The organism is Kitasatospora sp. NPDC001603, assembly GCF_040298365.1.
In the GTDB taxonomy this organism is placed as follows: Bacteria; Actinomycetota; Actinomycetes; order Streptomycetales; family Streptomycetaceae; genus Kitasatospora.
The window spans coordinates 1-56,875 of the sequence record NZ_JBEPAA010000014.1; the positions used below are offsets into that span (position 1 = coordinate 1).

Below are 56,875 nucleotides of genomic sequence, written 5' to 3' on the forward strand. Positions count from 1 at the left end.
GGCGCGGCGCCGCCCGCCGCGCCCTGCGCGAGGCCGCCGGCCGCGCCGAACGGCTCGGCGCGATACGACTGCGGGCCGTCGCCGTCGAGGCGCTCCGCGCCAGCGGCGCCCGGCGCGGCCGCGGTGAGCACGCCGGCGCCGAGGCCCTCACCGACAGCGAACTGCGGATCTGCCGCCTGGCCACGGCCGGACACTCCAACGCCGAGATCGCCGCCATGCTGCACCTGGCCGTCCGGACCGTGGAGACCCACCTGACCAACAGCTTCCGCAAACTCGGCGTACGCCGCCGGGCGGAACTCGCCGGCGCCCTGGATACGTGACCGGCCCGCGCCGACACCCGGCGCGGGCCCGCCCCCCGCTCAACCCGCCAGCACCGCCGCCATCCGCTCCACCTCCCGGGCGAGCGCCACCCCCGGATCCTCCCCGTCCGGCGTCCAGCGCTCCCAGGTCCGCGCCCGCAGATAGCCGTCCACCGCCACCGGCAGCCGCCGCAGCACGATCCGCTCCGCCGCCGGCCCCGGACCGACCACCCGCAACCGCTCCACCAGGTCGTCCAGCTTCACCGACGACGGCAGGGCCACCGTCCCCAGATAGCCCGCCAGCGCGTCCAGCTCCACCCAGCGCACCGGCGGCGCGGGCACCGGCACGTCCGGCAGCGGCACGTTCGGCACCCGCACGTCCGGCACCCGTCCCCGCCCCGGGGTCACCGGGCGCGGCCCCGGCGCCAGCAGCACACCCACGGCGTACAACGCCGCCACGATCCCCGGCCACCACGCACCGCCGAGCCCCGCGAAATGCAGCCCCAGCCCGACCGCCCCGCCCCCGCAGCCGACCAGATTGCGGGTGGACTCCAGATACCCCACCACCCGCCGCCCGCCCGGACCCCCGCGGCTACTGGTACCCACGGATCTCCTCGAACGCCCCGTCCAGCGACGCCGTCCCGTCGAACAGCTTGCCCCCGGTCAGCTCCGCGATCCCCTGCAACTGGTTCTTCGCCGCGTCCCCGAACAGGATCGGGAACACCGGCACCGCCTTCTGCGCCGCCGACAACCCGTTGTAGAAGTTCCGGAAGTCCTTGTCCGACGCGCCCTCGTTGCTCTCACCGTCCGTCATCACCACGATCGACGTGAACCGGTCGTCCTGCGCCGCCGCCTGCTGCCGGTCCAGGAACCGGTACGCCTCCTGCAGCGAGCTGTACACCGCCGTCCCGCCGTCCGCCGACAGCGCCTGCACATCCGCGTTGATCGACGCCAACTCCTGCTGCGCACCGGCCGCCGGCACCGTGTGCGTCTTCGTCGACTTCACCTTGGAGGCGAACGACAGCAGTGTCACCTCCTCGCGGTTGCGGAACCGCCGCACCCCCCGGGTGTCCTCCGCCCCGGTCAGCCGCCCCAGCGCGGACTTCAGCGCCGCCAGCCGCGCCCCCGCCATCGACCCTGAGGTGTCCAGCACGTACACCGTCCGCGACGGCCGGCGCAGCTCGTCCTGGTATGAGGCCAACAGGCCGTCCGCGACCGCCTTGCTGCCCGGGAACGGCAACTCGTGCCGCCGGTCGGCCGGCAGCGACGGCGCCGCCGCCACCCCCGCCGACACCGGGTGACGCAGCGTCAGCTCCGAGACGCGCTTCTGCACCTCGTCCTTCAGCAGGTAGTCGGTCAGCCGCCGGAACGAGTCCCGCTCCCGCTCGGCCGACGAACTGAGCAGCGTCAGCGGATAGTTCGCCGAAACCACGCCGTCGGTCGGCCGGATCACCGTCAACTGCTGGTCCGCCGCCAGCGTCTTGTTCATCGACAGCAGGACCGACTCGTAGTTGACCAGCGCCCCGACCCGGCCCTGCTCCGCCCGCGCGTACGCCTGCGCCAGCCAGCCGGACGAACCCGACGTCAGCTTCTGCCCCGTGAAGAACTGCTTCAACGACGGCGTCGCCTTCCGCACGTCCGCCTCGGTGAGCGCCGAATCCGCCCCCGAGAACGCCGCCGCCACCGCCACCAGCGCCGAGAAGCCCGAGTTGGACCGCGACGGGTCGGCCATCCCGTACGCCAGCCTGCCGGTCGACGCCGCGTCCGCCAGCTGCCCCCAGCTCACCTTGGAACCGTCGCCCCAGCCAAGCTCGTTGAGCGCGGACGACCGCACACCCACCGCCACCGGCGACACCATCACCGGCGTCTCCGACAGCAGCTTCGACTTCCCCGCGTCGTCCAGCCGCAGATAGTGGTTCGAGGGGAACCAGACCGCGTCGTACTTGCCGTCCGCCCGGCCCGAGGCCACGGCGTCCGCACCGTCCAGCGACCCGGTCCAGGCGAACTGGACGGTCACCCCGGTCGCCTTCTGCGCCTCCTCCAGCACCGGCGCCATGTCCTGCAGTTCGCTGCCGGCCAGCACCCGCAGCACCCCCGCGCGCGCGGTCGGCGCCGGCGCGTCGCTCTGCTGCGGAGCCGGCGCCGGCGAGGACGTGCACGCCGTCGCCGCCACCAGCAGGGCGAGCCCCGCCACCAGCACCCGCCCGCCGCGCCCCGCCGCGGCCCCCGCCCTGGTCGTCCTCATCGTCGCCCCGTCCGTCGTGCCGTCGTGTACCGCTTCGGGCGGTCCCGTTCGCCCCGCCACCGTCCCGCCCGCCATCGGCCGGTCACTTCCCCTTCGCCGCGTCGACCAGCTTGGCCAGCGCCTCCGAGGACGGCACCGGCGCCTGCTTCACCCGCGCCGCCGTCAGGTCCGCCGCGAAGGCCGGGTTCTCCCGCCCGGCGGTCCGCAGACCGAAGGCGGCCGGATCCGACTGCGGCCGGAACCCGTACCTGGCCTCCAGCGTGCGGAGCTTCTGGTCGTCGTTCAGCAGCGCGGCCAGCTTCTGCCCGGCCGCCGTGCGCCCGACGATGGTGTGGTCGGAGGAGATGGTGGTGTCCGGGTACAGCACCACCATGTCGCCGGTGCCCTTGCCCTCCACCGCCAGCTGCGCCGCCTGCGACTCGTAGGCGAGCACCAGCGGATTGCCCACGTTCGAGAGGAAGTCCCGGAACGGCTCGTCGCTGCTGCTCTTCTGGATGCCCTGCTTGCTGGTCAGCGCGGACAGCACGGCCTTCACCTGCTGCACCTCGGCGTCGCTCGACACCACCTGGTGGTTGTTGAGCAGGTAGGAGACGAGCGCGAGGTACAGCGCCCCGGAGGAGGACTCGGCGGGGTCCGTGGTGGTCATGAAGACCGCACCGCTGAGGTCCGCCTGGTCCTTCGCCCCGGTGAGTTCCTCCCACCGGCGGCCGGCCTTCACCACGTTGACGTACTCGTCCATCCTGAACGTCCACACCCGGGAGTTCTGGTCCTGGGAGGCCAGCCCGTTCTGCGCCAGCACCTTGGCCGTGGACTGGTGGGCCAGCACCACCAGGGGCGAGTAGAACGGGCGGACCGGCCCGTCCTTGAGCTGCAGCTGCCGGCGGATCGCCTCGGCCGGCGACAGGCTGGCCGGGAACGCGAAGTCGAGCCGGCCGAGGTCGCTCTCGCTCATCAGCCACGAACCGGTGGTCTGCACGTCGACCTTGAGGCCCTGCTCCGCCAGCGCGGCCACGACGTCCGGATCCTTGAAGAAGTCCCGCTTCTCGGAGCCGATCACGCCGGTCACCGTGACGACCTTCGAGCCCGGATCGTCCTTGCCGGTGGGTTTGAGCAGCGCGAACGCCACCCCGCCGAGCAGCACCAGTGCCGCGATCACCCCGAACGCACGCTTCATACCGGGCGATTCCCCCTCGTCGGACCCGTGTCCGGGCTCCCACCCGGGTGACGAGCGTCCCGCCGGGCCGCGAGCGGCGGCCGAAGGCGTGGTGAACCGGGGGTGAACACCCCTTCACGGAATCGCATCGGCGGACGCCCGCGGGGTGCCGCGCGCACACCAGTCCGAGCGGGTGTCAGATTGTTCAACTCACCTTCCTGCAAAGGTCATCCCGCCGGTCGGACGCGCGTCGATGTTACGCGCCGGTAATGCCTACGCTCAGGGGTATGCGCCGAGCAAAAATCGTCTGTACTCTCGGGCCAGCCACCGACTCGTACGACCAGATCAAGACGCTGGTCGACGCCGGGATGGACATCGCCCGCTTCAACCTGAGCCACGGCTCGCACGCCGAGCACGAGGAGCGCTACCGCCGGGTCCGCAAGGCCGCCGACGAGACCGGCCGCAGCGTCGGCGTGCTCGCCGACCTTCAAGGCCCGAAGATCCGACTGGAGACCTTCGCCGAAGGTCCGGTACTTCTCGAACGCGGCGACGAGTTCACGATCTCCACCGACAAGGGCGTCGTCGGAGACCAGAACATCTGCGGCACCACCTACCCGGGCCTCGCCGCCGACGTCACCAGCGGCGAGCGGATCCTCGTCGACGACGGCCGGGTCACCCTGGAGGTCGTCGAGGTGGCCGGCCCGCTGGTCCGCTGCACCGTCGTCGAGGGCGGCCTGGTCTCCGACCACAAGGGCCTCAACCTCCCCGGCGTCGCCGTCTCCGTACCCGCGCTGAGCGAGAAGGACATCGCCGACCTGCGCTGGGCCCTGCGGACCGGCGCCGACCTGATCGCGCTCTCCTTCGTCCGCAGCGGCCGCGACATCGAGGACGTCCACCGCGTGATGGCGGAGGAGGGGCGCTTCGTCCCGGTCATCGCCAAGATCGAGAAGCCGCAGGCGGTCGAGAACCTGGAATCCATCGTGGACGCCTTCGACGGCATCATGGTGGCCCGCGGCGACCTGGGCGTGGAGATGCCCCTCGAACAGGTCCCGATGGTCCAGAAGCGCGCCGTCAAGCTGGCCAAGCGCAACGCCAAGCCGGTCATCGTCGCCACCCAGATGCTGGACTCGATGATCAACGCCTCCCGCCCCACCCGGGCCGAGGCCTCCGACGTCGCCAACGCCGTCCTCGACGGCAGCGACGCGGTGATGCTCTCCGGCGAGACCTCCGTCGGCAAGTACCCCGTCGAGACGGTCCGGACCATGGGCCGCATCATCGAGGCCGCCGAACAGGACGTCCTCGCCGACGGCCTCCCGCCGCTCACCGCCGGCACCAAGCCGCGCACCCAGGGCGGCGCCGTCGCCCGCGCGGCCACCGAGATCGGCGACTTCCTGGGCGCCAAGTACCTGATCGCCTTCACCCAGTCCGGCGACACCGCCCGCCGGCTCTCCCGCTCCCGCTCGCCGATCCCGGTGCTCGCCTTCACCTACGAACCGGCCGTCCGCAGCCAACTCGCCCTCACCTGGGGCGTGGAGACCTTCCTCGGCCCCTTCGCCGCCACCACGGACGAGATGGTCGAACAGGTCGACGCCGCGCTGCTCTCCCTCGGCCGCTGCCGCAAGGGCGACATCGTCGTCATCACCGCCGGCTCCCCACCCGGCCTCGCCGGCTCCACCAACCTCGTCCGCGTCCACCACGTGGGAACACTTGACAGCTGACCGGGCTTCGCTGATGGCGGCGCGCTCCCGGGAGGAGCGCGCCGCCATCAGTACTTGGGGCCGATGTGGGCGTCCATGAGGGCGACGGAGGCCTTGCGGGCGATGGAGACGTTGACCTGGCCGGTGGGGCGGGGGACGGAGGTCTTCCACCGCACGCCGACGGCGTCGAGGGTCGAGGTGAGGAGGGCGACGATGTCGGTCGAGGTGTTGGTGAAGAAGTAGCGCGGGTATTCGTGGCGGCGGACGACACCGTTGACGGTGCGGGTCGCCCAGTTGGTGATGCGGCAGCCGTCGGAGTGGATCAGGCCGCGCAGGAACTCCCACGGGTGGGCTTCGACGATCTCCTGTTGCCAGAGCCGCAGGGCGATGAGGCGCTCGTGCTTCTTACCGGCGCCGTGCTGGGGGAAGTAGCAGGTCAGGTGCTGGGAGTACAGCTTCACGTCGTGGGAGCCGGTTCGGCGGACGCGGCACGGTTTGTTGTGCGGCATCACCTCGCGCATGGCCTTCTCGGCGGAATCCATGATTCCCGGCCAGTTGTCGTCGCAGGAGATGGACAGGCTCGCCGTGCGGTGCTGCTCGGGCCGGCTGATGTGACCGTCACCCAGATAGAGGCCGAGCAGGTAAGCGTAGGCGGAGCGGTTCATCTCGTCTCCGTGGCAGTGGACGCAGGTCGACCGCTTGCGCCCGGGAAGCGTGCCGTGCTTGGCACGATCTTCGTGCTTCCACCAGGAGACGGTGCCGGGTGGGACGCCGAGCCTCCGTGCTACGTCGGTGTTGCGGACGCCTTGGCGAAGGAGACGGACGGCTTGTTCGCGCACTGAGGGCGGAGTCATGTCGCTCAGCGTGTGTGCTGCCCGGGTGACATCGGGGAGATTCCGCGACCATCCACCGGATCCGGTGAATTCCTCATTCAGCGGGAATACCGCGTGAAGTGCCGGGTGCGGGATTCGAACCCGCATGTCCTTTCGGACAGATGTGTTTGAGACATCCGCGTAAGCCTATTCCGCCAACCCGGCCGGGTGCGACTGCGACAGCATACCGCGTGCGCGTCCGCGGGTGGGTGTAGGTACCCTCATTGATGCAGTACCCCGCCGGAACGAGGAGCCCCGTGAGCACCGCCGACGAGCAGGCAGAGCCGCTTGAGACCGACATGCCCCAGATCACCCGAATTGTGATCGCCGAGGACGAGGCGTTGATCCGCCTCGACCTGAAGGAGATGCTCGAAGAGGAGGGGTACACGGTCGTCGGCGAGGCCGGGGACGGGGCGACGGCGCTGAAGCTGGTCGAGGAGCTGCGGCCCGACCTGGCGATCCTGGACGTGAAGATGCCCGTCCTGGACGGGCTCTCCGCCGCCGAGCAGATCCACGAGGCGCACCTGGCGCCCGTGCTGATGCTGACCGCGTTCTCGCAGCGCGAGCTGGTGGACCGGGCGCGGGACGCGGGCGCGATGGCGTACATCGTGAAGCCGTTCAGCAAGAGCGACCTGGTCCCCGCGATCGAGATGGCCGTCTCCCGGTACACCGAGATGCGGACGCTGGAGGAGGAGATCCAGGACCTCACCCAGCGGCTGGAGACCCGGAAGCTGGTGGACCGGGCGAAGAGCGTCCTGCAGACCAAGTTCGGGCTGAACGAGCCGGCCGCGTTCCGGTGGATCCAGAAGACCTCGATGGACCGTCGGATGACGATGGCCGCGGTCGCGGAGGCCGTGATCGAAGAGGGCGAGGCCCAGGACAAGAAGAAGGCCGACGAGGCCAAGGGCGAGCAGTAGCGGCCCGTGGGCCGACAGGCACGTGGAAGGGCCCGGCAGCGCACGCTGCCGGGCCCTTCCACGTGCCGCCCGGGCGGGAGGTCAGTCCTCGCCGAGGTAGGCCTTCCGCACGGACTCGTCGTGCAGGAGGTCGGCGCCGGTGCCCTTGAGCACGATGCGGCCGGTCTCCATCACGTAGCCCTGGTCGGACAGCGAGAGCGCCGCCTGGGCGTTCTGCTCGACCAGCAGGATGGTCGTGCCGCTGGCCTTCAGCTCCACGATGGTCGCCATGATCTTCTGCATCATCAGCGGGGAGAGCCCCATCGAGGGCTCGTCCAGCATCAGCAGCTTCGGCTGGGACATCAGTGCCCGGCCCATGGCGAGCATCTGCTGCTCGCCGCCGGACAGGGTGCCGGCGGCCTGCTTGCGCCGCTCGCCGAGGATCGGGAAGAGGCCGTAGGCCCGCTCGACGTCCGCCGCGATGCCGGCCGTGTCGGTGCGCAGGAACGCGCCGAGCAGCAGGTTCTCCTCGATGGTCATCCGCGGGAAGATGTGCCGGCCCTCGGGGGAGTGGGCGAGCCCGAGGGCGACGATCTTGTGGGCGGGGACGGTGGTGAGGGCCTGGCCGTCGAAGGTGACCGTGCCGCCGGTGGGCTTGAGCAGACCGGACAGGGTGCGCAGGGTGGTGGTCTTGCCGGCGCCGTTGGTGCCGATCAGGGTGGTGACCTCGCCCTGGTTGACGGTGAAGCTGATGCCCTTGACGGCTTCGATCTTGCCGTAGGCGACGCGGAGGTCCTTGACCTCGAGGAGTGCGGTCACTGGTCGGTCTCCGTTGCTGCGGGGGCGGTGCCTTCGAGCGGTGCGCCGAGGTAGGCGGTGATGACGCGTTCGTCGCCCTGGACGGTCTCGCGGTCGCCTTCGACGATCTTCTGGCCCTGGACCAGGACGGCGGTGCGGTCGCACAGGTTGAAGATGAACCGCATGTCGTGCTCGATGACGAGGATGGAGATGCCCTTGTCACGGATGGCGAAGACGAGTTCCTCGGCGGCCCGGGTCTCCTGCGGGTTCATGCCGGCGGTGGGCTCGTCGAGGAGCAGCAGGCCGGGGTCGGAGGCGAGGGCCCGGGCGATCTCCAGCTTGCGCTGTTCGCCGTAGGGGAGGTTGCGGGCGAGGTGGTCGGCCTTGTCGGCGAGTCCGGTGAACGCCAGCAGTTCCATGGCGCGGGCGCGGCTCTCGGCTTCGGCGCGGTGGTAGCCGGGGCCGCGGAGGATGGCGGAGAAGATGCCTTCCTTGGTGCGGCTGTGCCGGCCGACGAGGACGTTCTCCAGGACGGTCATGTTGGCGAAGAGCCGGATGTTCTGGAAGGTGCGGGCGATGCCGGCCTGGGTGACGAGGTGGGGCTTGGGCGGCAGGACGGTGCCGCGGTAGGCGACGCGTCCCTCGGTGGGGACGTAGAGGCCGGTGAGGCAGTTGAAGAAGGTGGTCTTGCCGGCGCCGTTGGGGCCGATCAGGCCGATGATCTCGCCTTCGCCGACGGTGAGGGAGACGTTGTTGACGGCGGTGAGGCCGCCGAACCGCATGGTGACGCCGGAGACTTCGAGCAGGGGCTTGGCGGGGCCGGGCCCGGAGACGGCGGCGGGGGCGTCGGTGGTGGTCATCTGGCTGGTCACGCCCCTGCCTTGGTGAGGGCGACGGTGTCGCCGGAGAGCTGCGCGGGGATCGCGGCCTCGTGGAATTCCAGCTGGTTGCGCCGGTTGGGGATGAGCCCTTCGGGGCGGACGCGCATCAGCACGATGAGGGCGATGCCGAAGGCGAGCAGCTGGTAGTTGGAGAGGAACTCCAGCTTCTTCGGGATGAGGAAGAGGAGGGTGGCGCCGGCCAGCGGGCCGCTGATGGTGCCCATGCCGCCGAGGATGACGGCGGCGAGCAGGAAGGCGGAGTTGGGCGGCAGGGCCTCGGCGAAGGTGTACTGGTCGGGGGTGACGGTGTAGCTGACGTGGGCCTGGACGGTGCCGGCGAGGCCGGCGAGGCAGGCGCCGAGGGCGAAGGCGAGGAGCTTGAGCCGGAAGCCGTTGATGCCCATGGCCTCGGCGGCGGTCTCGTCCTCGCGGATGGCGACCCAGGCGCGGCCGATGCGGGAGTCGCCGACCCGGGCGAAGACCAGCACGACGAGGGCGGTGACCAGGAGCATCAGCAGGTAGTAGTTGGAGAACCGGCCGAGTTCGACGCCGAGGACGGTGTGCGGCTTGCCGAGGTCGAAGCCGAGGATCTGGAGGTCGGGGATCCGCGGGATGCCGTTCGAGCCGTTGGTGATCTTGGGGCCGGTGGTGCCGTTGAGGTTGAGCATGGTGATGCGGAAGATCTCGCCGAAGCCGAGGGTGACGATGGCGAGGTAGTCGCCGCGCAGCCGCAGGGTGGGGGCGCCGATCAGCACACCGAAGATCATCGACACCACGGCGCCGGTCAGCATCGCGGCCCAGAAGGGGAACTGGACGTGGATCGGCGAGGCGGGGGAGCCGGAGACCAGGGCGGCGGCGTAGGCGCCGACGCCGAGGAAGGCGACGTAGCCGAGGTCGAGCAGGCCGGCCAGGCCGACGACGATGTTGAGGCCGAGGGCGACGGTGGCGAAGATCAGGATGTTGGCGGCGACCGAGGTGTACTGGTCGCTGGTCTGGGTGAACGGGAAGCTGGCGGCGGCGGCGAAGGCGGCGCCGGTGGTGACCGGGCGGTACTTGACGGTCAGCGCGCGCAGCCGGGCCAGCAGGCCGCCCTTGGCCAGGGCGGGGACGACGGCGGCGGCGAGCAGCAGGTAGGCGGTGAAGAGTTCGCCGTACTCGGTGTCGATGCCGAAGGTGATCGCGAACAGGCCGATGGCGAAGGCCAGCACGATGAGCAGGACCTCGGCCCAGGAGGGCAGTTCGCGGGCGGCGGGCAGTGGCCGCTCGACGGTGCCGAGGCGGAGCGCGCTGTTGGCGAGGTGGCCGATCTGCAGGAGCAGGACGGCGGCGGCGGCGATCACCAGGGCGCCGGCGAGGGCGGTCAGCACCGGGGCGACGGGCTTGTCCTCGGGGACGGCGTGGGTGGCGAACCAGACGACCGGGGCGGCGGGGAGGAGCAGGAACAGCCGCCGGTCGAGGATCCGCACCGGGACGTGGGTGCGCCGGTCGAGCGGCAGGCCGAGGGCGCCGACGACGGCGAGCAGCGAGCCGAGGGCGGCGACCCAGCCGCCGGGGTCGAGGTTGGCGAGGCCGCCGAGGTCGACCGCGATGGCGATGACGGAGAACCAGCTGACGGCGAAGGCGCCGGCGGCGGCGAGCAGGACGGCGTTGTGGCTGCGGGTGGGGGCGGCCCAGCGCAGTCCGCGGACGCCGTGGGTGGCGAGCAGCAGGGCGAGGGTGAGCAGGCCCGCGGTGAGGGCGAGCCACTGGAGGCCGGCGGGGGAGCCGTAGTAGGTGAGGTCGCCGGGGAACTCGTCGGTGTACGTCCAGGACATCAGGGCGGAGCCGGCGGTGGCGAGGGCGCCGAGGCCGGTGAGGAGGGCGGCGGCGCGGGCCGGCAGCGGGATGACCGGGGTGGTCTCGGTGGTCGAGGTGGTGGTCATGGTGCTCACGCCCTGTCCGCGACGCGTTCGCCGAGCAGGCCCTGGGGTCGGACGAGCAGGACGAGGATGAGGAGTACGAAGGCCCAGACGTCCTTCCAGGCGCCGCCTCCGAAGAGGTGCATGCCGGGCAGGTGCTGGATGTAGCCGGTGGCGAGGGCTTCGGCGAGGCCGAGGGCGACGCCGCCGAGCATGGCGCCGTAGATGTTGCCGATGCCGCCGAGGACGGCCGCGGTGAAGGCCTTGAGGCCGAGCAGGAAGCCCATCCGGAAGTCGACCTGGCCGCTGCGCAGGCCGTAGGCGACGGCGGCGACGGCGGCGAACGCGGCACCGATGGCGAAGGCCATGACGATGATCCGGTCGGTGTCGATGCCCATGAGCTTGGCGGTGTCGGGGTCCTGGCTGGTGGCCTGCATGGCGCGGCCGGAGCGGGTGCGGGTGACGAACCAGCCGAGGGCGAGCATGCAGAGCGGGGCGGCGATGATCAGGAAGATGTCGCTGCGCTGGACGGTGACGGAGCCGAGCTCGAACGGGTCGCCGGGGATCTTCGGGAAGACCCGGGCCTTCTTCGCGTCGGGGTAGAACGAGAAGACGAGCTGCTGCAGGACGATCGACAGGCCGATCGCGGTGATCAGGGGGGCCAGTCGGGGCGCGGTGCGCAGCGGCCGGTAGGCGAAGCGCTCGGCGGCGACGGCGGTGAGCGTGGAGACCAGGATGCCGGCTATCAGCATCAGCGGTAGGGCCAGCCAGAGCGTGGTGCCGCCGGGGAGGGCGAGGTAGGCGGTCAGGGCGCCGAAGCCGCCGACCATGACGATCTCGCCGTGGGCGAAGTTGATGAGCTGGACGATGCCGTAGACCATCGTGTAGCCGATCGCGACGAGCCCGTAGAGGGCGCCGAGGATCAGGCCGTTGGCCAGCTGCTGCGGTAGGTCGTGCACCGCTGGGCCTCCGTTGTGCGTTGCGTGAAGTCCGCGTGGGTGGGGGATGTGGGCACGCGCGGGGGCACTGGTGGCGCCCCCGCGCGGGATGACTCCGGTGTTGCGGGCCGTTCCTGACGGTTGGTCAGGTCAGCCGCTGAAGGTGCCGGACTTCTCCACGGCCCACTTGCCGTCCTTGACGGTGTAGACGGTGAGCTGCTTGTTGGTGGTGTCGCCGAACTCGTCGAAGGAGACCTTGCCGGTCACGCCGTCGAAGGAGACCTTCTGGACGGCCTCGACGACCTTGGCGCGGGGGTTGCTGGGGAGCTTGCCGCCGTTGTCCTTGACGACGTTCTTGACGGCCTCGATGATCGCCCAGCCGCTGTCGTAGGAGTAGCCGCCGTAGGTCTCGTAGGCGTCCTTGTAGCCGGCGGCCTTGTAGTCGGCGATGAACTTGGCGGCGGTGGGGAGCGCCTCGACGGGCAGGCCGACGGCGGTGGCGTAGTCGCCCGCGCTCTTGGGGTTGAGCTTGATGAAGTCGCCGCTCTGGATGCCGTCGCCGCCCATCAGGGGGATGGTGAGGCCGGCGTCCTTGAGCTGGAGGGAGAGCGGACCGGCGGCGGGGTACTCGCCGCCGTAGTAGACGGCTTCGGCGCCGGAGCTCTTGACCTTGGTGACGACGGCGGCGAAGTCGCGGTCGTCGGGGTTGACGTGCTCCTCGCCGACGATGGTGCCGCCCTGCTTGACGAACTCGCCCTTGAAGGTGGCGGCGAGGCCGGCGCCGTAGGTCTTCTGGTCGTCGATGAGGAAGACCTTGGTCTTCTTGGCGTCCTTGGCCAGGAACTGGGCGGCGAAGGGGCCCTGGACGGCGTCGGTGGTGGCGGTGCGGAAGTAGGACTTGAAGGGGCGGGCCTTGTCGCCGCTGGCCCACTTCTCGCCCTGGCTGAGCGCGACGCCGGTGTTGGCGGGGGAGATCTGGACGAGGTTGGCGTCGTTGAAGATCTGCTGCATCGACTGGGCGACGCTGGAGTTCAGCGGGCCGACGACGCCGATGACGTTCTTGTCGGCGACCAGCTGGGTGGCGTTCTGCTGGCCCGGGGCGGGCTTGGCGGTGTCGTCGAGGGCCTTGATCTCGAACTTGACGCCGGGGACCTCGTTCTTCTCGTTGGCCTGCTTGACCGCGAGCTCGACGGAGTTGCGGATGCCGAGGCCGAGGGCGGAGAGGTCGCCGGTGAGCGGCGCGTCCACGCCGATGGTGACGGTGGTGGTGGCCCCGGCGTTGCCGTCCCCGGACTTCTTCTCGCCGCGGGATCCGCAGGCGCTGATGCTGAGGGCGCCGATCACGGCAATGCTCACGACAACTGCTGAACGGTGACGCACAGGGGTCCCCTTCGGTTCAGGAGGGCGCCGCGCCTGAGTGGCGGGAGCCGGGATGCGCAATGGGCCTGGCCCAATCCGGTGGCGCGGTGACTGGCCGTGACTCTAGATGCCTCTGGGCGGCTCGGGCAGTGCTGTGGCGAGGCTGTGATTCTCTTGTTATGAGCACACGGAGCGACCGTCTCACTATGTGGTCGTTCTGGCCCGATCGATCCTGTACTGACAGGCGTCTACTCGCTGGTAGGTGCATGTAAGGGCCAGAATTGCGGGTGACTCCTGGCCTCACCGATAATCGGACACGACTGTCCGCCGTGCTGGTGTCGGGCGTGTGCGTCCGAATATCGGACATTCCCGGGAATGGCGAAACACCCCCGGGTCGATGCGGGCCCGGAAGCGGTCAAAAGTTCGGATTTCCTACTTGTTACGCAGTGTTACATCCCTCGCAGTGCGCGCAAACGCGTCCGCCCCCTTGTCTGGACCAACGCCTGCCCAGGGCAGTCGAAGGTCAAACAAGGGGGCGGACAAGGGAATTGATGATCGGTCGGCCCGACCGGCGGGCCATTGACGGGTCGGCCGGGCCGACGGGGCGTCAGAGGTCGCGGAGCATGCAGGTCAGGCGGCAGCTGGTGATCCGCTTGCCGGTGTCGTCGGTGATCGCGATCTCGTAGGTGGCGGCGGTGCGTCCCTTGAACACGGCGGTGGCGACCCCGGTGATCAGGCCGGAGGTGGCCGAGCGGTGGTGGGTGGCGTTCAGGTCCACGCCCACCGCGTACCGGCCGGGGCCGGCGTGCAGCATCGCGCCGACCGAGCCGAGGGTCTCGGCCAGCGCCGCCGAGGCGCCGCCGTGCAGCAGCCCGTACGGCTGCTGGTTCCCCTCGACGGGCATCGTGCCGACCACCCGGTCGCCGGAGGCCTCGACGACCCGGATCCCGAGCTTGTCGCCGAGGCGGCCGCCGGAGAAGGTGGCCGGGTCGACGCCGAGCTTCGCGAAGTGGTCCAGCACCTCCTGCGGGATGTTCAGGGCGGGGGCCGGTTCGGGGGTGGTCGCGCCGGGGGCCGCTTCGGTCATGGGGGAGCTCCTGCCGCTCGGGGGTCACGTCGTCGTGCTGCCTGTGATCGTACGACCGTCCTACTCGGCGGTAGTGATCGCGTGGGGGAGTTGGCGTGGCGGGCGCGCCCGGACCGTTCCCCGTCGGCCGGGACCCGTTCCCCCTCCCGGCCGGACCCGGCTCCTCGCGCACGGGCGCGCCCGCGCGAGTGCGCGCCCGCCCGGGCACGCCCCCCTGGGCGCCGCACCCCGCGGGCCCGGCGCACGGACCGCGCGGCGCCCTTTTTGTCGGTGCCGGGCCATAGGATCGGTGGCCGGTAGTGGAATCGGCAGGAACGGACGTTGACGTGGCTACGCAGAGTACGGACAAGGGCGCGGCGGGTGGCGGCGGGGCGCGGCCCCGGCTGATGCTGCTCGACGGGCACTCGATGGCCTACCGGGCGTTCTACGCGCTGCCCGTGGAGAACTTCAACACCTCCACCGGCCAGCCCACCAACGCGGTGTACGGCTTCGCCTCGATGCTCGCCAACACCGTCCGGGACGAGCGGCCCACCCACCTCGCGGTGGCCTTCGACCTCTCCCGGCAGACGTTCCGCTCCGTCGAGTTCCCCGACTACAAGGCCAACCGGGCCAAGACGCCGGACGAGTTCCGCAGCCAGATCGGCCTGATCGGCGAACTGCTGGACGCCATGCGGGTGCCGCGGATGACGGTCGAGGGCTTCGAGGCCGACGACATCATCGCCACCCTGGCCACCGCCGCCGAGGCGGCCGGCTTCGACGTCGACATCGTCACCGGCGACCGGGACTCGCTCCAGCTGGTCACCGACCACATCACCGTCCTCTACCCGACCAAGGGCGTCTCCGAACTCACCCGCTACACCCCGGAGAAGGTCGCCGAGAAGTACGGCGTCACCCCCCGCCAGTACCCCGACCTCGCGGCGCTGCGCGGCGACCCGTCCGACAACCTGCCCGGCATCCCGGGCGTCGGCGAGAAGACGGCCGCCAAGTGGGTCAACCAGTTCGGCTCCTTCGACGAACTCGTCTCCCGCGCCGACGAGGTGAAGGGCAAGATCGGCGAGAAGCTGCGCGACCACCTGGACTCGGTCAAGCGCAACCGCGTCCTCACCGAGCTGGTCCGCGACGTCGAACTCCCGCTCGCCGTCGCCGACCTGGAGCGCGCCGCGTTCGACCGCGAGGCGGTCGCCGGTCTGATGGAGTCGCTGGAGTTCCGCAACGCCAACTTCCGCGACCGGGTCTTCGGCATCGACCCGGCCGCCGCCGAGCCCGAGGCCGCCGTCGAACTCGCCCCCGGCGTCGAGGTGGACGGCGAACTGCTCACCGACCCGGGCACGCTGGCCGGGTGGCTGCGCGGGCACTCCGACGGCAAGGCCCCGGTCGCGCTGGCCGCCGTCTACCGGTGGGCGCTCGGCACCGGCGAGGTCACCGAGATCGCGCTGGCCGCCGGCGAGACCGCCGCCTGGTTCGACCCGGCGCTGCTCGCCGAGGAGGACGAACGCGCCTTCGCCGACTGGCTGGCCGACCCGGCCGCCCCCAAGGCCCTGCACATCGCCAAGCAGGTGATGCGCGCCTTCGCCGAGCGCGGCTGGACGATCGCGGGCGTCGTCGCCGACACCGCCCTCGCCGCGTACCTGGAGAAGCCCGGCCGCCGCACCTTCACCCTGGAGGTGCTCGCCGAGGAGTACCTGGCCCGTTCGCTCGCCCCGGCCGCGGTCGCCGAGAGCGGCCAGCTCGCCTTCGACGCCCCCGAGGAGCCGGACGAGGTCGACGCGGTGGCCGCCCGCGCCCAGGCGCTGATGCTCCAGGCCCGCGCCGTGCTCGACCTCGCCGCCCTCTTCGACACCCGCCTCGCCGAGGTCGGCGCCACCGAGCTGCTGCGCGACATGGAGCTGCCGATCGCCGCCCTGCTGGCCCGGATGGAGCGCACCGGCATCGCCGCCGACCGCCCCTGGCTCACCGGCCTGGAGGCCCAGTTCGCCACCGAGATCCAGCGCGTGGTGGAGGAGGCGCACGCCGCCGCCGGCCACGAGTTCAACCTCGGCTCGCCCAAGCAGCTCCAGGAGATCCTCTTCGGCGAGCTGGCCCTGCCCAAGACCAAGAAGATCAAGACCGGCTACACCACCGACGCCGACGCGCTCACCTGGCTGGCCGGCCAGACCGACAACGAGCTGCCGGTCATCCTGCTCCGCCACCGCGACCAGGCCAAGCTGCGCACCACCGTCGAGGGCCTGCTCAAGACGGTCTCGCCGGCCGGCCGGATCCACACCACCTTCAACCAGATGGTCGCCGCCACCGGCCGGCTCTCCTCGCAGGACCCGAACCTGCAGAACATCCCGGTCCGCACCGAGGAGGGCCGCGCCATCCGCCGCGCCTTCGTCGTCGGCGCGGGCTACGAAGCGCTGCTGACGGCCGACTACTCCCAGATCGAACTGCGCATCATGGCCCACCTCTCCGAGGACGAGGCCCTGATCGAGGCCTTCGCCACCGGCGAGGACCTGCACACCACCGTCGCCTCCCAGGTCTTCGACGTCCCCGGCGACGCGGTGGACGCCGAGATGCGCCGCAAGATCAAGGCGATGTCCTACGGTCTGGCGTACGGGCTCTCCGCGTACGGGCTCTCCCAGCAGCTCGGCATCAAGCCCGCCGAGGCCCAGGGCCTGATGGACACCTACTTCGAGCGCTTCGGCGGCGTGCGCGACTACCTGCGCCGGGTCGTCGACGAGGCCCGCGCCACCGGCTACACCGAGACCCTGCTCGGCCGCCGCCGCTACCTGCCGGACCTCAACAGCGACAACCGCCAGCGCCGCGAGATGGCCGAGCGGATGGCCCTCAACGCCCCGATCCAGGGCTCGGCCGCCGACATCGTCAAGATCGCCATGCTCCGGGTGGACGAGGCGCTGACCGCCGCCGGCCTCACCTCCCGGATGCTGCTCCAGGTGCACGACGAAATCGTGCTGGAGCTGGCGCCCGGTGAGCGCGAGCAGGTCGAGGCGATCGTCCGCGCGCAGATGGCCGGCGCCTACCCGCTGCGCGCCCCGCTCGACGTCTCGGTGGGCGTCGGCGCGAACTGGGAGGCCGCCGCGCACTGACGGCCGGCGAGAAGGCGGTGGGCGCGGTCCGGATCGGGCCGCGCCCACCGCCTTCTCGCCGTCCGGCGGCCGGCCGGGCCGCCCGGCGGGCGATTGCTTCGTACCGGGGGTTGATCCGGCGTCAGGAGAGCTCTTCACTTGTCATGGCACCGACGTCCATGATCCGCGCGCCGTGCCGCTCCACCCGCTCCGACGCCTCACCCGACGAGTCTGGAGATCCCTCATGTCCGTGCTCCCTCTGCGGCGCGCCGTCGTGGCGCTCGCGGCCCTGCCGCTGCTGGCGCTCGGCGCCGGCCAGGCGCTGGCCGCCCCGGCACCGCACCCCACCGCTCCCGCCCAGGCGCCCGCCGCCCGGGCCACCGCCACCCAGGTGTCCGCGATCGAGGACGAGGTCGCCCGCGCGCTGGCCGGCGCCCTCACCGACGCCGCGCTGCGCGACCGGCTGCGGTCCGCGACCGCCGACGCGGCCTCCGGCGCCGCCGACCTCGGCCCGCTGGCCGCGGCCGCCCAGGGCCCCGCCGGCCGGCTCGCCGCCACCACCGCGCAGGCGGACCGCCGGATCGCCGCCGCCAAGGGCCTCGGCGACCTCGGCCCGCTGCTGCGCGTCCAGTTGGCCGACCCGTCGATGCGGCCCGCGCTGGACGCGGGCGCCGCGCCGCTGGTGGCCACCGCCGTCGCCGACGACCACGCCCGCACCGTCCGCGCCTACGACACCGCCGGCCGGGTCCACGCGCTCGACGCCACGGCGGTGCCCGGGCAGCCGGTCTACCTGGTGGACATCGACACCGCCAGGACGCTGGCCGCCGGTATGGCCGTCCTCCAGCGGGAGTTCGGCGCACGCGGTCTCGACGCCGCGGGCGGTGCCGCCGCGGCGAACGGCCCGGAGACGGCGCAGGGACCGGGCGCGGCGCAGGCGGCCGGCGGCTGGTGGGCCACCAAGATCAGCGGCATCGAGGTCGCCGACGACGAGGAGCCCTGGTTCAAGGGCGCCGCCGAGATGTTCGGCCTGGTGACCGGCTTCGGCCAGGACGGCAAGGTCAGGGTCGACTCGGTCGCCATGCCGTACCTCCAGTACGACGGCACGGTGTACCACCCGAACCAGATCCTGGTGAACTGGTCGAACTACAAGTACAACCTGGCCGACGTCGTCCTGATGGAGGACGACGGCGACACCAACTACCTGGCGCTGGCCCAGGCGGTGGCCGCCGTCCTGCTCACCATCGCCGACCAGGGCGCCTACATCCCGCTGGTCAACGCCGTCCTGGCGGCCCTGCCGACCTCCTGGTGGGTCGACGACCCGGACTACGTGGAGTCCTGGTACACCCTCGCCCGGACCAGTTCGGGCCGGCTCAACGGGGCCCGCGGCAACGGCTGGATGACCGTCGAGCCGTACTTCGTCGAGCAGTTCTGACGTTCCGACGGTTCCGGCCGGGCGGCCGCCCGTGGGGCGCGACCCCGCGGGCGGCCACCCGGCCGGTCAGCGCCGGGCGTTCAGGCGCCGGGTCGGCTCGGCGGTGCTCGGGTCCTCCGGCCACGGGTGGCGCGGGTAGCGCCCCCGCAGCTCGGCCCGGACGGCCCGGTAGCCCTCGCGCCAGAACGAGGCGAGGTCGCCGGTCACGGCCGCCGGGCGCCCGGCGGGGGAGAGCAGGTGGACGGTGAGCGGCACCCGCCCGCCGGCCAGCGCGGGCGCGGCGGCCCAGCCGAACAGCTCCTGCAACTTGACCGCCAGCACCGGCCGTTCGCCGCTGTAGTCGACCCGGATCCGGGAGCCGGACGGCACCGTGATCCGCTCCGGCGCCAGTTCGTCGAGCCGCCCGGCCGCGCCGCCCGCCCAGGGCAGCAGCCGCTGCAGGGCGCCCGCGGTGTCGATCCGGGCGAGGTCGGAGCGCCGCCGGGCGCGCGAGAGTTCGGGCTCCAGCCAGTCGTCCGCCCGGGCCAGCAGGGCCTCGTCCGAGACCGCCGGCCAGGGCTCGCCGAGCGCCGCGTGCAGGAAGGCCAGCCGCTCGCGCAGGCCGGCCGCCCCGGCCGGCCAGCTCAGCAGCTCACCGACGCCCTCCCGAGCCAGCCCCTCCAGCAGCGCGGCCCGCAGCAGCGCCGGCCGGGGCCGGTCCAGCGTCGCCGCGGCCAGCTCGACGGCGCCCAGCGACTCCACCCGCCGGGCGGTCACCTCGCGGCGCCGGACGTCCCAGCGCACCTCCTCCCGGGTGGTCAGCAGCGGGGCCCCCGCCAGCCGGGCCGTCTCCTCGTCCAGTGCGGCCGCGTGCAGCACCCGCGCGGACGGCGAGCCGGCCGGCCGGTCCGCCGCCGCGACGGCCAGCCAGGGCACCGAGCCCAGCGCGGTGCCCGGCGCCAGCTCGGCGGCGGTGCCCGAGGCCATCAGGTAGGGGCTGCGGGCTCCCGGTTCGGGCTTCTCCACCCGGGCCCGGGCGATCCGCTCGGGGAAGGCCAGCGCCACCACCAGACCAACCGCCGTCGCGTCCGGCAGCGGGGTCGCCGGGCTCCCGTCCACCCCGCGCAGCAGTCGCCGCACCTCCTCGCGCCAGCGGCCCTGGTACGGGTCGCGGCCGTCCCGGACGGTCCGCAGCACGGCGCCCAGGTCGTCCCCGAGGGCGCGCGGCGGCTCCTCCGACAGCAGGGCCACCACCTCGGCGGCCCGCCGCGCGCCGACCGCCGGTGCGCCGTCCACCAGGGCGCGGGCGAGCCGGGGGTGGAGCCCCGTCCGGGCCAGCCGGACGCCGCGCGCGGTGGGCCGGCCGTCGGCGTCCACCGCGCCGAGCGCCCGCAGGGTCTGCCGGGCGGCGGCCATCGCCCCGGCCGGGGGCCGGTCGGGCAGCGCGAGCCCGGTCGCGTCCGGGTCGCCCCAGCAGGAGGCCTGGAGGGCGAACGGCGTCAGGTCGGCGAGCGCGATCTCGGGCGTCGGCCAGCGCGCGGCGAGGGCGTCCTCGGCCTCCGCCCAGCAGCGGTAGACGGTGCCCGGCGCCTCGCGCCCGGCCCGCCCGGCGCGCTGCCGGGCGGCGGCCAGCGACGCCCGGACGGTCACCAGGCCGGCCAGGCCGCGCGCGTGGTCGGTGCGCGGCTCGCGCGCCAGGCCGGCGTCGACCACGACGCGCACCCCCGGCACGGTCAGCGAGGACTCGGCGACGGCGGTGGACAGCACCACCCGGCGGCCCTCGCCCGCCGCGAGCGCCGCGTCCTGCACCGACTGCGGGGCCCGGCCGTGCAACTGGAGCACCTGCGCCGGGGCGTCCGCGAGCAGCCCGGCGACCCGGGTGATCTCGCCGACGCCGGGCAGGAAGCAGAGCACGTCGCCCCGGCACTCGGCGAGCGCCCGCCGGACGGTGGCCGCGACGTGCTCCAGCAGCGCCGGGTCGACCCGGGTGCCGTGCGCGGGCCGGACGGCCCGGGGCGGCGGCGCCCACACCACGTCGACCGGGTGCGAGACGCCGTGCGCCTCGACGACGGGCGCCGGGCCCTCGGCGCCGCCGAGCAGTTCGGCCCAGGCGGCGGTGTCCGAGGTCGCCGAGGCGCAGACGATCCGCAGCTCCGGCCGCAGCGCCGCCCGGACGTCCAGCAGGAAGGCGAGCGCGGTGTCGGCGTCCAGGTGCCGTTCGTGGCACTCGTCCAGCACCACCACGTCCACCCCGGGCAGTTCCTGGTCGCGCTGGAGGCGCTGGAGCAGGACGCCGGTGGTCACCACCTCGACCACGGTGTCCGGCCCGACCCGGCGCTCGCCGCGCACGGTGTGGCCGACCTCGGCCCCCACCGTCGAGCCGAGCAGCCAGGCCATCCGCCGGGCCGCCGCCCGCACCGCGAGCCGGCGCGGCTCGGCGACCAGCACCCGGCGGACCGGGCGGTCGCCCTCCTCGGTGAGCAGCCCGGCGAGGGCCAGCGGCACCAGGGTGGTCTTGCCGGTGCCGGGCGGGGCGGCCAGCGCGGCCACCCCGCGCCGGTCGAGCGCGCGGTGCAGGGCCGGCAGGGCGGTACGGACGGGCAGATCGCGCCAGGCGGGGTTCACCCGGACAGTCTCCCCGACTCCCGGACTCCCCGGCCCGGCCCGGCCACGGCGGCCCCGACTCCCCGGCCCGGCCACGGCGGCCCCGACTCCCCGGCCCGGCCGCGCCGGGCGCCGGTCCGCCGACGCGGCCGGTCCGCTCAGTCCCGTTCGGAGACGAAGATCGCCGTGCCCGGGATCAGCCGCCCGCGCAGCGGCGACCAGCCGCCCCACTCCTGGTCGAGCCCGGCCGGCCACTCCGGCTCCACCACGTCCAGCAGCCGGAACCCGGCGCCGACCAGCTCGCGCACCCGGTCCCCGATCGTGCGGTGGTGCTCGACGTAGGTGGCCCGGCCCCGCTCGTCCTGCTCGACGTAGGGGGTGCGGTCGAAGTACGAGGCGGTGGCGGTCAGCCCCTCGACGCCGGGCTCGTCCGGGAACGCCCAGCGGATCGGGTGGGTCACCGAGAACACCCAGCGCCCGCCGGGCCGCAGCACCCGGCGCACCTCGCGCATCAGCGCGCCGGTGTCGGCGCTGAACGGCACCGCCCCGTACGCCGAGCAGGCCAGGTCGAAGGCGCCGTCGGCGAACGGCAGCACCGCCGCGTCGGCCTGGACCACCGGCACGGGCGTGCCGCCGCGGGCGAGGTCGATCCGGCGGGAGTGCTGGAGCTGGCGGTGCGAGATGTCCAGCGCGACCGGCCGGGCGCCCCGGGCGGCCAGCCAGCGGGAGCACTGGGCGGCGCCGGCGCCGATCTCCAGGACGCGGCGGTCCGCGACCTCCCCGAGCAGTCGGGCGTCAGCCTCGTCCAGGCCCTCCGGGCACCAGGTGAAGCGGTCGTCGCCGAGGAACTCGCCGTGCTCGTCCTGGTATTCGTCCGCGTTGCGGTCCCACCAGTGCCGGCTGGCCCGGCTGCTCTCGTCGGCCTCGGCCTCGCGCCTTAGCGCGTCGTCGCCGTCGTCGTCAAGATCATGCGGGTCGGACAGGGGGGTGGTGGCCACGGTGATAGAGCCCATCGCGTAGGGTGTGGTCTGCGGAAGCGCCGCTGCCGCGAGCCGGCCCGTCAGGGCCCGGATCCAGGCGGTGGCATCCGGGGAAGGGCTTCCTGCGGCCGCCACCATAGGTGCGCAATCGGAGGATATGGCCTGATCCATACCGGCCTCCACCGTCTTGGCGCCCTTGGCGTTGACCGTGCCTGGCCGTCCCCGTATGCTACAAGTTGCGCTGCGGGCCTGCGCGCCTCGGACGGAGCAGGTCGCGCTCGCATCTGTCGAAGACCCCACGGTCGCAAGACGGACATCGATTTCTCGCTGTGCGGGATGTTTCGGTGCGCCGTGTTCTTGGCTGTCCGGCTTTCGGTGGGAGCGATACGGGCCCTCCGCGTGGCATTACCTACGACTTCATGTCCGTACCGGAGCCCTTTTCCTAATGACGAGCCCCACCGACTCCTCCCTCAGCACCACCCCGCAGGTCGCGGTCAACGACATCGGCGACGCGGAAGCGTTCCTCGCCGCGATCGACGAGACCATCAAGTACTTCAACGATGGCGACATCGTCGAGGGCGTCATCGTGAAGGTCGACCGTGACGAGGTGCTCCTCGACATCGGTTACAAGACCGAGGGCGTCATCCCGTCCCGTGAGCTCTCGATCAAGCACGACGTCGACCCGCACGAGGTCGTCTCCGTCGGGGACAACATCGAGGCCCTGGTTCTCCAGAAGGAGGACAAGGAGGGTCGTCTCATCCTGTCCAAGAAGCGTGCTCAGTACGAGCGCGCCTGGGGCACGATCGAGAAGATCAAGGAAGAGGACGGCATCGTCACCGGTACCGTCATCGAGGTCGTCAAGGGTGGTCTCATCCTCGACATCGGCCTCCGTGGCTTCCTGCCGGCCTCGCTCGTCGAGATGCGCCGCGTCCGCGACCTCCAGCCCTACGTGGGCAAGGAGCTCGAGGCCAAGATCATCGAGCTGGACAAGAACCGCAACAACGTGGTCCTGTCCCGCCGTGCCTGGCTGGAGCAGACCCAGAGCGAGGTCCGCCAGACCTTCCTCACCACCCTGCAGAAGGGTCAGGTGCGCTCCGGCGTCGTCTCCTCGATCGTCAACTTCGGTGCGTTCGTGGACCTCGGCGGCGTCGACGGTCTGGTTCACGTCTCCGAGCTGTCCTGGAAGCACATCGACCACCCGTCCGAGGTTGTCGAGGTCGGCCAGGAGGTCACCGTCGAGGTTCTCGACGTTGACATGGACCGCGAGCGCGTCTCCCTGTCGCTGAAGGCGACCCAGGAGGACCCGTGGCAGCAGTTCGCCCGTACCCACCAGATCGGCCAGGTCGTTCCGGGTAAGGTCACCAAGCTGGTTCCGTTCGGTGCGTTCGTCCGCGTGGACGAGGGCATCGAGGGTCTGGTCCACATCTCCGAGCTGGCCGAGCGCCACGTCGAGATCCCGGAGCAGGTCGTCCAGGTCGGCGACGAGATCTTCGTCAAGGTCATCGACATCGACCTCGAGCGTCGTCGCATCAGCCTCTCGCTGAAGCAGGCCAACGAGGCCCTCGGTGCCAACCCGGCCGAGGTCGAGTTCGACCCCACCCTGTACGGCATGGCCGCTTCGTACGACGACCAGGGCAACTACATCTACCCGGAGGGCTTCGACCCCGAGGCGAACGACTGGCTGCCCGGCTTCGAGAAGCAGCGTGAGGAGTGGGAGCGCCAGTACGCCGAGGCGCAGTCCCGCTTCGAGCAGCACCAGGCCCAGGTCATCAAGAGCCGCGAGGCCGACGCCGAGGCCGCTGCCGAGGGTGGCGACGCTGTCGCCGCCGCCGCCGGTGGCTCGTACTCCTCCAGCAGCGACGAGGGCTCCGGCGCTCTCGCTTCGGACGAGGCCCTGGCTGCCCTGCGCGAGAAGCTGGCGGGCGGCCAGAGCTGAGCTCTCGCCCTTCGCTAGTGCCCTGCGCATAGCCGCTTGATCGATGAGCCCCACCCGGAACTCCGGGTGGGGCTCATTGTTTTGGGCATTCACTTATTTGTTCCTTATCCGCTGGATTTTTGTGATAAGGGGCTCATCGGGTGCCTATGGGTGATTCAGGACCTAGGCCCTACCTTGGGATGAGTTGCCCGACGGGCCGTTCACTCCGGCCCCACACGCTAGGCACCCCCCGCACATGCGCCGTAGCACCGCAGTGACACCCCCCACCCGCACGTCCGCCGGCCGTCAGGTCGACGGGCGGCTCGCTGCCCTCGGCCGGTTCTGCTTCCGGCACCGGCGGTGGGTCCTCGGTCTCTGGGCCGTCGTCCTGGTGGTCGGGGTCCTGATCGGCGGCCGGGTGTTCGAGGGGTCCGTCGCCGGTGCCTCCTCGGCCAGTTCCGAGGCCGACCGCGGCAGCGCGGTGGTCACCGCGGCCGACCCGGCCCGGGGCACGGTGACCGCGGTGGTGGACGGCAGGCCCGTCGACGACCCGGGGGTCCGGGACGCCGTCACCCGCGCCACCGCCGAGATCGCCGCACTGCCGGGGGTCTCCTCGGTCAGCGACGCCTACGGCCCCGGCCCGGCCGCCGCCGCGCTGCGCTCGGCCGACGGCGGCGCCGGCCTGGTCTCGGTCCGGATGGCCGACGACAGTATCGCCGCGCAGGCCGACGCCGTCGGCCAGCGCCTCGCCGGGATCCGGGCGGACGGGGCCGCGGTCACCGTCGGCGGCGACCTCGTGCTGGAGCAGGAGGTCAAGAAGCAGACCGAGAAGGACACCCGGTTCGGCGAGATCGTCACCCTGCCGCTCACCCTGGTCGTCATGGTGCTGGTCTTCGGCGGCCTGGCCGCCGCCAGCCTGCCGGTGATCGGCGCGGTCGCCTCGGTGGGCGGCGCGCTGCTGGCCATGTTCGGGTTCAGCAGGATCATGGACATCGACACCAGCGTGCTGCCGATCGCCACCGTGCTGGGACTGGGCCTGTCGATCGACTACGCACTGCTCATGGTGAATCGTTTCCGCGAGGAACGCGGGCACGGCGCGGGCATCGCCGCCGCCGTCGAACGGACCGCCGCCACCGCGGGCCGGACGGTGGCCTTCTCCGGACTGACCGTCGCCGTGGCGCTCTCCGGCCTCTTCGTCTTCACCAGTCCGGTGCTCGGCGCGGTCGCCGCCGCCGGAGTCAGCGTGGTGGTGATCGCCGTGGCCGCGGCCCTGACCCTGATACCCGCGCTGCTCGGCTTCGCCGGGAGCCGGATCAGGGCACCGAGCGGGCCCGTCCCCGACGAGGGCTTCTTCAGCCGCACCGTCCGCCGGGTCCGCAAGCGCGCCGTCCCGGTCGCCCTCGCCTGCACCGCGCTGCTGATGGCCGCCGGGGCGCCGTTCCTGCACGCCGACATGCGGACCTCCGGGGCCGCCGTGCTGCCCGCCTCCTCGGCCGGCCGGCAGGTCGCCGAGACCATCGACCAGCGCTTCCCGCAGTCCGCCCAGGCCCCGATCACCGTGGTCGTCGAGGGCGGCGCGCCGGTGGCCCAGGCGTACGCGGACGACGTGGTCGCCAAGCTGCCCGGAGTGGACGGCGTCCGGGCGGTGACCCCGGTCGGCGACCGGCTCTCCACCATCGACGTGCTGGTGCACGGCGATCCCCAGGGCGCCGAGGCCGAACAGGTGGTCAAGGAGCTGCGCGCCGACCGGAGCGGGCTCACCACCTACGTCACCGGCGGGGCCGCCTCGGTGGTCGACTTCCAGCACGAACTGCTCACCCGGGGCCCGATCGCGCTCGGCCTGGTGGCGCTCGGGACGCTGGTGCTGCTCTTCCTGATGACGGGCTCGCTGGTGATGCCGGTCAAGGCCCTGCTGATGAACCTGCTCTCGCTCGGCGCCTCCCTGGGCGCGCTCACCCTGGTCTTCCAGGACGGCTGGTTCAGCGGTCTGCTCGGCTTCAGCCCCACGGGCGGGCTGGAGACGTTCATCCCGGTGCTGGTCTTCGCCTTCGCGTTCGGCCTGTCGATGGACTACGAGGTGTTCCTGCTCGCCCGGATCAAGGAACTGCGGGACAAGGGGCACAGCTGTACCCGGGCGGTCGAACTGGGCGTCCAGCGCAGCGGGAAGATCATCACCTCGGCGGCCCTGCTGATGGTGATCGTCTTCGCCGGATTCGCGCTCGGCGACATGTTGATGGTCAAGCAGATGGGCATCGCGCTGGCCGTCGCCGTGGCGGTGGACGCCACCCTGGTCCGCTGCCTGCTGGTGCCCGCCGCGATGAGCCTCTTCGGCGAGTTCAACTGGTGGGCCCCGGCTCCGCTGCGGCGGCTGCACCGGCGGTTCGGCCTGAGCGAGCACGTCGAACTGCCGGCCATCGAGCCGGCCGTGCTGCCGGTGCCGCGGGCCCCCGTCCACGACCTGGCGGGCGCCGGGGTGGGCGCGGACACCTGAGGCTCAGCCGGGCTGCCGGAGCAGGGCGAGCCGGCTGGCGGTGCGGTCGAGGTCGCGCAGCAGGCCGGAGCCGGCGGGCAGTCCGGCGAGCGGGTCGGCGCCGATCAGCACCAGGCGGGTGTCGCGGTCGCAGCAGACGTCGACCAGGTTGGCGAAGCGCTGGCGCGCGTCGGAGGAGGCGGTGGCCAGCGGCGGCACACCGTCCAGGACGAGCGTGGGAAAGCGCTCGGCGAGCGCCAGGTAGTCGGGTACGGCGGTGCGGCCCTCGCACAGCTCGTCGAAACCGAGCCAGACCAGGTCGTCGCGGACCGCCCGGGCCGGCAGCTCGCGGTGGTGCGCCGTCACCGCGGTGGCCTCCTCGGGCCGGGGCGGTGTGAGGCCCGCGGCCCGCTCCGTCCCCGGAAGCAGCCGGGCGCCGCGGGTGAAGCGCTGCCGGGCGTCCTCGGCGCGCGGCTGCCGCCGGAAGTCCACCGCCCCGCAGACGCCCAGGACGTCCATCCGTTCGGTGATCAGCCTGATCGTCGGCTCGAAGAGGTGGTGGTGGAGCGGGTCCGGCATCAGTCCGTCGGGCGGGTAGTTGGACGTGGTCACCAGGGTGGTCCGGCGGTTGAGCAGGGTGGTGAACAGACGGGCGACCAGCATGGCGTCGCCCGCGTCGTGGGCGTGGAACTCGTCGAAGACCAGCAGCCGGCAGTCCCCGAGCAGCTCGTCGACGGCCCGGTCGACCGCGGAGCCCGCCCGGTGCGCGTGGGACTCCTGCGCGACGCCCTCGTGCAGCCGGCGGAAGAAGTCGTGGAAGTGCAGCCGGCGCTTGCGCGGGGTGGGCAGGCCGTCGAGGAAGGTGTCCACCAGCCAGCTCTTGCCGCGGCCGACCGGTCCCCAGAGGTAGAGGTGCCGTGGTGGCTGCCGCGGCCGCCAGGTCGGGCGGGCCAGTTCCCCCGCGAGTCGGCTGAGCCGTTCGACCGGCGGTTCCTGCGCGGGGTCGAGCACGAAGCCGCGCTGCTCGGCGGCCCGGTGGAAGTGGCCCCGCATGGCCTCGTACTGCTGCTGAGCCCTGTCTGTCACGGGTTCGGACCCTAGCAGGGCGTCAGAACCGCTCCCCGTCCGGGGAGTTGCCCGCCGCCGTGCGCGGCGGTCAGGGCAGGCGGCGCAGCAGGGCGACGGCGTCGCGGAGGGTCTCCCGCTCCCCGGGGGTGAGTCGGGCCTCGATGGCGGTGGCGATCCGGGCCTCGCGGCGGGCGCGCTGCTCGGCGAGGGCGGCGCGGCCGGCCCGGGTGGGGGAGACGAGCAGCTTGCGTCCGTCGGTGGCGTGCGGCTCCTGGGTGACCAGGCCGGCCCCGGTGAGCAGGGCGACCGTGCGGGCCATCGACTGGTGGCGGACGCGCTGGCGGGTGGCGAGTTCGCTGACGGTGAGGGCCTGCCCGTCGCGGATCAGCAGGCCGAGGACGCCCGCCTGGTTCTGCGGCAGGGTGTCGCCGGGGCGGAGCGCGCGGACCAGGTCGCCGACGGCGGCGCGGAGGTCGGCGGCCAGTTCGAGGGTCTCCGGACGCGGAGCGGCGGCGGTGTCGCGGCCGCCTGCGGTGTCGCTGGTCATGGGAGAAGTCTATCGCTCAGGTGTACAGCGAAACTGCACAGCCTTGCTGTACGGTTTTCCCATGCGAATCACCAAGTTCGGCCATGCCTGCGTCCGCCTGGAGCACGGCGGCACCACCGTCGTCGTCGACCCCGGGATGTTCACCGACCCCGCCGCCTTCGCCGGCGCGGACGCGGTGCTGATCACCCACGAGCACGCCGACCACTTCGAGGAGGCCCGGCTGCGCGCCGCCCTGGAGGCCGACCCGGCGCTGCGGGTCTGGACCAACCGAGCGGTCGCCGACCAGCTGGACGGCGTCGCCCCTCGGGTCGCGGTGGTCGGCGAGGGCGACGCCTTCGAGATCGGCGGGATCGAGGTCTCCGTGCACGGCGAGTGGCACGCGGTGATCCACCCGGACATCCCGCCGGTGAAGAACATCGGCTTCCTCTTCGACGGCCGGCTCTTCCACCCCGGTGACGCGCTGACCGTGCCGCCGCACGTGGTGGAGACGCTGCTGCTCCCGATCGCCGCCCCGTGGACCAAGGTCTCCGAACTGGTCGACTACGTCCGGGAGGCGGGCCCGCGCCGGGCGCTGCCGATCCACGACGCGGTGCTCAGCCCGGCGGGCCTGGCCGTGCACACCCGACTGGTCGGCCCCGGCGGCCCGGGGACGGGCGCCGAGCTGCGCACCCTCGGGGACGGCGAGAGCCTCGACCTGGACTGAGCCCGGTCGGGGCTGACCGCGGGCCGGGGGCGCCGGTAGCCTGGCGCCATGCTGAAGATCGGACTGACGGGTGGCATCGGTGCGGGCAAGAGCGAGGTGTCGCGGCTGCTCGCCGCCCACGGCGCGGTGATCGTGGACTCGGACGTGATCGCCCGTGAGGTGGTCGCCCCGGGGACGGACGGCCTGGGCGCCGTGGTGGCCGAGTTCGGCGAGGGCGTGCTGCGGCCGGACGGTGCGCTGGACCGCCCGGCGCTCGGCGCCGTCGTCTTCGCCGACCCCGAGCGGCTGCGGGCGCTGAACGCGATCGTCCACCCGCTGGTCCGGGCCCGGTCCGCCGAGCTGGAGGCGGCCGCCGCCCCGGACGCGGTGGTGGTGCACGACGTCCCGCTGCTGGCGGAGAACGGCCTCGCCCCGCTGTACGACCTGGTCCTGGTGGTCGACGCCGACGACGAGGTGCGGATCGACCGGCTGGTCCGGCTGCGCGGCATGACCGAGGAGGAGGCCCGGGCCCGGATGGCCGCGCAGGCCTCCCGGGCCGACCGGCTGGCCGTCGCGGGCGTGGTGATCGACAACAGCGGACCGCTGGAGGCACTCGCCCCCCGGGTCGACGAGGTCTGGAACGCGTTGAAGGCCCGTCAGGGCTGACCCTTCTCGAAGCCGGCCGGGAAGGCGATCATGGGGGGATGGCCGATCACCCCGCTCCCGCCGTCGCTGCCGCGCCCGCTCCCGCACCCGCCGCCGCTGCCGTTCGCCTCGCCGAGTACGCCCGGCGCGACCTCGAAGAGATCCTGGGCGCCGGTGACGATCCCTTCGGGGTCGCGCACACCGGCCTGACCTGGCTGCCGAAGGAGATCCACTTCGGCGTCCGGGCGGCGGACGGCCGCCTGGTCGCCCACGCCGGCCTGCTGCCGCTGCCGCTGACGGTCGGCGGGATGGACACCGAGGCGGTGGGGGTCGGCGGCGTGGCCGTCGCCCCCGACGCCCGGGGCCGGGGCCTGGCCCGGGTGGTGGTCGGCGCGGCCCTGGCGCACGCCCGGACGCTGGGCCCGCGGTACGCGCTGCTGTTCTGCCGGCCGCCGCTGGTCGCGCTCTACGAGCGGCTCGGCTGGCGGGAGACGGCGGGTGAGGTGCTGGTGGAGCAGCCGGGCGGGCGGGTCGTACCGATGCCGCTGCGGACCATGTGGACACCGCTGACCGAGGGGGCGCGGCTGCCCGACGGGCCGGTGCGGCTGCGGTCGCTGCCGATGTGAGCCCGCCGTTCCCGCCCGCACCCCGGCGGCCGGCTCAGGTGCGGCCGGTTCAGGCGCGGGCGGCCGCGCTGGCGTGCTCGGCCGCCGCGGCGGCCAGCGCCCGGACGAAGGGGTGCGCCCGGGTGCCGTCCCCGGCCAGTTCGGGCTGGAAGAGCGAGGCCAGGAAGAAGGGGTGCTCCGGCAGTTCGAGGATCCGCGGCTCGCCGGCCTCGTCCGTACCGCTGAACCGCAGCCCGGGCGCGCGCAGCCGCTCCAGGTAGGCCGGGTTCAGCCCGTACTGGCAGTGGTAGCGCTCCAGCGTCCGGGTCTCCCCGAGCACGCGTTCGGCGAGGGTGCCGGGGGCGATCCGCACCGCGCCCTCGTGCCCGACCAGTGAACAGCTGAGCGGCACGATCACCAGGTCGTCCTCGTCGGGGTGGCTCTCGCCGTGCGCCGCGCCGTCGATGCCGCAGACGTTGCGGGCGTACTCCACCACGGCGTGCTGGAAGCCGGCGCAGGTGCCGAGGAACGGGATGCCCCGCTCGCGGGCGGTGCGGACGGCGGCCAGCGCGCCCGCCTCGCTGCGGTAGGGGCTGCCCGGGAGCAGCCAGACGGCGTCGAAGCCGTCGAGGGCGCCCGCTGCCCCGGCGTCCCCGGTGGGGATCCAGTAGGCGTCCAGGGCGAGCTGGTCGCGGGTGGCGAGGGCGTCGAGCAGCCCGGGCACGCGGGCGTGCGAGCGGACGGCGGGGGAGCGGTCGCCGACCAGGGCGAGGCGGGGGGTCAGATAGGTCATGCGGCTATCCTGACCCCTGACTCTGGATCAGCGCCAACGATGATCTCTTACCTTTGGATCAGAGGATCTGATAGCCATGGACCCCCAGCAGCTGCGCACCTTCGTCACCGTGGTCCGGCTCGGCTCCTTCTCCGAGGCGGCCCGTGCGCTCGGCTTCACGCAGTCCGCGGTCTCCCAGCAGATCGCCGCGCTGGAGGCCGATCTCGGGACGGTCCTGCTCGGCCGCCGCCCGGTCGGACCGACCGAGGCCGGCGCGCGGCTGCTGGAGCACGCCGCCCCGCTGCTGGTGCGGCTGGACGCGGCGCGCGCCGACGTCGCACGCCTGGCGGGCACCCCGAGCGCCCGCCTGGTGCTCGGGGCCACCCCGCTGGCGGTCGGCGCCGCGCTCGGGAGCGCGCTGGCCGACGTGCGCCGGGAGTACCCGCGACTGGACCTCGTCGTGCGGGTCCTCCCCCCGCAGGCGCTGCCCGCCCAGGTGGCGACCGGCGAGGTGGACCTCGCCCTGATCGACGGGCTCGCGGCCCCGAGCGACCCGCTGCCGCTCCCGGAGGTCGGTCCGCTCGGCACGGTCGCGGTCGGGGAGCGGCCGCTCGCCGTCGCGCTGCCCGCCGGGCACCCGTTGGCCGGCCGCGCGGGTCTGGCCCTGGCCGACCTGTCCGCCGCGCGCTGGCTGGACGCTCCCGACCTGGCGCCGGACGCGGCCCGGCTGCGGGCCGCCACCGCCGTCGACGGGTTCCGCCCGGCCGCGCGCTACCTGGGTACGGACGTCCGGGGCCTGCTCGCCCTGGTCGCCGCCGGGCACGGCCTGGTCGTCCTCCCGGCCCCGGCGGCGGAGGGCGCGGCGGGCGTCGTCGCCGTGCCGGTCCGGGAGCCGCGGCTGGTCCACCGGACGGAGCTGGTGCACGGCAGCCTGCCGGAGGGTCCGGCGGCGCTGCTGGCCCGGCTGCTGGCCGGCTGACGGACTGTCGGTCGGGCGGCACCCGGGCGGTCGGGCGGTACCCGGGCGGGTCGGGCAGTCGGGCGGTAGCCGGGCGGTCGGGCGGTCCGGCGGGGCCGGTTCCGGCCGAGCCTCAGCCGACGACCGGCGCGCCGTGGCAGCACGGCCGGCCGAGCTCGAAGCAGACGTACTCCAGGCAGCCGAGGCAGATCGAGAGGTTCTCCAGCCGCCAGCGCTCGCCGTGGCAGGAGCAGTACGCCCGGCCGCGCAGCAGGGCGTCCCAGCCGGCCGCGCCGCCGTTCGCCCGGTGGGCGCTCGCCACGTACGCGGCCGTGGCGGCGTCGTGCGGCCGGCCCTCGCGGATGGTCCACAGGTGCCAGCAGTACAGGGCGAAGAACGGCTTCCCGTCCACCAGCCGGTCCGGGTCCCGCCCGTCGGCCTCCCAGGCCCGGACCAGGTCGCCGACCCGGTCGGCGAACGGCTTCCCGGTCGCGATCAGCGGCCAAGGCGTGGGCGGTGGAGCCGAGTTCGTCGGTCGGTCGTCGGTCATGTGCCACCCCTTCCGGCGCCCACCGTAGGGCATCGGCGTCCGGCGACGGCCAGGGGGGCGGCGACGAGGAGTCCGCCTTCCGGTACCCCTCCCGGGAGCACTGCCCCGGCGCGGTCCTGAGCTGCCGCGGCCGCGACCGCGCCCGGCGGTCGGCGGGACCGCCCCCGGTCACCCGCCGGACCGACCGACCGGCCGCCGCCGTACGGCCCGGAACCGGGCCCGGCTACCCTGGGCCGGAACCGAACGGGTGGAGGTGGGGGGCATGAAGCCCTTGCGCAGGGCTGTCCTGGCGGCGGCCGCCGTGCCGCTGCTGGCGCTGACGGCGTGCCAGAGCGGCGGTACGGGGACGGGGGAGGCCACTCCGTCGGCGGGTGCCACGACGGGCACCGGCGGGCCGACGGCCGAGGTGCGGTTCCCGGAGAAGGTGCTCCTCGACACGCTGCCCACCGCGACCGAGGTCGGCGGCCTGGTCCTCTCGGTGAGCACGCACGCCGGGACGCCGGACGAGCGCTGCGTCCTGGTCACCGTCGGCGCGGACGGCGCGGCGCGGAAGGTGCGCAGCTTCGCGGTCAGCAACGGGCTCGCCAAGCCGCCGACCAACATCCGCGGCTGTGCGACCCCGGCCGGCTTCACCGCCGGCTTCGCCGGGATGGTCGGCACCGCGCAGTACGGCTTCCAGGACGCGGACCACCCCGGTGAGCCCCGCGTCTCCGTGCTCGGCCAGGGCGGCCCGACCGACCTCAAGGACATCTCCGGCCTGCCCGCCGCCGGCGCGGGCACCCGCCAGAGCGCCCCGGTCGTCGACCCGGTGAGCGGCGAGGTCGTGCACTGGGCCGAGTCGAGCGGTCCGGCGGCCGACGGGCGCCTGCGGGCCGTCCGGCCGGACGGCACCGGGGAGCACCCGGTCGAGGGGATCGGGGTGCGCGCCCCCGAGGCGCTCGCCTTCCTCGGCGGCCGGGTGGTGTCGGCGCAGGTGGCGAAGCGGGCGGTGGCCAACGGCGACGGCTCGCTGACGGTCGCCGCGGACGACCGGCGGACCGTCCGGGTCGGCCCGGTGGCCACGCTCGCCGCCAACCCGGTCGCGGAGGTCAGTGGCGGAGTGCTCAACCCCAAGGCGCTGGTGGGCGACCGCCAGGTGCTCAGCGCCGACGGGCGCGAACTCGCGCTGGCCACCGTGGACACCGCCGACCCGGCCCACCCGCGGATCGCGCTCAAGCCGCTCGCCACCATCCCCGAGCAGTTCTGGGGGCCCGCCGTCCAGGAGGAGGCGTTCGTGGTCGACCGCGCCGCCAACGCGGCGTACACCACCGTCCAGCACGGCTCGGAGAACCAGGGGCAGCGGGTGCTGGTCCTGCGGGTCGACCTCGCCACCGGCGCGGTGAGCGCGGTGGCGATGCTGCTGACCGACGGCGGGCGGGTGATGCCGCTCGCCGTCGTGGCGTAGCGGCACCACGCACTCCCGGCACCACGCGAACCCCGGCACCGCGCACTCCCGGCACCACGCACTCCCGGCACCGCGCACTCCCGGCACCACGCGAACCCCGGCGCCCGGGCCTACTCGGCCGGGCGCCGGAACAGGGCGCTCAGCAGCACCGGGATGCCGAAGAGCGGCGAGTCGGGCCCGTGCGGCACCATCGGGCGGATCTCGATCTCGGTGAACTCCGAGAAGAGGTGGCGCAGTTCGTCCGGGGTGTAGGCGAGGCCGCCGTCCAGCCGGCCGTTGCGGTAGAGCTCCCGGTCGGGGAGTTCGGAGCCCATGGCGCCGGCCGCGAAGGCGTTCACGACGAGGTGCCCGCCCGGCTTCAACACCCGCTCCAGCAGGGCGAGGTAGCTGATCCGCCGATGCGGCGGGAGGTGGTGCAGGCAGCCCGAGTCGTACACCAGGTCGTACTGCCGGTGCGGGAGTTCGACGGTGAAGATGTTGCCGCAGTGGAAGCGCACGTCGGCGCCGGCCTCGCGGGCCCGTTCGCCGGCCCAGGCGACGGCGGTGGGGGAGAGGTCGACGGCGTCCACCTCGAAGCCCTGCGAGGCGAGGTGGATGGCGTTGCGTCCGGGGCCGGCGCCGAGGTCCAGGGCACGGCCGGGGGTGAGCAGGCCGCGGTCCAGGTAGGAGACGAGGTTCTCGTCGGGCTTGGGGACGAAGAAGGGGCGCGGCGCGGAGCGGTCCGCGTAGAACTGGTCCCACCAGTCGCGGGCCTGGTCCGTCCACCGGTCGGCGGCGGGGGGGAAGAGCTGGTCCAGCAGGTCCAGGACGTCGTCGGTGGTGCGGATGTCGCGGTGCATCTGGTCCTCTCCACGGGCGGACGCGGGGCCGTCCGGTCCCCTCGATTCTAGTCGCCGGAAGAGGGAAACTGGCTGGTCGGAGGCCATTTTCCGGGCCGGTGGAGGCCGTGCCGGAAGCCCGCCGGGGCGGCCCCGACGGCCCGTCGGGCAGCTCTGGCCCCACCCCTCGCGGCCCGCCGCGTCCGCCCGCCGGGGGTGCCTCCGGTGGCCGTTGAGGGGGCGTGGAGAGCTGGGCGGAGGGGGCCGTTCCCCCAGCAGGAGGTAAAGCTTTCCGGGCCGTCACCGGCCGCCGGTCGCCCCGCCGCCGGTCCCCCCGCCGCAGGCGTGGTCGAGCGCGCGGCCGATCGCGGTGGCGACGTCCTCGGCGACCAGGGTGGGCCGGTACGCGTCCTGCGCCCACGAGCGGCCGGCCGACACCCAGACGCTGCCCAGGCCGAGCGCGTGCGCGCCCGCGATGTCGGCGTGCGCCGAGTCGCCGACCATCCAGGCGCCGCCGAGCGGCTGCCCCACCGTCTCGGCCGCGGCCCGGAAGATCTCCGGAGCGGGCTTCTTGTGGCCGACGGCCTCGGAGACCACCCAGCCCTGGACGATCCGGTCGAGCCCGGTACGGCGGATCTTCGCCTCCTGCTGCCCGGTACGGCCGTTGGTGACGATGACGCACGCCCAGCCGTCGCCCCGGGCCCGGGCCAGTGCCCGGCGGGTGGGAGCGGCGAGCTCCACGAGGTCGGCGCCACCGTTGTCGAGCAGGGCGTCGACGGCGCTCGCCGGTACCGAACTCCCGTACCGGGCCGCCAGGGCGGCGGCCATCCGGTCCTCCGGGGTGTACCCGCTCGCGTCGAGCTCCGCGATCCAGCCGAGGTCGCTGCCGGGCAGGCCGTGCTCGGCCAGGAACGCCCGGGCGGAGGCCAGGAAGGCGGCATCACGGTCGATCAGGGTGTTGTCGAGGTCCAGCATCAGCAGCGGCATGACCGGCAGTAGACCACGGGCGTCGCCGGCGACTTCAGGGCCGGACGGTCAGCTCACCGGTGTGCAGGGCGGTCAGGAAGGAGCCCCAGGCGTCGGCGGTGAAGGTGAGGGAGGGGCCGTACGGGTCCTTGCTGTCCCGCACCGGCACCGCACCGGCGGCACCGTCCGCGACCTCCACGCAGTTCCCGCCCTCGCTGCCGCTGAAGCTGCTCTTGCGCCACACCAGGTCAGTCGTCATCTCCGTACCCCTCCGCGACGAGATCGTGCATCCAGGACAGGGACTCCTCGGCGTTCATGGCGGTCGACGCGAGCTGGTCGAACACGATCACATGACGCGCGATGTCCGACTCCTTCTCCAGGTAGAGGCTGCTCGTCAATGCCTCGACATAGACGATGTCGCCCGGTACGTCGGCGAAGGAGAGAATGTGGAAGGCCATGCTCATGGCGGGGTGCGTTCCGGTGCTGAAGGGAAGCACCTGGATCGTGACGCTGGGCTTGTGCGCCAACTCGGCGAGATGGCGCACCTGGGCGCGCATGACCTCTGCCCCGCCGACCGCGCGGCGCAGGGCGGACTCGTTGAGGACCGCCTGGACGACCGGCGGATCGGCGCGCTGGAAGACCTCCTGGCGCTGGATCCGGAGTCTGACCCGGCGTTCGATCTCACCGTGCCGCTGCTCCGACGGCGAGATCCGGAACATGGCGCGGGCGTAGTCCGGCGTCTGCAGCAGCCCGGGGATCAACTCGGTCTCGTAGGCGCGTATGCGGGCGGCATCGGCCTCCAGCCCGACGTAGGTCTGGAACCAGTCGGGGAGGGCGTCCCCGTAGTCGTGCCACCAACCCCGCTGGGTGCTGCGGCGGGTCAGTGAGATGAACTGCCGCCGCTCGAAATCGTCCCGGACGCCGTACAGTTCGAGCAGTGCGCGGACGTCCGATTCCTTCAGGGTGGTCTGGCCCGATTCGATGCGCGAGACCTTCGCGGCGCTGAATCCCAGGGTGTCGGCGACGGTTTTCGCCTGCAGCCCGGTCTGCTCGCGCAGGCGGCGGAACTCGGATCCGAGCCTACGCCGGAGCACGGTCGGGCTGTCCACTCTGGCCGCTCCTTGTCAGTTGACGTCGAGTCACAGTCTGCCACCTCCTCTCGTGATCACAAGAGTCTTACCAGTCCGCGCAATTCCATGCGTGCGAATGTGCGGAAGGCACGGGGTTCGGCGGAATTCCGGCGGGGAGTGATGCCGGTGAATAGCCGGAATGCCGGGGTGGTGGTCGTGCCGGGAGCGGGAAGTCGGCCGGCCCGGATATTCACTCCGCGCGCGACCCGTCCGTGGCGGCCTGGCACGCGGGCGTCCGACCGTCTAGACAGGAGGGGTGAACAGAGAGACTCCCGGCCGTGTGGTGGCCGTCGGATCGGTGAACGCCGACCGGATCCTGCGCTGTCCCGTCCTGCCCGCGCCCGGTGAGACGGTGCTGGTGACCTCCGTCGACGAGGGTTTCGGGGGCAAGGGTGCCAACCAGGCGGTCGCCGCCGCCGCGCTCGGGGCGGCCACCCACCTGGTCGCGAGGGTCGGCGCGGACGACGCCGGCCGCCGGGCACTCGCCGAGCTGCGGCGCCGCGCGGTCGGCACCGGCACGGTGGGCACCGAGGGCGCGGCCGCGACGGGGCAGGCCCTGGTCATGGTGGATCCCGGCGGGGAGAACAGCATCCTGGTGCTGCCGGGCGCGAACGCGCTGCTGTCGGCCGGGCACGTCGCCGACGCCCTCGCCGCGCTGCGGCTGCGCGCCGGCGACGTGGTGCTGACCAGCGGCGAAGTCCCGACGCCGTGCCTCGAAGCGGCGGCCGGGGCCGTCGCCGCGGTGCCGGGTGCGCGATGGGTGCACAATGCCGCGCCCGCCGGGGCGCTCCCGGCCGGGGCGGCCGGACCGGGCACCCTGCTCGTCGCCAACGCGGTCGAGGCCCGGCAGCTCACCGGCGACGACGATCCGGCCGGGGCGGCCCGGGCGCTGGCGGCGCTCGGCGGGGCCGCGGTGGTCACCCTCGGCGGCGACGGCGCCCTATTCGCCGAGGACGGCCGCGGCGAACGCGTGACGGCGCCGCCGGTGGCCGTCGTCGACAGCACCGGCGCCGGTGACGTCTTCTGCGGCGCGCTCGCCGCCGAACTCGCCCGCGGCCTCCCGCTCGCCCGGGCGGCGGCCACCGCGGTGGCCGCCGGGGCCTTCGCCGTCACCGCGCTCGGTGCCCGCGGCGCCGTGCCGGGCCGCGCCGACCTGGACCGGCTGCTCGGAGGGTGAGGCCCGGGCCGTTCGCCGTCAGGGCGCCCGGTGCGGCCGCCCTCGGCGTGCGTCGCGGGAGAGCGGTCAGTCGTCGGTGCCCGGTTCGGGGCCGGTGGCCGGGTCGCGGGTGAGCAGGTAGCGCGCGCCCGGGCCGGCCGCGGCGGCGCGGTCGGCGGCGTTGTACAGGGCGCAGCGGGAGAGCGAGAGGCAGCCGCAGCCGATGCAGCCGGTGAGCTTGGCCCTGAGCCGCTCCAGCTCGGCGATCTGCTCGTCGATCCGGATCTGCCAGGACCGGGCGACGCCGTCCCACTCGGTGCCGGTGGGGGCGCGGTGCTCGGGGAGCCGGTCCAGGGCGACCCTGGCCTCGTCGAGGGAGAGGCCGACGCGCTGGGCGGCGCGGACGAAGGCGATCCGGCGCAGCGTGCCGCGGGTGAAGCGGCGCTGGCCGCCGGTGGTGCGGGTGGCGTGGATCAGTTCGAGCTTCTCGTAGTAGCGCAGCGCGGAGGTGGCGAGGCCGCTGCGTTCGGAGAGCTGGCCGATGGTGAGCAGGTCGTGCCGGCTCGGTCCGGTGGAGGCTCCGGAGTTCTCGCCGCGGGCGGATGCGGGGGCGGTCATGCCGCTCACTGTAGCCGCTTGACTTCAAGCTGACTTCAAGTTGCAGGATCGTGGGCATGACGACGAACACCGCCACCGCGGCCGGCTTCGAGCAACTCCCGGACCTGATCGGCCGGATGACCGGCGCCGAGAAGCACGGCCCGGCCGCCACCTCCACCCTGGACGTGCTCTGGGTGCTGTACGACCGCGTCCTGCGGGTCACCCCGGCCACCGCGGAGGACCAGGAGCGGGACCGCTTCCTGCTTTCCAAGGGCCACGGCCCGATGGCGTACTACGCGGTGCTGGCGGCGAAGGGCTTCATCGACCCGGAGCTGCTCCCGAGCTTCGGCGCCTACGACTCGCCGCTCGGCCACCACCCGGACCGCCTGCTGATCCCCGGGGTGGAGATCAGCTCCGGCTCGCTCGGGCACGGTCTGCCGCTGGCGGTCGGGACCGCGCTCGGGCTGCGCGCCCAGGGGCTCGACGACCCGGCGGTCTGGGTCCTGCTCGGGGACGCGGAGTTCGACGAGGGGTCGAACCACGAGGCGCTGGCCTTCGCCGGCGCGTACGGGCTGGACCGGCTGCACGTCGTCGTCATCGACAACTCCTCGGCCACGCACGGGTGGCGGGGCGGCATCGCGGCGCGCTTCGCGGGCGAGGGCTGGTCGGCCGAGACGGTGGACGGGCGCGACCACGAGGCGCTGTACGCGGCGTTCACCGCCGAGCACCCGGGGCGCCCGCGCGTCGTGGTGGCCCGGGTGGAGCCGAAGAACCCCTGAGCGCCGCCTCCGTCCGCCGCCCCGTCAAGACTCCTCACCAGTAAGGGACTTCACCTCCATGGACACCATGCGCGAGCGCTTCGTCGACGTGACCGCCCGGCTGCTCGACGACGACCCGCGGCTGGCCGTCGTGCTGGCCGACATCAGCGCCTCGGGCTTCGCCCCCGCCGCCGAGCGCCACCCCGACCGGGTGGTCAACGTGGGCATCCGCGAGCAGCTGCTGATCGGCGCGGCCGGCGGACTGGCGCTCACCGGGATGCGGCCGATCGCCCACACCTTCGCCAGCTTCCTGATCGAACGCCCCTTCGAGCAGGTCAAATTGGACCTCGTCCACCAGGGCGTCGGCGCGGTGCTGGTGAGCGCCGCCGGCTCCTACGACTGGCCCGCCGGCGGCCGGACCCACATGTCGCCGGGCGACGTCGCGCTGCTGGACACCCTGCCGGACTGGACGGTCCACGTCCCGGGGCACCCGGACGAGGCGGAGCGGTTGCTGCGGCACGCGGTGGCCGACGGTGACCGCAATGTGTACGTGCGGCTGTCCGAGCACCGCAACGCCTCGGCGGTACCGGTCGAGGCGGGGCGGTTCTCCGTCCTGCGCCGGGGTGCCAAGGGCGTGGTGCTCGCGGTCGGCCCGATGCTGGACGCCGTGCTGGCGGCCACCGAGGGGCTGGACGTCTCGGTGCTGTACGCGGCCACCGTGCGGCCGTTCGACGCGGCCGGGCTCCGGGCGGTGGTCGGCGGACGCGCGGACGTGGTGGTGGTCGAGCCCTACCTGGCCGGGACGTCCGCCGGGGAGGTGCACGCGGCGCTGGCGGACCGGGCGCACCGGGTGCTCCCCCTCGGGGTGCCGCGCGCGGAGCACCGGCACTACGGCTCGATGGCCGAGCACCTGGCCGCCTACGGCCTGGACGCGCCCGGGCTGCGGGAGCGGATCGGCACTTTCCTCTGGTGATCCGGCGGGCGAACCGAGGCGCGGGCCGGCCCCGGCCGCGCCGCTCACAGCCGGACGACCGCGACGGAGTCCGGCCCCAGCCGCACCGCCGCCCCGTCGAGCGCGCACTCCCCGAAGGACGCCACCACCTCCCGCCCCGGCCCCCCGAGCGGCAGCGCGGCGGGGGCGCCGCCCAGGTTGACCGCCACCCGGTGGGCCCCCCGGTGCAGCACCAGCCACCGGGCCGCCTCGTCGTACTCCGTCCGGACGGCCGCGAGGTCCGGGTCGGAGAGCTCCGGCCGGGTGCGCCGCAGCCGGATCAACGTCCGGTACCAGCTGAGCAGTTCGGCGTGCGGGGCGCGCCCCGGCTCGGTCCAGTCGAGGACGGAGCGCAGCACGGTGGCCGGCTCCTGCGGGTCCGGCACCGCGTCGGCCCGCCAGCCGTGCTCGGCGAACTCCCGCCGCCGGCCCTGGCGGACGGCCTCGGCCAGGTTCGGGTCGGTGTGGTCGGTGAAGTACTGCCACGGGGTCGCCGCGCCCCACTCCTCGCCCATGAACAGCATCGGGGTGAACGGCGAGGCGAGCACCAGGGCGGCCCCGCAGGCGAGCCGCCCGGGGGAGAGGCCGGGGGAGAGCCGGTCGCCGAGGGCCCGGTTGCCGATCTGGTCGTGGGTCTGCAGGTAGCCGAGCAGCCGGTGGCCGTGCGCGGGCGGGAAGGGCCGGCCGTGGCCGCGCTCCCGGAACGAGGACCAGGTGCCGTCGTGGAAGAAGCCGCGGGTGAGCGTCCGGGCCACGGCGGCCAGCGGGGCGCGGGCGAAGTCCCCGTAGTAGCCCTGGGACTCACCGGTGAGCGCGGTGTGCAGCGCGTGGTGGAAGTCGTCGCTCCACTGGGCGGTGAGGCCCTGGCCGCCGGCCTCGCGGGGGGTGGTGGTGCGGGGGGAGTTGAGGTCGGACTCGGCGATCAGGAACAGCGGCCGGTTGGTGGCGGTCGCCAACCGGTCGACTTCGCGGGAGAGTTCCTCCAGGAAGTGGACGGCGCGGTCGTCCGCGAGGGCGTGCACGGCGTCCAGCCGCAGGCCGTCGATCCGGTAGTCGCGCAGCCAGGCCAGCGCGCTGCCGATCAGGTACCGGCGCACCTCGTCCGAGCCGGGGGCGTCCAGGTTGACCGCCGAGCCCCACGGCGTGTGGTGCCGGTCGGTGAAGTACGGCCCGAAGGCGGGCAGGTGGTTGCCGGACGGGCCCAGGTGGTTGTGCACCACGTCCAGCACGACGCCGAGGCCCTTGCGGTGCGCGGCGTCCACGAAGCGCTTCAGCCCCTCCGGACCGCCGTAGGGCTCGTGCACGGCCCAGAGCGAGACCCCGTCGTAGCCCCAGCCGTGCCGGCCGGGGAACGGGCAGACCGGCAGCAGTTCGACGAAGTCGACACCCAGCTCGACGAGGTGGTCGAGGTGTTCGGCGGCGGCGTCGAAGGTACCGGCGGCCGTGAAGGTGCCGACGTGCAGTTCGTACAGCACGGCGCCGGGCAGCGGGCGGCCGCGCCAGCCGGTCCGCGACCAGCGGAACGCGGCGTGGTCGACGGACCGGCTGGGTCCGTCCGGTCCGTGCGGCTGCCGGGGCGAGCGAGGGTCGGGCAGCGGGCGGCCGCCGTCCAGCCGGAACGCGTAGTCCCCGGCCGGCGCCGGCCCGTGCCACCAGCCGGGCCGGCCGTCGTCCCGGGCCAGGAGGTGCCGCGCGCCGTCGACCTCCACCTCGACCCGTTCGGTGGCCGCCGGGGCCCACACCTCGTAGGTCCGGACCTCGTGCGTCGTCACGCCTCGCCCCTCCTGGTCAGCAGCGCCACGGGCTGCGCGGTCAGCAGCTCCGCCACCGGTACCGGGCCGGCCGGGTGGCGGCGTCCGGTCAGTTCGTCCGTCCACGCGCCGCCGGCCGGCAGGTCCAGCGCGGTGTCCTGCCAGCCGCCGGCCCGGGCGAGCCCGTACGGCAGCCGGGTGACCGCCGTGATCACGTCGTCGCCGCGGGCGAAGGCGAGCAGGTGGTCGGCGGCCGGGCCCCGGGCGGCCAGCGGCCGGTAGGCGCCCAGCGGCCGGCGGCGGCGCAGGTGCAGCGCCGTCGCGGTCAGGTGCAGCTTCTCCCGGGCGAGGTCGCCCGCCCGGGGGGTGGCCGAGTCGGTGAGCCGGACGGCGAGCGCGCCGAGGTCCACCACGCCCCGGTTGTCCGGGTCGACCAGGGTGTACAGCGGCTCCTCGCTGCCCTGGTAGAGGTCCGGCACGCCGGGCACGGTCAGGTGCAGCAGGGCGGCGGAGAGGGTGTTGGCCCGGGCGTGGGGCGCGAGGGCCCGGACGAAGCCCTCGATCCGCGGGAGCAGCCCCGGGTTGGCGTAGGCGGCCCGGGCCCGGTCGGCCAGGGCCTGCTCGAAGCGGGCGTCGGGGGCCGTCCAGGAGGTCCGCAGCTTGGCCTCGCGGGCGGCCTTGAGCAGCGCGGGGACGAGCCGGTCCGGCGTGATCGGCCAGGCCGCGACCAGCGTCTGCCAGAGCAGCCAGTCGCTGTTCGGGTCGCCGCCCGGGCCGGCGGCGGTGGACCAGGCGGCGGCCTCGTCGGCCCAGGCCCGCGGCTGCTCGGCGAGCACGGCGAGGCGGGCGCGGGCGTCGGCGCTGCGCTTGGTGTCGTGGGTGGAGAGCACCGTCATGGTGGCCGGCCAGTGCTCCTCGACGTAGTGGCACCAGGCGTGGAACGCGGCGGGCGGGAGCCCGGGCCGGGCCGGCTCGCCGCCGACCTCGTTCAGCGCGAGCAGCGCGTTCCAGCGGTAGAAGGCGGTGTCCTCGACGCCCTTGGCGGCGACGGCGGCGGCGGTCTGCGCGAAGCGGGCGCAGAACTCGTCCTTCTCGGGCCCGCTGCCGAGCCGTCCGAGGGCGAGGTCGGCGACCAGCCGCCCGGTGGCGTCCTCGGAGCCGTCGAGGGCCGCCCGCACCTGCTCCTCGGAGACCGCCGGGGCGGGCTCGCCGGGCCGGACGTACGGGCGGTACGCGGGGTAGCCGGTGAGCACCCGGCGCAGGGCGTCCCGCAGCTGCCAGGGCGCGTGGTCGGCGTGGGCGGGTTCGGCGGCGCCGATCCGCACGGCGAGCCGGACCAGCCGCTCGACCTCGGCCGCCAGCTCGCCGCGCGGGCCGGTCATGTCGGCCCGCCCGCGCCGGGCGGCGGCGACGGCCGGGTGCGGGTCGGCGCACGGCTCCCCGCCGGACCCGGCCCCGCTGACCGCGTGCTCGTAGGCGCCGGCCAGCCGGCAGGCGCCGGCGTGGTCGGTGAGCACGCCGTCGATGCGGCGCAGCGCGTCGTACCCGGTGGTGCCGGCGCACGGCCAGTCCCCGGGGAGGCGCTCCTCACCGGTGAGGATCTTCTCCACCACCGTGTAGGCGCCGCCGGTGGCCCCGGCGAGCCGGCGCAGGTAGCCGCGCGGGTCGGCCAGGCCGTCCGGGTGGTCGATCCGGAACCCGTCCAGGACGCCCTCGCGGTGCAGCCGCAGCAGCACGCCGTGGGTCGCCTCGAACACCTCGGGGACTTCGACCCGGACGGCGATCAGCTCGTTGACGGTGAAGAACCGCCGGTAGTTCAGCTCGGTGCGGGCCAGCCGCCACCAGGCGAGCCGGTACCACTGCCGGCTGAGCAGCTCGGGGAGCGGGAGGCCGGCGGTGCCGGGCCGCAGCGGGAGGGCGTGGTCGTGGTAGCGGAGCTCCTCGCCGTCGACCACGAGGTCGCGGAGGACGGCCCCGAGCCGGTCGCCGAGCAGCGGCAGCAGCACCCGGCCGCGGCCGGGGGAGTCCGGGGGGCCCGGCTGGGCGGTCCAGTCGATGTCGAACCAGGGTGCGTACGGCGAGTCGGGGCCGTCCCGCAGGACGTGCCAGAGCGGCCGGTTGAGCCGTTCGGGGACGGGGACGGCCATGTGGTTGGGCACCACGTCGGCGAGCAGCCGCAGGCCGTGCCGGTGGGCTTCGGCGGCCAGCGCGCGCAACGCCGGTTCGCCGCCGAGCTGGGCGCTGATCCGTCCGTGGTCGACGGTGTCGTAGCCGTGGGTGGATCCGGGGGCGGCCTCCAGCAGCGGGGACAGGTGGAGGTGGGAGACGCCGAGGGCGGCGAGGTAGGGCACCGCGGCGGTGGCGTCGTGGAGGGTGAAGCCGGGCTGCAGCTGGAGGCGGTAGGTGGCGGACGGTACTGCGGCCGGGCGGGGCTGGGCGGGCTCGGCGGCGTAGGTCATGTGTCCATGACTACCCGTGCGAGCCCGCGGCCAAGACCCGTTGCTGATCCGAACAGGTGAACGTGGTGACCGCGGCACGCCGTGGGGCCCGGCCGCGGACCCCGGGCGCCGCCCCGCGGCCGGGCGTCCGGCACCCGGCCTAGGCCGGCCGCTGGAGCACCATCAGCGAGCGGTCGACGAGCGAGAGCGCGTCCCCGGCCTTGACCCGGGCCCCGGTGCCGGGGGCGGGCAGCCGGGGCTGGGCGGTGTCGACCACGACCTGCCACTCCTGGCCGTGGTCGGCCGGGACGGTGAACTCCAGCGGTTCGAAGTGGGCGTTGAACATCAGCAGGAAGGAGTCGTCGACGATCCGCCCGCCGCGCCGGTCCGGCTCCGAGATGGCGTAGCCGTTGAGGAAGACGGTGAGCGACTTGGCGTAGCTGGCGCCCCAGTTGCGCTTGGTCATCTCCTCCCCGCCGGGGGTGAACCAGGCGATGTCGGTGAGGTCCTCGTGGTTGCCGTTGGCCGGGCGGCCGGAGACCGGGCGGCCGTGGAAGAAGCGGCGCCGCCGGAAGACGGGGTGGTCGCGGCGGAGCCAGATCATGCCCTGGGTGAATTCGAGCAGCCGGGACTCGGGGCCGTCGCCCTCGGGCCAGTGCACCCAGGCGAGTTCGTTGTCCTGGCAGTAGGCGTTGTTGTTGCCCTCCTGGGTGCGGCCGAGCTCGTCGCCGTGCGAGAGCATCGGCACGCCCTGGGAGAGCATCAGGGTGGCGATCAGGTTCCGCTGCTGGCGGGCGCGCAGTTCCTCGATGGCCGGGTCGGTGCTCGGGCCCTCGGCGCCGCAGTTCCAGGAGCGGTTGAAGGATTCGCCGTCCCGGTTGTCCTCGCCGTTGGCCGCGTTGTGCTTGTCGTTGTAGGAGACCAGGTCGCGCAGGGTGAAGCCGTCGTGGCAGGTGACGAAGTTGATCGAGGCGATCGGGCGGCGGCCGTCGTCCTGGTAGAGGTCGGAGGAGCCGGTGAGCCGGGAGCCGAACTCGGCGAGCGTGGCGTTCTCGCCGCGCCACAGGTCGCGCACGGTGTCCCGGTACATGCCGTTCCACTCCGTCCACAGCGGAGGGAAGTTGCCCACCTGGTAGCCGCCCTCGCCGAGGTCCCACGGCTCGGCGATCAGCTTGGCCTGGGAGACCACCGGGTCCTGCTGGACGAGGTCGAAGAACGAGGAGAGCCGGTCCACCTCGTGGAACTGCCGGGCCAGCGTGGCGGCGAGGTCGAAGCGGAAGCCGTCGACGTGCATCTCGGTGACCCAGTAGCGCAGCGAGTCCATGATCAGCTGGAGGACGTGCGGGCTGCGCATCAGCAGGCTGTTGCCGGTGCCCGTGGTGTCCTCGTAGAACCGCTGGTCCTGGGCGAGCCGGTAGTAGGAGACGTTGTCCAGGCCGCGCAGCGAGAGGGTGGGCCCGAGGTGGTTGCCCTCGGCGGTGTGGTTGTAGACGACGTCCAGGATCACCTCGATGCCGGCCGCGTGCAGCGCCTTCACCATCGACTTGAACTCCTGCACCTGCTGGCCTCTGTCCCCGGTGGAGGAGTAGGAGGAGTGCGGCGCGAAGAAGCCGACCGTGTTGTAGCCCCAGTAGTTGGCCAGGCCGAGGTCGCGCAGCCGGTGGTCGCGGACGAACTGGTGCACCGGCATCAGCTCGATCGCGGTGACGCCGAGCTTGGCCAGGTGCTCGATCACCGCCGGGTGGGCCAGCCCCGCGTAGGTGCCGCGGATCTCCTCGGGGATGCCGGGATGGAGCTTGGTGAGGCCCTTCACGTGGGCCTCGTAGACCACCGTGCGGTGGTAGTCCGTGCGCGGCGGCCGGTCGGTGCCCCAGTCGAAGTACGGATTGACGACCACCGAGTGCATGGTGTGCGGGGCGGAGTCGAGGTCGTTGCGGCGCTCGGGCGCGCCGAAGTGGTAGCCGTAGACAGACTCGTCCCAGTCGATGTTCCCGCTCATCGCCTTGGCGTACGGGTCCAGCAGCAGTTTGGCGCTGTTGTGCCGCTGGCCGAGGCCCGGGTTGTACGGTCCGTGGACGCGGAAGCCGTACCGCCGGCCGGGCTGGACCCCGGGGAGGTAGGCGTGCCGGACGAAGGCGTCCGTCTCGCGCAGCTCGACGGCCGTCTCCGACCCGTCCTCGTCGAGCAGGCAGAGCTCGATGCGGTCGGCGCTCTCGGAGAACACCGCGAAGTTGGTACCGGCCCCGTCGAAGGTGGCACCGAGGGGGTAGGGCTTCCCTGGCCAGACCTGCATGAGTCCTCAACTTCCTTGTGTCGGAGGGAAACTGACAGGTAGTCCGACTATCAGCCCGGACCCCGACGCTCTCTTCCCGGCTGGGCGGCCGGGCATGTGCGACGGTCGCGCGCCGTGACGCACGGCACAGTCCGCATACTCCCCGACGCCGCCCCCGAGGGCGGGGCCATTCGCCGCGTGTTCGCCCGAACGGGTGTCCGCCGGGTACCCCCGGGGCCGCCGGGACGCACGGGGCGGCCGGGGCGCACGCGCCCCCTCGGCCAACCGGCTGCGGGCGCCTCGCGGCGGGCAGTACCCTTGATCGTCCGGCCGCTTCCCGCGCCGTGGCGATCCATCAGGGAGTGCGGCGCCGGCGGACGCGGCAGGACCGGCAGCACCCGACAGAAGACCCGACCGACGATCCGGCAGACCACCGGCTCCGGCAGCAACCAGGTGAGGTGGCGCATGGTGTACCCCGCCGGCGGCCGTGGCGGTGGGCCCGGCGGCCCCGACCGGGGCGGCGCCCGCAGCGAGGCCCCGACGGTCGTCATGCGCCCCGCCATGACCGGCCGGGCCGTGGTGCCGGCCCAGGGCGGCCCGGTCGAGATACCGGCCCTCGCCTGGTCCGGCGCCGAGTGGGAGGACGCCTACCAGCGGGTCCGGCTGGCCGGGCGGGCGTACGTCTGGCTCAACCTGGTCGAGCAGCGGCTGCGCTCCCTCGTCGACGAGGTGCTCTACCCCATCTACGCGCCCGCCCACGGCGAGGACTGGGTGACGGCCGCGGCCGGCCCGGCCGGCGAGGAGTGGGCCCACCGGGCCGGCGCCGTCCGCGAGGTCAGCCGCCGCAAGGGCTACCTGCTCGACCCGGCCGACGACGACCCGCTGGTCTTCCTCACCCTGCCCCAGCTGCGCGAGCTGATGGTCCAGCACTGGCCCTGCTTCGACCCCTACCTGGCCGACCGCCGGGAGATCGAGCTGGCGCTGGACGAACTGGAGGTGGCCCGGCACGTCGTCTCCCGCAACCGCGTCCTCACCCCGACCGTGCTCGCCCAGACCGAACGCGCCGCCGCCCGGCTGCTCGCCGTGCTGGACGGCGGGACCGGCGGCGTCCCCGCCGACGTCGTCGAGTCCCTGGTGGCCGGCCGGTACGCGGACGTGGTCGCGGTGCACGCCGACCGGGTCCGGCTCCAGCGCGACCTGCCGGTGGAGGACCTGCTGGACGGCGCCCGGCGGCTGGACGCGCTCGGCATCGGCCTCGGCATGCTCTGCCAGAACTACACCGGCAAGCGCCTGGTCCGCCTCGCCACCGACGGCTGCCGGGTCCGGCTGCTCTTCCTCAACCCGGCGAGCAGCGCCGTCCGCCGCCGGGAACGCGAACTGGGCCTCGGCCGCGGCGAGCTGGCCCGTTCGATCGAGATGAACATCATGCACGTGCGCCGGGTCCGGGCCCGGCTGCGCGACCAGGGCGGCTTCGAGATCCGGGTCTTCGACGAGACCCCGCGCTTCACCGCCTACCTGGTCGAGGGCCCGCGCCCGTCCGGCCAGACCGGCGGCCCCCGCCGACAGACCCGGGACCTCGGGGTGGTCCAGCCCTACCTGCGCCGGGCCCGCGGCATGGAGTCGCCCGCCCTGGTCCTGCGCGGCGGCGCTGGTCAGCAGCCGGGCGGCACCGACGCCGGGCTGCTGGAGGTCTACCGCGAGGAGTTCGAGGGCATCTGGGGGGACTCCCGGCCGGTCTCCTGAGCGGCCGGCGGGCCGGTTGGCGCGCAGGGGCCGGGGCCGCCGCGAAACCGGCCGGCCCGGTCGGCCCGGCCGGCCGGGCCGCTGGAAGACTGCCCCGGTGACCACCACCCCCGCCTGGACGATGCGCCCCGCCACGACCGCCGACCTCGAACCCCTGGTCGAGCTGCGCGCCGTGGTGCTGCGCCCCGACCTCGAACGGCTCGGCCGCTACGACGAGCACCGGGTCCGGCGGCGGCTGCGCGACTCCTTCTCCACCCGCTGGACGTCGGCCGTGCTGGTCGGCGGCGCCCTCGCCGGCTGCGTCACCGTCCGCCCCGACGGGCCGGGCGGGCGGCTGCTGGAGCACTTCTACCTCGCCCCGGAGCTCCAGGGCCGGGGCGTCGGCTCCGGCGTCCTGCGGTCCGTCCTGGCCGAGGCCGACGCCGCCGGCGAGCCGGTGCGGCTCGACGTCCTCCGGGGCAGCCCCGCGCGCCGCCTCTACGAGCGGCACGGCTTCACCCTGGTCTCCGAGGACCAGGTCGACGTCCGGCTGCTCCGCCGGCCCGTCGGCTCGCCCGCCGCCGCCCGGCTGCGGGACCGGGCCCTGCTCTGGACCATCGGCGAGCTGCGGGCCCGCGAGGTGGTGGAGGCGGCCTGCGGGGCCCTGGCCGCCGGGCTCGACACCCCGGCCCTGCGGGCCCTCGCCGCCTGCACCTACGGGGAGGCGGACGCCTCGGTCGCCGAGCTGCTGGCGCCGGCGCTCGCGGAGCTCGGACTCGACCTCCCGCCGGTCGACAGCCGCTCCGCCGAGCGGGCGGGGCTGGTGGCGCTGGCCGCCCGGCTGCTGACCGGCGAGCTGACGCCGAGGGAGCTGGCGCACGCGGCGCACCGGCGGTGGGGGCACGAGGACGGGCCGGCCGAGGCGCTCGCCCTCCTCGACGACGACTACGACCTGCTCGGCCGCAGCACCCGGACGCGCGGCGAACTCGACGAGGAGGTGTGGGCCGAGGCCCGCCGGCTGACCGCGCACACGGGGGCCGGGGCGGGGGCCGGGGCGTCGGCCGCGGCGGCGAACTGATCCGCGGGCGCCGGGCGTCCCGCCACCACCGCCGAAGCGCCGCCGCCGCGTCGGTCGGAAACCGGCGGACTCGGCCCGCTCGGGGCGGCCCCGGGTGGCCGCCCACCGGTCCCGGCGGGCTGCCGACCGGCCCTGGGCCAGGGGCGGAGCCGTCATGGCCGCGTCGGTCAGCCGCCGTCCGGACCGGTCGCCGGGCCACTCGCGGCGGGCCACCGCCGCTGGGCACTTCGCCGGTCTCCACCGGGCCCGGGACGGTGCCGGCGGGCCGGGCCGGAGCCTGCCCGGCGGGGCCCGGGGGCGGTGCCCGCCCGCCCCACCGGCGGCGTTGTCGGTGGCCCGGGCGATGATAGGGGCTGTTTCGACCAGCAGGACGGAAGGACACATCCCTATGAGCTGGTGGCAGCAGCCACTGGTCGGCTTCGACCTGGAGACCACGGGCACCGACCCGACCGTGGACCGCATCGTCACGGCCGCCCTCGTGGACACCGTCGGAGCCCGCCGGCTGAGCGCCACCGGCTGGCTGGTCGACCCGGGTGTCCCGATCCCCGCCGAGGCGGAGGCGATCCACGGCATCGGCGACGAGCTCGTCCGCAGCAAGGGCCGCCCGGCCAAGGCGGCGGTCGACGAGATAGCCACCGCCCTGTGCGAGCGGCTCGCCGCCGGTCACCCGGTGGTCGCCTTCAACGCCCCCTTCGACCTCTCGCTGCTCGACGCCGAGCTGCGCCGCCACGGCCTGGCCCCCTTGGCCGAGCGCCTCGGCGGTCCGGTCGCGCCGGTCCTCGACGCCCTGGTCATCGACCGGGCCGTCGACAAGTACCGCAAGGGCTCGCGCACCCTCCAGCGGGTCTGCGAGGTGTACGGGGTCGAGCTGACCGACGCCCACGAGGCCGGCAGCGACGCCCTCGCCGCCGTCCGGGTCGCCGTCGCCCTCGCGGAGCGGTACCCGGCCGAGGTCGGCGAGGTACCGCTCGCCGTCCTGCACACCCGCCAGATCGACTGGTACCGGAGCTGGGCGGAGGGCCTGGAGGCCTGGCTCCGCCGCGGCAAGGACCCGCAGGCCGTCATCGACCCGCGCTGGCCCCTGCGCTGAGGGCCTGACCGCCGGAGCACCCGGCCGCGCGGGCCGGGCCGACCGGGCCTCGCGCCGCGTCGGGCACCGGCCCGGTCGCGTGGGACGGCGATCAGGTCCGCCGACCGGGTGGCCGGCGGCGGGGAGCCGTCGCGCCCCGTACCCGGTGTTCAACCGCTGTCCGGGCGCGTCGGGTTGATCGGTCGCCCGGTGCGGAGCGGTGACCACCGGGCCGGGCTGTCGCGAGGCGTTCGGCCGGTCGGCCGGGTCAGCGCGCGGGGAGGTCGAAGCGGTAGCCCTGGGCGATCAGCCAGGGGAGCAGCTGCTTCAGCGCGGCGACGGTCTGGCTCCGGTCGCCGCCGCCGTCGTGCATCAGGATCACGCCGCCGGGCCGGAGTTGGCCCTGCACGGTGGAGACGATCGAGGCGACGCCCGGGCGGGACCAGTCGCGCGGGTCGACCGACCAGCCGAGCGGGCGCAGGCCCTCGGCCGCGGCGATGTGCTGGTTGTCGGCGGTGAACCCGCCGCCGGGGGCCCGGAACCAGGCGACCTCGGTGCCCGGCCCGCCGGCCCGCACGATCATGTCCCGGCCGCCGGAGATCTGGGACGCGGCCGTGTCGTGCGAGAGCGGGGCGAACGGCAGCGGGTGGCTCACGGTGTGGTCGCAGAGCCGGTGGCCGGCCGCCCGGATCCGCTTGACCATGGCGGGTTGGGCGGCGGCCTGCTGGCCGATCTGGCAGAACGTCGCCTTGACGCCGTACCGGGCCAGCAGGTCCAGGACCTCGCCGGTGGCGGGGCCCGGCCCGTCGTCGAAGGTGAGCGCCACCGTCCGCCCGCCGGAGGCGGTGGAGCGGACGACCGAGGTGGACACCCCGGTCGCGGGCGGGGCCGGCGGGGCCGGTGTCGTCGTGGGCGGCCGGGTGGCCGGTGCGGTGGACGGGGTCGTGGCGGGCACCGGGGTCTTGGCGGGCGCCGGGGTCTTCGAGGGCGCCGGGGTCCGGGGAGGAGCCGGGGGCTCGGGCGTGGCCGGTCCGCCGGTCGCGGGCTTCGCAGCCGGGACGGCGTCGCCCGGCGGGGTGACGGCGGGGGCGCTGCCCGACGGCGCGGGCGAGGACGTGGACGAGGACGCCGAGGAGGACCCGGAGGGCGACGCGGACGGAGCCGGGGCGCCGGTGCCCGAGGCGCTCCCCGACGCGGTGGTGCCCGGCTGCGGCTGCAGCGCCCCGTTGGCGGTGCCGCAGGCGGCCAGGGCGAGTGAGGCGAGCACCGCCACGCAGCCCACGAGCAGCCGGCGGCGGCGTCGGACGGAGGGGGCGGGACGCTGCGATGTGGTGTGCTCCGGCATGGCTGCGGCTCCTGAGGCACTGGGCGGCTACCGGTCCCCGATCAGGGAGACTGTCCGACAAGACGCCCGTCGGACCGCCCCGGTTGCACGCCGGAGCCGCCGAGCCCGCGCGGAGGGCGGCAGGCTCAGAACGGGTACCAGCGCACCCCGGTGGCGCCCTCGCGCAGCGAGTCGACCCGCCGGCGGAACTCCGCCAGCGCGGCCGGGTTGCCCGGCGCCTGCTGGGCCACCCAGGAGGCGCTCGCCGTCTCGCGGGCGCCGCGCAGCACCGCGAAGCCCGCCCACTCCCGGACGTCCCAGCCGTACGCCTCGGTGAACGCCCGGTACTCCTCGGCCGGGACGCCGTACCGGTCGTGGCTGAGCGCGAGCACCACCAGGTCGTGCTCGCGCAGGTCGTGCGAGGCGTACTCCAGGTCGAGCAGGACGGGCCCGTCCGCCCCGACGTGGACGTTGCGCGGCAGCGCGTCGCCGTGGATCACGCCGGTCGGCAGCTGCGCGGGCAGGCCGGGCAGCGCGGCGGCGAAGTCGTCGCGGCGGTCCCGGAGGAAGGCGACGTCGGCGGGGTCGACGTGCCCCTCGGCGGAGGCCAGCCAGCGCTCGACGGGGGCGAGGAGGTCCCGCCGGGCGAGCGGGAAGGGCGGCAGCGGCAGCCGGTGGAGGGCGAGCAGCAGCGGCGCGAGGTCCACCGGCCGGGCGGGCCGTTCGGCGGGGGCCAGCCGCTCCCAGAAGGTCACGGGGTGGCCGTCGACGACGTTCGGCTCGGGCGGGACGGCGTCGTACGGGCGGACCACCGGGATGCCCCGGTCGGCCAGCCAGCGGGCGAAGCCGAGCTCCCGCCCGGCCCGGTCGGACAGCTCGGGGCCGCGGCCGACCTTGGCCACCACGGCCGGGTCGCCGAGGTCGAAGACGGCGTTCTCGCCCAGGGCGAGCAGCCGGGCGCCGTCGGGCTCGGGCAGGCCGGCGGACGCGCAGGCCCGGGCGAGCAGCAGCCGGGCGCGGCCCTCGTCGAAGGGGATCATGGGGCTGCTCCGTTCCGCGGGACGCCTGGACGGTGATCATCATGACGTACGCGGACCGGGCCCCGCGCGACGCGGGGCCCGGTCACGGCCGGCGGCCGGTGGACGGCGGCCGGGTGACGGCCGGTGGACGGCGGGGTGCCGGCGGTGGTGTCAGACCCCGACCCGGCGGTGTCAGACCCCGACCCGGCGGTGCCGGGCACGCTCGGGTTCGGCGGGCCCGGTGGCGGTACCGGGGCCGTGGACCGCTGCGCCGACCGGCGGGAGGCTCCCGCCGTGCGAGAGCTCGGGCAGCCACCGCAGCCAGGCCGGCAGGTACCAGTTGCGCTCGCCGAGCAGGGTCATCACCGCGGGCAGCAGCACCGCGCGGATCACCGTCGCGTCGATCAGTACCGCGACGGCGAGGCCGACGCCCATCTGCTTCATCGCCTGCATGGAGAGGGTGCCGAAGACCGCGAACACCGCGACCATGATCACTGCCGCGCTGGTGACCACCCCGGCGGTGAGAACCGGCCGCCGGTGCCGGCGGTGCCGGGGCGGCGCAGCCGGCCGAGCAGCGGGACGCGGCCCTTCTCGACCCGGTCGCCCAGCATGGACAGCAGGGCGGGCAGCACGGTGAGCGAGCCGAGCACGGCGGTGACCACGACCACGATGGTGGCGTAGGCCATCGCCTGGAACTCGGCCATGCCGGTGAGGAACATGCCGGCCATCGCGACCACCACGGTGACCCCGGAGACCAGCACGGCCCGGCCGCTGGTGGCGGCGGCGACCGCCAGCGCGGTCTCCAGGTCCCGCCCGGCGGCCCGCTCCTCGCGTTCGCGGCGCAGGTAGAAGAGGCAGTAGTCGACGCCGACGGCCAGGCCGACCAGCAGCATCACCGAGCCGGCGCTGTCGGTGGTGTGCAGGACGCCGCTGCCGAGCGCGACCAGTCCGCCGGCCGCGACGAAGGCGGTGACCGCGAGCACGACCGGCAGGACGGCGGCGACCAGCGCGCCGAAGGCGACCAGCAGGATGCCCAGCGCGAGCGGGACGGCGGTCCACTCGGCGCGGGTGAAGTCGCTGGAGAACTGCTCGTCGATCCACTTGCCGGAGCTGGCGTCGCCGAGTTCGGCCACGGTGAGGTCCGGGTGCTGCCGCTGGACGGCGGCGACGGCGTCCAGCACGGCCGTGACGTTCTTCACAGCCACCTCGTCCCCGCCGGCGACGTTGAACCGGACGAGGACGGAGCGGCCGTCCGCCGAGACCGCCCCGGTGTCGTACGGGGAGCGGACGTCGGTGGCCCGGCCGGTGCCGGTCACCCCGGCGAGCACCTGGTCGACGGCGGCACGGAAGGCCGGTGCGTCGGCGGTCGTGGTGGCACTCTGGACCAGCACGGTCTCGCTCGCCGGGGCGGTCAGCCCGGCGTCGTCGAGGATCCGCGCGGCTCGGGAGACCTGGCCGGGCATCGCCTCGGAGTCGGCGACCTCGGTGCTGCCGTGCAGTCCGCCGAGGTAGGCGGAGAGGACGACGAAGAGCAGCCAGCCGAAGACGGCTGCCTTTCTGTGCCGGGCGCTCCAGGCGCCCATCGCGGCGGCGAGGCCGAGCTTGGTCTTCACGGAGTCGTTCCCCCTGGGAGAGCGGCGGTCGTCGCGGGGCGAGAGTGCCGTCGGAGAGCCGGCCGCCGGAATCGGGCGCCGGTGTGCGTCCGGCGTCACAACCGACAGTAGGGAAGGGGCCGTTGAGCAGGTATCCGGCTGGCGGGGGAGTCGTCCCGGGGGTCTGCCACGGGGGCGGGGTGGGGTTCTCCCTACCGGGGAACCCTGACTTCTCCTCCCTCAGAGTGGGTGCGAACTCCACCCTGAGGGGGAGTGGTCTCCACCCCGAGCACGAGGTGAGAGGGCCGCTCGGCGGGTGAAGATGGTGCGGGGCGGCTGGACGGCGTCCCTGAGGGGGTTGGTCTACGGGGGATATTTGCTTGCCGGTCGGCAAGCAAGTTCTCGTATGATGATGTCCTCATCTCACTTACCTGCCGACCGGCTAGGGGCGGGCCTCGTCGCCATGCCCTGCCGGTCCTCCGTCGCCCGGAGTCCCGTCCCCAAGGGCTGGCGGTGAACCATGCCCAGGAGGCATCACGAGCATGTTCCACCGACTCGGACATTTCGTCGTCCGTCGCGCCTGGTGGGTGATCGCGGCATGGGTTGTCGCGATGATCGCGATCGTGGCCGGCGCGCCGACGATCACCGCACAGACCGACGAGGCTTCCTTCCTCCCCAAGCACTACGAGTCCATCCAGGCCTCGGCGCTCCAGGAGAAGGCGTTCCCGGCCAACTTCACGCCCTCCGCGATGGTGCTCTTCGAGCGCAACGACGGCGCCGCGATGAACGACGCCGACAAGGCCGCCATGGCCAAGATCGTCCAGGGTCTCTCGGACAAGAAGATCGCGGACGTCGAGAAGGTCATCCCGGTCAGCGAGCAGACGACGTCCAAGGACGGCAAGTACGCGCTCGCGCCGATAGCCATCGACAAGGCCAAGCAGCAGTCCGAGGACTTCGGCGAGGCCGCCAAGCACCTCCGCGAGGAGGGCAAGTCGCTCACCTCGGGGACCGACCTGAAGTTCCAGCTCGGTGGCGCCGCCGCCCAGGCGCTGGACCAGAAGGAGTCCTCCGGCTCGGCCGACGCGCTCATCGCGATGTCCACGGTCGTCCTGGTCGCGCTCATCGTCGGAATCATCTTCCGCAGCGTCCTGGCCGGACTCCTGCCGATCCTGATCTCGCTGGTGGTCGCCATGCCGACCGCCAACGGCGTGATCGCCTACGCCACCAAGGCGTTCGGCCTGGAGAGCACCCCGGTGCTGTCGGCGATCCTGATCGTCGTCGTGCTCGGTGTCGGCACCGACTACTTCCTCTTCCTGGCGTTCCGCTACCGCGAGCGGCTGCGGGCCGGGGACGACCGCAAGGAGGCCGTGGCCAACGCCGTCGGCCGGGTCGGTGAGGCGATCGCCTCGGCGGCCGGCGCCGTCACCGTCGCCTTCGCGGTGCTGATCCTCTCCAGCCTCGGCATGTTCAAGGCCCTCGGCCCGGCCCTGGCCATCGCGGTGATCGTCACCGCGCTCGCCTCGCTCACCCTGGCCCCCGCCGTGCTCGCGGTCATCCCGGCGCGCGGTGTGTTCTGGCCGGGCAAGAAGTGGATGAACGAGCCGGGCAACGCCCGCTTCACCGCGCTCGGCCGCATGGTCGAGAAGCGCCCCGCCCTGGTCGCCCTGGCCTCCGGCGGCGTGCTGGTGGCGCTGTCGGCCGGCGCCCTGGGCTACAACGGCACCTTCGACCTCGCGGGCAGCTCCATGCCCAAGGACAAGGAGTCGATGGTCGTCCAGGACAAGCTGATGAACGGCTTCTCGGCCGGCGCGGCCGACCCGAGCCACGTCTACCTGACCAGCACCGCGGGCACCAAGCTCGACCCGGCCGCGTTCGAGGGCTTCGCGGCCAAGCTCGGCGGCGTCCACGGGGTGTCCCCGGTCGCGGCGAAGCCCCAGCTCAGCGAGGACGGCACGACGGCCGACTTCACCGTGCTGCTCAACAACGAGCCGTCCAGCAACGCGGCGATCGACTCGGTCACCGAGCTGCGGGAGGTCGCGCACAGCCAGGCGCCGACCGGCACGGAGGCGAAGGTCGGCGGTCTGACCGCCGTCTACAAGGACATCAACCTCGCGATGAACCACGACTACAAGCTGGTGTTCCCGGTCGCGGGTCTGCTGATCCTGCTGATCCTGGGCCTGCAGCTGCGCAGCGTGGTCGCCCCGTGGTACCTGATGGTCTCGGTCGGGCTCGGCTTCACGGCCACCCTCGGCTCCGCCACGCTGCTCTTCCAGAAGCTGGGCAGCGAGAGCGGTCTGATGTTCATGCTGCCGATCCTGATCTACCTCTTCGTGGTGGCGATCGGGACGGACTACA

Annotated in this window: 44 protein-coding genes, 1 tRNA gene and 3 pseudogenes (1 of these 48 cut by a window edge); 19 read left to right on the top strand and 29 right to left on the bottom strand. The window is 73.9% G+C overall.

The window, feature by feature from the left end:
* On the top strand, positions 1-320 hold a 320-nt coding region (locus tag ABT263_RS11865; protein WP_352290238.1), incomplete at its 5' end, for a helix-turn-helix domain-containing protein.
* 39 nt (positions 321-359) lie between these two features.
* Here ABT263_RS11865 and ABT263_RS11870 read toward each other — a convergent pair.
* The 3 genes from ABT263_RS11870 to ABT263_RS11880 all read right to left on the bottom strand — a co-directional run bounded on the left by ABT263_RS11870 (position 360) and on the right by ABT263_RS11880 (position 3,718).
* Positions 360-905 (bottom strand): hypothetical protein, encoded by a 546-nt coding sequence (locus ABT263_RS11870; protein ID WP_352290239.1) that lies wholly within the window; start codon positions 903-905, stop codon positions 360-362.
* Complete coding sequence (locus ABT263_RS11875; protein ID WP_352290241.1) at positions 892-2,544, bottom strand: VWA domain-containing protein; 1,653 nt, start codon at positions 2,542-2,544, stop codon at positions 892-894. Before ABT263_RS11875 ends, ABT263_RS11870 begins: the two co-directional genes overlap by 14 nt.
* An 82-nt stretch (positions 2,545-2,626) precedes the next feature.
* Positions 2,627-3,718, bottom strand: coding sequence for a hypothetical protein (locus ABT263_RS11880; protein ID WP_352290243.1), 1,092 nt, complete (start codon positions 3,716-3,718; stop codon positions 2,627-2,629).
* A 266-nt stretch (positions 3,719-3,984) separates the two neighbouring features.
* Here ABT263_RS11880 and pyk point away from each other — a divergent pair, with 266 nt between their 5' ends.
* Positions 3,985-5,415 carry a pyruvate kinase gene (pyk, locus tag ABT263_RS11885; RefSeq protein WP_352290245.1) on the top strand — a complete coding sequence of 477 codons (1,431 nt, stop codon included), beginning with the start codon at positions 3,985-3,987 and terminating at the stop codon, positions 5,413-5,415.
* Between the two features lie 47 nt (positions 5,416-5,462).
* On the opposite strand, the gene ABT263_RS11890 is transcribed toward pyk, so the two are convergent.
* The 3 genes and pseudogenes from ABT263_RS11890 to ABT263_RS11900 all read right to left on the bottom strand — a co-directional run bounded on the left by ABT263_RS11890 (position 5,463) and on the right by ABT263_RS11900 (position 6,431).
* Positions 5,463-6,059 (bottom strand): helix-turn-helix domain-containing protein, encoded by a 597-nt coding sequence (locus ABT263_RS11890; protein ID WP_352290412.1) that lies wholly within the window; start codon positions 6,057-6,059, stop codon positions 5,463-5,465.
* 42 nt (positions 6,060-6,101) lie between these two features.
* Positions 6,102-6,374: pseudogene (locus tag ABT263_RS11895) on the bottom strand (helix-turn-helix domain-containing protein); the annotation flags it as partial.
* Positions 6,348-6,431 (bottom strand) — tRNA-Leu (locus tag ABT263_RS11900). The pseudogene ABT263_RS11895 and the gene ABT263_RS11900, both read right to left, overlap by 27 nt.
* Positions 6,432-6,493: 62 nt before the next feature.
* On the opposite strand from ABT263_RS11900, the gene ABT263_RS11905 reads away from it, so the two are divergent.
* Complete coding sequence (locus ABT263_RS11905) at positions 6,494-7,183, top strand: ANTAR domain-containing response regulator (RefSeq protein ID WP_380394343.1); 690 nt, start codon at positions 6,494-6,496, stop codon at positions 7,181-7,183.
* An 81-nt stretch (positions 7,184-7,264) separates the two neighbouring features.
* Here the strand turns inward: ABT263_RS11905 and ABT263_RS11910 are convergent, their stop codons facing one another.
* The 6 genes from ABT263_RS11910 to ABT263_RS11935 all read right to left on the bottom strand — a co-directional run bounded on the left by ABT263_RS11910 (position 7,265) and on the right by ABT263_RS11935 (position 14,123).
* A complete protein-coding gene (locus ABT263_RS11910; protein ID WP_329487190.1) occupies positions 7,265-7,981 on the bottom strand; it encodes an ABC transporter ATP-binding protein in 717 nt (238 codons plus the stop codon).
* Complete coding sequence (locus ABT263_RS11915) at positions 7,978-8,820, bottom strand: ABC transporter ATP-binding protein (protein ID WP_352290389.1); 843 nt, start codon at positions 8,818-8,820, stop codon at positions 7,978-7,980. Before ABT263_RS11915 ends, ABT263_RS11910 begins: the two co-directional genes overlap by 4 nt.
* A gap of 8 nt (positions 8,821-8,828) precedes the next feature.
* A complete protein-coding gene (locus ABT263_RS11920) occupies positions 8,829-10,763 on the bottom strand; it encodes a branched-chain amino acid ABC transporter permease (protein ID WP_352290391.1) in 1,935 nt (644 codons plus the stop codon).
* A 5-nt stretch (positions 10,764-10,768) separates the two neighbouring features.
* Complete coding sequence (locus ABT263_RS11925; protein ID WP_352290247.1) at positions 10,769-11,698, bottom strand: branched-chain amino acid ABC transporter permease; 930 nt, start codon at positions 11,696-11,698, stop codon at positions 10,769-10,771.
* A gap of 129 nt (positions 11,699-11,827) precedes the next feature.
* Positions 11,828-13,057, bottom strand: coding sequence for a branched-chain amino acid ABC transporter substrate-binding protein (locus tag ABT263_RS11930; RefSeq protein WP_352290249.1), 1,230 nt, complete (start codon positions 13,055-13,057; stop codon positions 11,828-11,830).
* Positions 13,058-13,643: 586 nt separating this feature from the next.
* Positions 13,644-14,123, bottom strand: coding sequence for a PaaI family thioesterase (locus tag ABT263_RS11935; RefSeq protein WP_329487187.1), 480 nt, complete (start codon positions 14,121-14,123; stop codon positions 13,644-13,646).
* Between the two features lie 386 nt (positions 14,124-14,509).
* On the opposite strand from ABT263_RS11935, the gene polA reads away from it, so the two are divergent.
* The gene (gene polA / locus ABT263_RS11940) at positions 14,510-17,209 is read left to right on the top strand and encodes a DNA polymerase I (RefSeq protein WP_352290392.1); all 2,700 of its coding nucleotides are present in this window, start codon (positions 14,510-14,512) and stop codon (positions 17,207-17,209) included.
* Between the two features lie 223 nt (positions 17,210-17,432).
* Positions 17,433-18,620: a DUF3103 family protein gene (locus tag ABT263_RS11945; RefSeq protein ID WP_352290251.1), complete on the top strand. Its 1,188-nt coding sequence runs from the start codon at positions 17,433-17,435 to the stop codon at positions 18,618-18,620.
* A gap of 66 nt (positions 18,621-18,686) precedes the next feature.
* On the opposite strand, the gene hrpB is transcribed toward ABT263_RS11945, so the two are convergent.
* Complete coding sequence (hrpB, locus tag ABT263_RS11950) at positions 18,687-21,224, bottom strand: ATP-dependent helicase HrpB (protein ID WP_352290253.1); 2,538 nt, start codon at positions 21,222-21,224, stop codon at positions 18,687-18,689.
* Between the two features lie 137 nt (positions 21,225-21,361).
* Positions 21,362-22,216, bottom strand: coding sequence for a class I SAM-dependent methyltransferase (locus tag ABT263_RS11955; protein WP_352290255.1), 855 nt, complete (start codon positions 22,214-22,216; stop codon positions 21,362-21,364).
* Positions 22,217-22,628: 412 nt separating this feature from the next.
* Here ABT263_RS11955 and rpsA point away from each other — a divergent pair, with 412 nt between their 5' ends.
* Complete coding sequence (rpsA, locus tag ABT263_RS11960; protein ID WP_329487183.1) at positions 22,629-24,119, top strand: 30S ribosomal protein S1; 1,491 nt, start codon at positions 22,629-22,631, stop codon at positions 24,117-24,119.
* Between the two features lie 235 nt (positions 24,120-24,354).
* Positions 24,355-26,589 carry an MMPL family transporter gene (locus ABT263_RS11965; protein WP_352290257.1) on the top strand — a complete coding sequence of 745 codons (2,235 nt, stop codon included), beginning with the start codon at positions 24,355-24,357 and terminating at the stop codon, positions 26,587-26,589.
* A 3-nt stretch (positions 26,590-26,592) separates the two neighbouring features.
* On the opposite strand, the gene zapE is transcribed toward ABT263_RS11965, so the two are convergent.
* Positions 26,593-27,654 carry a cell division protein ZapE gene (zapE, locus tag ABT263_RS11970; protein WP_352290258.1) on the bottom strand — a complete coding sequence of 354 codons (1,062 nt, stop codon included), beginning with the start codon at positions 27,652-27,654 and terminating at the stop codon, positions 26,593-26,595.
* Between the two features lie 70 nt (positions 27,655-27,724).
* On the bottom strand, positions 27,725-28,183 hold the full coding sequence (locus ABT263_RS11975; RefSeq protein ID WP_352290260.1) for a MarR family winged helix-turn-helix transcriptional regulator: 459 nt from the start codon (positions 28,181-28,183) through the stop codon (positions 27,725-27,727).
* A gap of 61 nt (positions 28,184-28,244) precedes the next feature.
* On the opposite strand from ABT263_RS11975, the gene ABT263_RS11980 reads away from it, so the two are divergent.
* From ABT263_RS11980 to ABT263_RS11990, 3 genes are read left to right on the top strand one after another with little or no spacing between them, the layout of a single operon-like run.
* On the top strand, positions 28,245-28,886 hold the full coding sequence (locus ABT263_RS11980; protein WP_352290262.1) for an MBL fold metallo-hydrolase: 642 nt from the start codon (positions 28,245-28,247) through the stop codon (positions 28,884-28,886).
* 48 nt (positions 28,887-28,934) lie between these two features.
* Positions 28,935-29,531 carry a dephospho-CoA kinase gene (coaE, locus tag ABT263_RS11985; protein ID WP_329487177.1) on the top strand — a complete coding sequence of 199 codons (597 nt, stop codon included), beginning with the start codon at positions 28,935-28,937 and terminating at the stop codon, positions 29,529-29,531.
* 38 nt (positions 29,532-29,569) lie between these two features.
* On the top strand, positions 29,570-30,136 hold the full coding sequence (locus tag ABT263_RS11990) for a GNAT family N-acetyltransferase (RefSeq protein ID WP_352290264.1): 567 nt from the start codon (positions 29,570-29,572) through the stop codon (positions 30,134-30,136).
* A 49-nt stretch (positions 30,137-30,185) separates the two neighbouring features.
* Here ABT263_RS11990 and ABT263_RS11995 read toward each other — a convergent pair whose 3' ends face one another.
* A complete protein-coding gene (locus ABT263_RS11995; protein ID WP_352290266.1) occupies positions 30,186-30,908 on the bottom strand; it encodes a CTP synthase C-terminal region-related (seleno)protein in 723 nt (240 codons plus the stop codon).
* A gap of 76 nt (positions 30,909-30,984) precedes the next feature.
* Here ABT263_RS11995 and ABT263_RS12000 point away from each other — a divergent pair, with 76 nt between their 5' ends.
* Positions 30,985-31,866 carry a LysR family transcriptional regulator gene (locus ABT263_RS12000; protein ID WP_352290268.1) on the top strand — a complete coding sequence of 294 codons (882 nt, stop codon included), beginning with the start codon at positions 30,985-30,987 and terminating at the stop codon, positions 31,864-31,866.
* 112 nt (positions 31,867-31,978) lie between these two features.
* Here ABT263_RS12000 and ABT263_RS12005 read toward each other — a convergent pair whose 3' ends face one another.
* On the bottom strand, positions 31,979-32,395 hold the full coding sequence (locus ABT263_RS12005; RefSeq protein WP_352290270.1) for a hypothetical protein: 417 nt from the start codon (positions 32,393-32,395) through the stop codon (positions 31,979-31,981).
* Between the two features lie 262 nt (positions 32,396-32,657).
* On the opposite strand from ABT263_RS12005, the gene ABT263_RS12010 reads away from it, so the two are divergent.
* Complete coding sequence (locus ABT263_RS12010) at positions 32,658-33,839, top strand: hypothetical protein (protein WP_352290272.1); 1,182 nt, start codon at positions 32,658-32,660, stop codon at positions 33,837-33,839.
* Between the two features lie 110 nt (positions 33,840-33,949).
* On the opposite strand, the gene ABT263_RS12015 is transcribed toward ABT263_RS12010, so the two are convergent.
* The 4 genes from ABT263_RS12015 to ABT263_RS12030 all read right to left on the bottom strand — a co-directional run bounded on the left by ABT263_RS12015 (position 33,950) and on the right by ABT263_RS12030 (position 36,732).
* Positions 33,950-34,678 (bottom strand): class I SAM-dependent methyltransferase, encoded by a 729-nt coding sequence (locus tag ABT263_RS12015; RefSeq protein ID WP_352290274.1) that lies wholly within the window; start codon positions 34,676-34,678, stop codon positions 33,950-33,952.
* 279 nt (positions 34,679-34,957) lie between these two features.
* Positions 34,958-35,644 carry an HAD family hydrolase gene (locus ABT263_RS12020; RefSeq protein ID WP_352290276.1) on the bottom strand — a complete coding sequence of 229 codons (687 nt, stop codon included), beginning with the start codon at positions 35,642-35,644 and terminating at the stop codon, positions 34,958-34,960.
* 34 nt (positions 35,645-35,678) lie between these two features.
* On the bottom strand, positions 35,679-35,882 hold the full coding sequence (locus tag ABT263_RS12025; RefSeq protein ID WP_352290277.1) for a DUF397 domain-containing protein: 204 nt from the start codon (positions 35,880-35,882) through the stop codon (positions 35,679-35,681).
* Complete coding sequence (locus ABT263_RS12030) at positions 35,872-36,732, bottom strand: helix-turn-helix domain-containing protein (RefSeq protein WP_352290279.1); 861 nt, start codon at positions 36,730-36,732, stop codon at positions 35,872-35,874. Before ABT263_RS12030 ends, ABT263_RS12025 begins: the two co-directional genes overlap by 11 nt.
* Positions 36,733-37,009: 277 nt before the next feature.
* On the opposite strand from ABT263_RS12030, the gene ABT263_RS12035 reads away from it, so the two are divergent.
* Positions 37,010-37,930, top strand: coding sequence for a PfkB family carbohydrate kinase (locus tag ABT263_RS12035; RefSeq protein WP_352290281.1), 921 nt, complete (start codon positions 37,010-37,012; stop codon positions 37,928-37,930).
* Positions 37,931-37,996: 66 nt separating this feature from the next.
* Here the strand turns inward: ABT263_RS12035 and soxR are convergent, their stop codons facing one another.
* Entirely contained in the window at positions 37,997-38,527 is a 531-nt protein-coding gene (gene soxR, locus ABT263_RS12040; RefSeq protein WP_352290283.1) for a redox-sensitive transcriptional activator SoxR, read from the bottom strand.
* A 56-nt stretch (positions 38,528-38,583) separates the two neighbouring features.
* Between soxR and ABT263_RS12045 the strand changes: the two genes are divergently transcribed.
* Both ABT263_RS12045 and ABT263_RS12050 read left to right on the top strand, forming a co-directional pair.
* A complete protein-coding gene (locus ABT263_RS12045; RefSeq protein ID WP_352290285.1) occupies positions 38,584-39,285 on the top strand; it encodes a thiamine pyrophosphate-binding protein in 702 nt (233 codons plus the stop codon).
* Between the two features lie 58 nt (positions 39,286-39,343).
* The gene (locus tag ABT263_RS12050) at positions 39,344-40,237 is read left to right on the top strand and encodes a transketolase family protein (protein WP_352290287.1); all 894 of its coding nucleotides are present in this window, start codon (positions 39,344-39,346) and stop codon (positions 40,235-40,237) included.
* 44 nt (positions 40,238-40,281) lie between these two features.
* On the opposite strand, the gene treZ is transcribed toward ABT263_RS12050, so the two are convergent.
* From treZ to glgX, 3 genes are all read right to left on the bottom strand, one after another.
* Entirely contained in the window at positions 40,282-42,027 is a 1,746-nt protein-coding gene (gene treZ / locus ABT263_RS12055) for a malto-oligosyltrehalose trehalohydrolase (RefSeq protein WP_352290289.1), read from the bottom strand.
* Complete coding sequence (treY, locus tag ABT263_RS12060) at positions 42,024-44,465, bottom strand: malto-oligosyltrehalose synthase (protein WP_352290291.1); 2,442 nt, start codon at positions 44,463-44,465, stop codon at positions 42,024-42,026. Before treY ends, treZ begins: the two co-directional genes overlap by 4 nt.
* 139 nt (positions 44,466-44,604) lie before the next feature.
* A complete protein-coding gene (gene glgX / locus ABT263_RS12065) occupies positions 44,605-46,737 on the bottom strand; it encodes a glycogen debranching protein GlgX (RefSeq protein WP_352290293.1) in 2,133 nt (710 codons plus the stop codon).
* 444 nt (positions 46,738-47,181) lie between these two features.
* Here glgX and ABT263_RS12070 point away from each other — a divergent pair, with 444 nt between their 5' ends.
* From ABT263_RS12070 to ABT263_RS12080, 3 genes and pseudogenes are all read left to right on the top strand, one after another.
* Complete coding sequence (locus tag ABT263_RS12070; RefSeq protein ID WP_329487159.1) at positions 47,182-48,459, top strand: DUF5919 domain-containing protein; 1,278 nt, start codon at positions 47,182-47,184, stop codon at positions 48,457-48,459.
* Between the two features lie 121 nt (positions 48,460-48,580).
* Positions 48,581-49,003: pseudogene (locus ABT263_RS12075) on the top strand (GNAT family N-acetyltransferase); the annotation flags it as partial.
* A gap of 901 nt (positions 49,004-49,904) precedes the next feature.
* Positions 49,905-50,606 (top strand): exonuclease domain-containing protein, encoded by a 702-nt coding sequence (locus tag ABT263_RS12080; RefSeq protein ID WP_352290295.1) that lies wholly within the window; start codon positions 49,905-49,907, stop codon positions 50,604-50,606.
* Between the two features lie 247 nt (positions 50,607-50,853).
* On the opposite strand, the gene ABT263_RS12085 is transcribed toward ABT263_RS12080, so the two are convergent.
* The 3 genes and pseudogenes from ABT263_RS12085 to ABT263_RS12095 form a co-directional block, all read right to left on the bottom strand.
* Complete coding sequence (locus tag ABT263_RS12085; protein ID WP_352290297.1) at positions 50,854-51,930, bottom strand: polysaccharide deacetylase family protein; 1,077 nt, start codon at positions 51,928-51,930, stop codon at positions 50,854-50,856.
* Between the two features lie 125 nt (positions 51,931-52,055).
* On the bottom strand, positions 52,056-52,949 hold the full coding sequence (locus ABT263_RS12090; RefSeq protein WP_352290299.1) for a phosphotransferase enzyme family protein: 894 nt from the start codon (positions 52,947-52,949) through the stop codon (positions 52,056-52,058).
* 171 nt (positions 52,950-53,120) lie between these two features.
* A pseudogene (locus ABT263_RS12095) lies at positions 53,121-54,511 on the bottom strand (MMPL family transporter).
* A 551-nt stretch (positions 54,512-55,062) separates the two neighbouring features.
* Here ABT263_RS12095 and ABT263_RS12100 point away from each other — a divergent pair.
* Positions 55,063-56,875: the 5' portion of an MMPL family transporter gene (locus ABT263_RS12100; protein ID WP_329487155.1), read on the top strand. Its footprint extends 362 nt past the window's final position; only the first 1,813 of its 2,175 coding nucleotides appear in the window; it begins with the start codon at positions 55,063-55,065; its stop codon lies beyond the right edge, outside the window.

Excerpts from the sequence above, each read along its gene's own strand:
- ABT263_RS11875 (WP_352290241.1), bottom strand. The coding sequence starts at position 2,544 with ATGAGGACGACCAGGGCGGGGGCCGCGGCGGGGCGCGGCGGGCGGGTG.
- ABT263_RS11880 (WP_352290243.1), bottom strand. The coding sequence starts at position 3,718 with ATGAAGCGTGCGTTCGGGGTGATCGCGGCACTGGTGCTGCTCGGCGGG.
- pyk (WP_352290245.1), top strand. The coding sequence starts at position 3,985 with ATGCGCCGAGCAAAAATCGTCTGTACTCTCGGGCCAGCCACCGACTCG.
- ABT263_RS11890 (WP_352290412.1), bottom strand. The coding sequence starts at position 6,059 with ATGAACCGCTCCGCCTACGCTTACCTGCTCGGCCTCTATCTGGGTGAC.
- ABT263_RS11905 (WP_380394343.1), top strand. The coding sequence starts at position 6,494 with ATGCAGTACCCCGCCGGAACGAGGAGCCCCGTGAGCACCGCCGACGAG.
- ABT263_RS11915 (WP_352290389.1), bottom strand. The coding sequence starts at position 8,820 with ATGACCACCACCGACGCCCCCGCCGCCGTCTCCGGGCCCGGCCCCGCC.
- ABT263_RS11920 (WP_352290391.1), bottom strand. The coding sequence starts at position 10,763 with ATGACCACCACCTCGACCACCGAGACCACCCCGGTCATCCCGCTGCCG.
- ABT263_RS11935 (WP_329487187.1), bottom strand. The coding sequence starts at position 14,123 with ATGACCGAAGCGGCCCCCGGCGCGACCACCCCCGAACCGGCCCCCGCC.
- polA (WP_352290392.1), top strand. The coding sequence starts at position 14,510 with ATGCTGCTCGACGGGCACTCGATGGCCTACCGGGCGTTCTACGCGCTG.
- ABT263_RS11945 (WP_352290251.1), top strand. The coding sequence starts at position 17,433 with ATGTCCGTGCTCCCTCTGCGGCGCGCCGTCGTGGCGCTCGCGGCCCTG.
- ABT263_RS11955 (WP_352290255.1), bottom strand. The coding sequence starts at position 22,216 with ATGGGCTCTATCACCGTGGCCACCACCCCCCTGTCCGACCCGCATGAT.
- rpsA (WP_329487183.1), top strand. The coding sequence starts at position 22,629 with ATGACGAGCCCCACCGACTCCTCCCTCAGCACCACCCCGCAGGTCGCG.
- ABT263_RS11965 (WP_352290257.1), top strand. The coding sequence starts at position 24,355 with ATGCGCCGTAGCACCGCAGTGACACCCCCCACCCGCACGTCCGCCGGC.
- ABT263_RS11975 (WP_352290260.1), bottom strand. The coding sequence starts at position 28,183 with ATGACCAGCGACACCGCAGGCGGCCGCGACACCGCCGCCGCTCCGCGT.
- ABT263_RS11980 (WP_352290262.1), top strand. The coding sequence starts at position 28,245 with ATGCGAATCACCAAGTTCGGCCATGCCTGCGTCCGCCTGGAGCACGGC.
- coaE (WP_329487177.1), top strand. The coding sequence starts at position 28,935 with ATGCTGAAGATCGGACTGACGGGTGGCATCGGTGCGGGCAAGAGCGAG.
- ABT263_RS11990 (WP_352290264.1), top strand. The coding sequence starts at position 29,570 with ATGGCCGATCACCCCGCTCCCGCCGTCGCTGCCGCGCCCGCTCCCGCA.
- ABT263_RS11995 (WP_352290266.1), bottom strand. The coding sequence starts at position 30,908 with ATGACCTATCTGACCCCCCGCCTCGCCCTGGTCGGCGACCGCTCCCCC.
- ABT263_RS12000 (WP_352290268.1), top strand. The coding sequence starts at position 30,985 with ATGGACCCCCAGCAGCTGCGCACCTTCGTCACCGTGGTCCGGCTCGGC.
- ABT263_RS12005 (WP_352290270.1), bottom strand. The coding sequence starts at position 32,395 with ATGACCGACGACCGACCGACGAACTCGGCTCCACCGCCCACGCCTTGG.
- ABT263_RS12010 (WP_352290272.1), top strand. The coding sequence starts at position 32,658 with ATGAAGCCCTTGCGCAGGGCTGTCCTGGCGGCGGCCGCCGTGCCGCTG.
- ABT263_RS12015 (WP_352290274.1), bottom strand. The coding sequence starts at position 34,678 with ATGCACCGCGACATCCGCACCACCGACGACGTCCTGGACCTGCTGGAC.
- ABT263_RS12020 (WP_352290276.1), bottom strand. The coding sequence starts at position 35,644 with ATGCCGCTGCTGATGCTGGACCTCGACAACACCCTGATCGACCGTGAT.
- ABT263_RS12025 (WP_352290277.1), bottom strand. The coding sequence starts at position 35,882 with ATGACGACTGACCTGGTGTGGCGCAAGAGCAGCTTCAGCGGCAGCGAG.
- soxR (WP_352290283.1), bottom strand. The coding sequence starts at position 38,527 with ATGACCGCCCCCGCATCCGCCCGCGGCGAGAACTCCGGAGCCTCCACC.
- ABT263_RS12045 (WP_352290285.1), top strand. The coding sequence starts at position 38,584 with ATGACGACGAACACCGCCACCGCGGCCGGCTTCGAGCAACTCCCGGAC.
- ABT263_RS12050 (WP_352290287.1), top strand. The coding sequence starts at position 39,344 with ATGGACACCATGCGCGAGCGCTTCGTCGACGTGACCGCCCGGCTGCTC.
- treY (WP_352290291.1), bottom strand. The coding sequence starts at position 44,465 with ATGACCTACGCCGCCGAGCCCGCCCAGCCCCGCCCGGCCGCAGTACCG.
- glgX (WP_352290293.1), bottom strand. The coding sequence starts at position 46,737 with ATGCAGGTCTGGCCAGGGAAGCCCTACCCCCTCGGTGCCACCTTCGAC.
- ABT263_RS12070 (WP_329487159.1), top strand. The coding sequence starts at position 47,182 with ATGGTGTACCCCGCCGGCGGCCGTGGCGGTGGGCCCGGCGGCCCCGAC.
- ABT263_RS12080 (WP_352290295.1), top strand. The coding sequence starts at position 49,905 with ATGAGCTGGTGGCAGCAGCCACTGGTCGGCTTCGACCTGGAGACCACG.
- ABT263_RS12085 (WP_352290297.1), bottom strand. The coding sequence starts at position 51,930 with ATGCCGGAGCACACCACATCGCAGCGTCCCGCCCCCTCCGTCCGACGC.
- ABT263_RS12090 (WP_352290299.1), bottom strand. The coding sequence starts at position 52,949 with ATGATCCCCTTCGACGAGGGCCGCGCCCGGCTGCTGCTCGCCCGGGCC.